General features: G+C 67.7%; 49 protein-coding genes, 2 pseudogenes and 2 riboswitches (2 of these 53 cut by a window edge). Of the genes and pseudogenes, 24 read left to right on the top strand and 27 right to left on the bottom strand.

The genetic code is table 11. The features are described 5' to 3' along the window. Together ACWEWT_RS03735 and ACWEWT_RS03730 are read left to right on the top strand one after the other, a co-directional pair. Nucleotides 1–160, top strand: partial view of a 3-methyladenine DNA glycosylase gene (locus ACWEWT_RS03735; RefSeq protein WP_452555823.1) — the 3' end only. The gene continues 740 nt to the left of window position 1, outside the view; the window shows 160 of its 900 coding nt (coding positions 741–900); its start codon lies off the left edge, out of view; the stop codon is at nucleotides 158–160. Between the two features lie 175 nt (nucleotides 161–335). Continuing rightward, nucleotides 336–662 carry a hypothetical protein gene (locus ACWEWT_RS03730; RefSeq protein ID WP_452555822.1) on the top strand — a complete coding sequence of 109 codons (327 nt, stop codon included), beginning with the start codon at nucleotides 336–338 and terminating at the stop codon, nucleotides 660–662. A gap of 518 nt (nucleotides 663–1,180) precedes the next feature. Here the strand turns inward: ACWEWT_RS03730 and ACWEWT_RS03725 are convergent. Beyond that, nucleotides 1,181–1,801 carry a GNAT family N-acetyltransferase gene (locus ACWEWT_RS03725; RefSeq protein ID WP_452555820.1) on the bottom strand — a complete coding sequence of 207 codons (621 nt, stop codon included), beginning with the start codon at nucleotides 1,799–1,801 and terminating at the stop codon, nucleotides 1,181–1,183. A 394-nt stretch (nucleotides 1,802–2,195) separates the two neighbouring features. Here ACWEWT_RS03725 and ACWEWT_RS03720 point away from each other — a divergent pair, with 394 nt between their 5' ends. Beyond that, the gene (locus ACWEWT_RS03720) at nucleotides 2,196–3,773 is read left to right on the top strand and encodes an LVIVD repeat-containing protein (protein ID WP_452555818.1); all 1,578 of its coding nucleotides are present in this window, start codon (nucleotides 2,196–2,198) and stop codon (nucleotides 3,771–3,773) included. A 32-nt stretch (nucleotides 3,774–3,805) separates the two neighbouring features. On the opposite strand, the gene ACWEWT_RS03715 is transcribed toward ACWEWT_RS03720, so the two are convergent. The 5 genes from ACWEWT_RS03715 to ACWEWT_RS03695 all read right to left on the bottom strand — a co-directional run bounded on the left by ACWEWT_RS03715 (nucleotide 3,806) and on the right by ACWEWT_RS03695 (nucleotide 10,893). Then, nucleotides 3,806–4,390, bottom strand: a complete 585-nt coding sequence (locus ACWEWT_RS03715) for a hypothetical protein (protein WP_452555816.1) — start codon at nucleotides 4,388–4,390, stop codon at nucleotides 3,806–3,808. A gap of 573 nt (nucleotides 4,391–4,963) precedes the next feature. Continuing rightward, nucleotides 4,964–5,797, bottom strand: a complete 834-nt coding sequence (locus tag ACWEWT_RS03710; protein WP_452555814.1) for an MHYT domain-containing protein — start codon at nucleotides 5,795–5,797, stop codon at nucleotides 4,964–4,966. Nucleotides 5,798–5,952: 155 nt separating this feature from the next. Beyond that, on the bottom strand, nucleotides 5,953–7,647 hold the full coding sequence (locus ACWEWT_RS03705; RefSeq protein ID WP_452555812.1) for a hydrogenase maturation protein: 1,695 nt from the start codon (nucleotides 7,645–7,647) through the stop codon (nucleotides 5,953–5,955). A gap of 162 nt (nucleotides 7,648–7,809) precedes the next feature. Beyond that, the gene (locus ACWEWT_RS03700; protein ID WP_452555810.1) at nucleotides 7,810–8,568 is read right to left on the bottom strand and encodes an NAD(P)H-dependent oxidoreductase; all 759 of its coding nucleotides are present in this window, start codon (nucleotides 8,566–8,568) and stop codon (nucleotides 7,810–7,812) included. A 135-nt stretch (nucleotides 8,569–8,703) separates the two neighbouring features. Then, entirely contained in the window at nucleotides 8,704–10,893 is a 2,190-nt protein-coding gene (locus ACWEWT_RS03695; RefSeq protein WP_452555808.1) for a malate synthase G, read from the bottom strand. Nucleotides 10,894–11,239: 346 nt separating this feature from the next. On the opposite strand from ACWEWT_RS03695, the gene ACWEWT_RS03690 reads away from it, so the two are divergent. From ACWEWT_RS03690 to ACWEWT_RS03675, 4 genes are all read left to right on the top strand, one after another. Further along, nucleotides 11,240–11,401 (top strand): hypothetical protein, encoded by a 162-nt coding sequence (locus ACWEWT_RS03690; protein WP_452555806.1) that lies wholly within the window; start codon nucleotides 11,240–11,242, stop codon nucleotides 11,399–11,401. Nucleotides 11,402–11,470: 69 nt separating this feature from the next. Further along, entirely contained in the window at nucleotides 11,471–12,055 is a 585-nt protein-coding gene (locus ACWEWT_RS03685; RefSeq protein ID WP_452555804.1) for an HNH endonuclease, read from the top strand. Further along, nucleotides 12,052–12,300 carry a WhiB family transcriptional regulator gene (locus ACWEWT_RS03680; protein WP_452555802.1) on the top strand — a complete coding sequence of 83 codons (249 nt, stop codon included), beginning with the start codon at nucleotides 12,052–12,054 and terminating at the stop codon, nucleotides 12,298–12,300. The genes ACWEWT_RS03685 and ACWEWT_RS03680 overlap by 4 nt, the downstream gene beginning before the upstream one ends. Before the next feature lie 257 nt (nucleotides 12,301–12,557). Continuing rightward, entirely contained in the window at nucleotides 12,558–14,078 is a 1,521-nt protein-coding gene (locus ACWEWT_RS03675; RefSeq protein WP_452555800.1) for a VWA domain-containing protein, read from the top strand. 7 nt (nucleotides 14,079–14,085) lie between these two features. On the opposite strand, the gene ACWEWT_RS03670 is transcribed toward ACWEWT_RS03675, so the two are convergent. Both ACWEWT_RS03670 and ACWEWT_RS03665 read right to left on the bottom strand, forming a co-directional pair. After that, a complete protein-coding gene (locus ACWEWT_RS03670; RefSeq protein ID WP_452555798.1) occupies nucleotides 14,086–14,799 on the bottom strand; it encodes a response regulator in 714 nt (237 codons plus the stop codon). Continuing rightward, nucleotides 14,796–16,352, bottom strand: a complete 1,557-nt coding sequence (locus ACWEWT_RS03665) for a sensor histidine kinase (RefSeq protein WP_452555796.1) — start codon at nucleotides 16,350–16,352, stop codon at nucleotides 14,796–14,798. Before ACWEWT_RS03665 ends, ACWEWT_RS03670 begins: the two co-directional genes overlap by 4 nt. Nucleotides 16,353–16,479: 127 nt before the next feature. On the opposite strand from ACWEWT_RS03665, the gene ACWEWT_RS03660 reads away from it, so the two are divergent. Further along, on the top strand, nucleotides 16,480–17,832 hold the full coding sequence (locus ACWEWT_RS03660; RefSeq protein WP_452555794.1) for a cation:dicarboxylate symporter family transporter: 1,353 nt from the start codon (nucleotides 16,480–16,482) through the stop codon (nucleotides 17,830–17,832). A 105-nt stretch (nucleotides 17,833–17,937) separates the two neighbouring features. Here ACWEWT_RS03660 and gcvP read toward each other — a convergent pair whose 3' ends face one another. The 7 genes from gcvP to ACWEWT_RS03625 all read right to left on the bottom strand — a co-directional run bounded on the left by gcvP (nucleotide 17,938) and on the right by ACWEWT_RS03625 (nucleotide 25,095). Then, nucleotides 17,938–20,733, bottom strand: a complete 2,796-nt coding sequence (gene gcvP, locus ACWEWT_RS03655; RefSeq protein ID WP_452555792.1) for an aminomethyl-transferring glycine dehydrogenase — start codon at nucleotides 20,731–20,733, stop codon at nucleotides 17,938–17,940. 45 nt (nucleotides 20,734–20,778) lie between these two features. Next, nucleotides 20,779–20,884, bottom strand: a riboswitch (glycine riboswitch). Next, nucleotides 20,885–20,982: riboswitch (glycine riboswitch) on the bottom strand. It lies immediately after the preceding riboswitch. A 105-nt stretch (nucleotides 20,983–21,087) separates the two neighbouring features. After that, on the bottom strand, nucleotides 21,088–21,666 hold the full coding sequence (locus tag ACWEWT_RS03650; RefSeq protein WP_452557656.1) for a MerR family transcriptional regulator: 579 nt from the start codon (nucleotides 21,664–21,666) through the stop codon (nucleotides 21,088–21,090). Nucleotides 21,667–21,841: 175 nt separating this feature from the next. Next, nucleotides 21,842–22,315: a bifunctional nuclease family protein gene (locus ACWEWT_RS03645; RefSeq protein ID WP_195054004.1), complete on the bottom strand. Its 474-nt coding sequence runs from the start codon at nucleotides 22,313–22,315 to the stop codon at nucleotides 21,842–21,844. A 200-nt stretch (nucleotides 22,316–22,515) separates the two neighbouring features. Then, nucleotides 22,516–23,322 (bottom strand): transcriptional regulator FtsR, encoded by an 807-nt coding sequence (gene ftsR, locus ACWEWT_RS03640; protein WP_452555790.1) that lies wholly within the window; start codon nucleotides 23,320–23,322, stop codon nucleotides 22,516–22,518. Between the two features lie 62 nt (nucleotides 23,323–23,384). Next, nucleotides 23,385–23,870, bottom strand: a complete 486-nt coding sequence (gene odhI / locus ACWEWT_RS03635; protein ID WP_030520553.1) for an oxoglutarate dehydrogenase inhibitor Odhl — start codon at nucleotides 23,868–23,870, stop codon at nucleotides 23,385–23,387. 150 nt (nucleotides 23,871–24,020) lie between these two features. Then, nucleotides 24,021–24,419, bottom strand: a complete 399-nt coding sequence (gene gcvH / locus ACWEWT_RS03630) for a glycine cleavage system protein GcvH (RefSeq protein ID WP_452555788.1) — start codon at nucleotides 24,417–24,419, stop codon at nucleotides 24,021–24,023. A 43-nt stretch (nucleotides 24,420–24,462) separates the two neighbouring features. Next, nucleotides 24,463–25,095, bottom strand: a complete 633-nt coding sequence (locus ACWEWT_RS03625) for a CDP-alcohol phosphatidyltransferase family protein (RefSeq protein WP_452557655.1) — start codon at nucleotides 25,093–25,095, stop codon at nucleotides 24,463–24,465. Nucleotides 25,096–25,283: 188 nt separating this feature from the next. On the opposite strand from ACWEWT_RS03625, the gene ACWEWT_RS03620 reads away from it, so the two are divergent. From ACWEWT_RS03620 to ACWEWT_RS03605, 4 genes are all read left to right on the top strand, one after another. Continuing rightward, the gene (locus ACWEWT_RS03620; RefSeq protein ID WP_452555786.1) at nucleotides 25,284–26,966 is read left to right on the top strand and encodes a GMC oxidoreductase; all 1,683 of its coding nucleotides are present in this window, start codon (nucleotides 25,284–25,286) and stop codon (nucleotides 26,964–26,966) included. A 71-nt stretch (nucleotides 26,967–27,037) separates the two neighbouring features. Beyond that, nucleotides 27,038–28,441: a DUF2252 domain-containing protein gene (locus tag ACWEWT_RS03615; RefSeq protein WP_452555784.1), complete on the top strand. Its 1,404-nt coding sequence runs from the start codon at nucleotides 27,038–27,040 to the stop codon at nucleotides 28,439–28,441. A gap of 87 nt (nucleotides 28,442–28,528) precedes the next feature. Continuing rightward, entirely contained in the window at nucleotides 28,529–29,419 is an 891-nt protein-coding gene (locus tag ACWEWT_RS03610; protein WP_452555782.1) for an NERD domain-containing protein, read from the top strand. A 98-nt stretch (nucleotides 29,420–29,517) separates the two neighbouring features. Beyond that, complete coding sequence (locus ACWEWT_RS03605; RefSeq protein ID WP_452555780.1) at nucleotides 29,518–30,324, top strand: phosphatase PAP2 family protein; 807 nt, start codon at nucleotides 29,518–29,520, stop codon at nucleotides 30,322–30,324. A 3-nt stretch (nucleotides 30,325–30,327) separates the two neighbouring features. On the opposite strand, the gene ACWEWT_RS03600 is transcribed toward ACWEWT_RS03605, so the two are convergent. After that, nucleotides 30,328–32,259: an acyl-CoA dehydrogenase family protein gene (locus ACWEWT_RS03600; protein ID WP_452555778.1), complete on the bottom strand. Its 1,932-nt coding sequence runs from the start codon at nucleotides 32,257–32,259 to the stop codon at nucleotides 30,328–30,330. Nucleotides 32,260–32,773: 514 nt separating this feature from the next. On the opposite strand from ACWEWT_RS03600, the pseudogene ACWEWT_RS03595 reads away from it, so the two are divergent. The 3 genes and pseudogenes from ACWEWT_RS03595 to ACWEWT_RS03585 all read left to right on the top strand — a co-directional run. After that, nucleotides 32,774–34,204: pseudogene (locus ACWEWT_RS03595) on the top strand (threonine/serine ThrE exporter family protein); the annotation flags it as partial. Between the two features lie 666 nt (nucleotides 34,205–34,870). After that, nucleotides 34,871–35,557 (top strand): biliverdin-producing heme oxygenase, encoded by a 687-nt coding sequence (locus tag ACWEWT_RS03590; protein WP_452555776.1) that lies wholly within the window; start codon nucleotides 34,871–34,873, stop codon nucleotides 35,555–35,557. A gap of 68 nt (nucleotides 35,558–35,625) precedes the next feature. Beyond that, a complete protein-coding gene (locus tag ACWEWT_RS03585; RefSeq protein ID WP_452555774.1) occupies nucleotides 35,626–37,326 on the top strand; it encodes an FAD-binding dehydrogenase in 1,701 nt (566 codons plus the stop codon). Nucleotides 37,327–37,347: 21 nt separating this feature from the next. Here the strand turns inward: ACWEWT_RS03585 and ACWEWT_RS03580 are convergent, their stop codons facing one another. The 4 genes from ACWEWT_RS03580 to ACWEWT_RS03565 all read right to left on the bottom strand — a co-directional run bounded on the left by ACWEWT_RS03580 (nucleotide 37,348) and on the right by ACWEWT_RS03565 (nucleotide 41,339). Further along, entirely contained in the window at nucleotides 37,348–38,409 is a 1,062-nt protein-coding gene (locus ACWEWT_RS03580) for a hypothetical protein (RefSeq protein WP_452555772.1), read from the bottom strand. Nucleotides 38,410–38,530: 121 nt separating this feature from the next. After that, entirely contained in the window at nucleotides 38,531–39,352 is an 822-nt protein-coding gene (locus ACWEWT_RS03575; protein WP_452555770.1) for an IclR family transcriptional regulator, read from the bottom strand. A 98-nt stretch (nucleotides 39,353–39,450) separates the two neighbouring features. After that, complete coding sequence (locus ACWEWT_RS03570) at nucleotides 39,451–40,896, bottom strand: serine/threonine-protein kinase (RefSeq protein ID WP_452555768.1); 1,446 nt, start codon at nucleotides 40,894–40,896, stop codon at nucleotides 39,451–39,453. Continuing rightward, nucleotides 40,872–41,339, bottom strand: coding sequence for a thioredoxin family protein (locus tag ACWEWT_RS03565; RefSeq protein WP_452555766.1), 468 nt, complete (start codon nucleotides 41,337–41,339; stop codon nucleotides 40,872–40,874). Before ACWEWT_RS03565 ends, ACWEWT_RS03570 begins: the two co-directional genes overlap by 25 nt. Nucleotides 41,340–41,561: 222 nt before the next feature. Between ACWEWT_RS03565 and ACWEWT_RS03560 the strand changes: the two genes are divergently transcribed. Beyond that, nucleotides 41,562–42,230 (top strand): PaaI family thioesterase, encoded by a 669-nt coding sequence (locus ACWEWT_RS03560; RefSeq protein ID WP_452555764.1) that lies wholly within the window; start codon nucleotides 41,562–41,564, stop codon nucleotides 42,228–42,230. Nucleotides 42,231–42,531: 301 nt separating this feature from the next. On the opposite strand, the gene ACWEWT_RS03555 is transcribed toward ACWEWT_RS03560, so the two are convergent. The 3 genes from ACWEWT_RS03555 to ACWEWT_RS03545 are packed head-to-tail and all read right to left on the bottom strand — an operon-like array spanning nucleotide 42,532 to nucleotide 45,636. Then, complete coding sequence (locus tag ACWEWT_RS03555) at nucleotides 42,532–44,082, bottom strand: tripartite tricarboxylate transporter permease (protein ID WP_452555762.1); 1,551 nt, start codon at nucleotides 44,080–44,082, stop codon at nucleotides 42,532–42,534. Between the two features lies 1 nt (nucleotide 44,083). Next, nucleotides 44,084–44,662 (bottom strand): tripartite tricarboxylate transporter TctB family protein, encoded by a 579-nt coding sequence (locus tag ACWEWT_RS03550; protein ID WP_452555760.1) that lies wholly within the window; start codon nucleotides 44,660–44,662, stop codon nucleotides 44,084–44,086. Further along, entirely contained in the window at nucleotides 44,659–45,636 is a 978-nt protein-coding gene (locus tag ACWEWT_RS03545) for a Bug family tripartite tricarboxylate transporter substrate binding protein (protein WP_452555758.1), read from the bottom strand. The genes ACWEWT_RS03550 and ACWEWT_RS03545 overlap by 4 nt, the downstream gene beginning before the upstream one ends. A 172-nt stretch (nucleotides 45,637–45,808) precedes the next feature. Here ACWEWT_RS03545 and ACWEWT_RS03540 point away from each other — a divergent pair, with 172 nt between their 5' ends. From ACWEWT_RS03540 to ACWEWT_RS03530, 3 genes and pseudogenes are all read left to right on the top strand, one after another. Continuing rightward, nucleotides 45,809–47,368: an ATP-binding protein gene (locus tag ACWEWT_RS03540; RefSeq protein ID WP_452555756.1), complete on the top strand. Its 1,560-nt coding sequence runs from the start codon at nucleotides 45,809–45,811 to the stop codon at nucleotides 47,366–47,368. Next, nucleotides 47,365–48,036, top strand: coding sequence for a response regulator (locus tag ACWEWT_RS03535; RefSeq protein WP_452555754.1), 672 nt, complete (start codon nucleotides 47,365–47,367; stop codon nucleotides 48,034–48,036). Before ACWEWT_RS03540 ends, ACWEWT_RS03535 begins: the two co-directional genes overlap by 4 nt. A 25-nt stretch (nucleotides 48,037–48,061) precedes the next feature. After that, nucleotides 48,062–48,296, top strand: a pseudogene (locus ACWEWT_RS03530) (transposase); the annotation flags it as partial. 113 nt (nucleotides 48,297–48,409) lie between these two features. Here the strand turns inward: ACWEWT_RS03530 and ACWEWT_RS03525 are convergent. From ACWEWT_RS03525 to ACWEWT_RS03515, 3 genes are read right to left on the bottom strand one after another with little or no spacing between them, the layout of a single operon-like run. Beyond that, complete coding sequence (locus ACWEWT_RS03525) at nucleotides 48,410–49,582, bottom strand: sulfotransferase family protein (RefSeq protein WP_452555753.1); 1,173 nt, start codon at nucleotides 49,580–49,582, stop codon at nucleotides 48,410–48,412. Nucleotides 49,583–49,595: 13 nt separating this feature from the next. Beyond that, on the bottom strand, nucleotides 49,596–50,372 hold the full coding sequence (locus tag ACWEWT_RS03520) for an SDR family oxidoreductase (protein WP_452555751.1): 777 nt from the start codon (nucleotides 50,370–50,372) through the stop codon (nucleotides 49,596–49,598). Next, complete coding sequence (locus tag ACWEWT_RS03515) at nucleotides 50,372–51,535, bottom strand: hypothetical protein (protein WP_452555749.1); 1,164 nt, start codon at nucleotides 51,533–51,535, stop codon at nucleotides 50,372–50,374. The genes ACWEWT_RS03520 and ACWEWT_RS03515 overlap by 1 nt, the downstream gene beginning before the upstream one ends. Nucleotides 51,536–51,616: 81 nt before the next feature. Here ACWEWT_RS03515 and ACWEWT_RS03510 point away from each other — a divergent pair, with 81 nt between their 5' ends. The 3 genes from ACWEWT_RS03510 to cysC are packed head-to-tail and all read left to right on the top strand — an operon-like array spanning nucleotide 51,617 to nucleotide 55,331. After that, nucleotides 51,617–52,528: a helix-turn-helix domain-containing protein gene (locus ACWEWT_RS03510; RefSeq protein ID WP_452555747.1), complete on the top strand. Its 912-nt coding sequence runs from the start codon at nucleotides 51,617–51,619 to the stop codon at nucleotides 52,526–52,528. Between the two features lie 32 nt (nucleotides 52,529–52,560). Then, nucleotides 52,561–53,493, top strand: a complete 933-nt coding sequence (gene cysD / locus ACWEWT_RS03505; protein WP_452555745.1) for a sulfate adenylyltransferase subunit CysD — start codon at nucleotides 52,561–52,563, stop codon at nucleotides 53,491–53,493. After that, a complete protein-coding gene (cysC, locus tag ACWEWT_RS03500; RefSeq protein ID WP_452555743.1) occupies nucleotides 53,493–55,331 on the top strand; it encodes an adenylyl-sulfate kinase in 1,839 nt (612 codons plus the stop codon). The genes cysD and cysC overlap by 1 nt, the downstream gene beginning before the upstream one ends. A gap of 83 nt (nucleotides 55,332–55,414) precedes the next feature. Here the strand turns inward: cysC and ACWEWT_RS03495 are convergent, their stop codons facing one another. Beyond that, a complete protein-coding gene (locus tag ACWEWT_RS03495; RefSeq protein WP_452555741.1) occupies nucleotides 55,415–56,002 on the bottom strand; it encodes a TetR/AcrR family transcriptional regulator in 588 nt (195 codons plus the stop codon). 77 nt (nucleotides 56,003–56,079) lie between these two features. Between ACWEWT_RS03495 and ACWEWT_RS03490 the strand changes: the two genes are divergently transcribed. Together ACWEWT_RS03490 and ACWEWT_RS03485 are read left to right on the top strand one after the other, a co-directional pair. Further along, nucleotides 56,080–57,096 (top strand): GlxA family transcriptional regulator, encoded by a 1,017-nt coding sequence (locus ACWEWT_RS03490; protein WP_452555739.1) that lies wholly within the window; start codon nucleotides 56,080–56,082, stop codon nucleotides 57,094–57,096. Between the two features lie 105 nt (nucleotides 57,097–57,201). Continuing rightward, on the top strand, nucleotides 57,202–57,671 hold the 5' portion of the coding sequence (locus ACWEWT_RS03485; RefSeq protein WP_452555737.1) for an alpha/beta fold hydrolase. Its footprint extends 250 nt past the window's final position; 470 of the gene's 720 nt are visible here — the first part of the coding sequence; it begins with the start codon at nucleotides 57,202–57,204; its stop codon lies beyond the right edge, outside the window.

Raw genomic sequence — 57,671 nt, 5'->3', positions numbered from 1 at the left:
CGATCTGCGCGAACACGGCTACCACCCCATCCCCATCGAAACACCGTCCGGCCGTGCCGAATACGTTCGCCGCCAGGCCGCGATCGCGGACCGGGCGGCGGAACTGCGGAAACTGCTCCTGCATACCCTCGAAGCACTCGTGGACCAGCAGCCCGAGTAGCGGAGAAACGCACTGCCGCCGGGCCGACGATGCTACGTCTGCCGCATCGGCGAGATTCCACCGTCACATAACGTGACCCACTTCACATTCGCACTGCGTATCGAATAGTCGGCTCATAGCGATTCCGTATCGACCGACCGGCAGGCGGCGGTGACGAGGCGTGAAGGAAATCGCGATGACCGTAGCGGGACAACCGTATTCACAGGGCCGGCCGGGCCGGCCCGACAACCAGATGCTCGTCACCGAGGAAATGCGCCAGCTGCTCGGACGGATGGTGATGGCCGAGGTGACCGGAGGAGGTCGCGTCGAGTCCCACAACGACTACGGCGCGGTGATCGTGTTCGGTCGAAATCCGAATCATGCACTGCACGCCGTCCTGACCTTTCTCACCTGTTTCATGTGGTCTGTTGTCTGGCTGGTCATCGCTTTCACCCAGAAGGAGACGAGAGTGACGTTGTCGTGGGCGCCCGATGGCAGCCCGGTCCGCTGGGTGCACAAGTGAGCGGACACGACTTCCCTTGTGTCACTTGCGCCGATCAACCGAGCGGCTCACCGGTCCCTATCGGGGAGAGTGGGCACAGGGCCGGTGGAGTTCAGGGGTTCATGGCGTGTTCGGTGAACTGCCCGCAGGCGCGGAGCCCCGGGCGGCGGTAGACGGGCTCGCCGTCGGCGGATGCCCGTAGGACGGCGATACGCGGAACAGACCGGACGGCCCGCCACGTAGCCGACCAGATACCGGGCCGGGCAATGCGCGGCCAAGGCCTGTGGGGCGGCCCGGGCGAAGAAGCGGCGGACGGTGGCGGCCGGCGAGTCCCACCCACCAGGAGAAACGGCGGCCGGTGCGTGCCAGCGTCCGAGCAGTCTCGGTGATACGTGCCGTAGCGTCGGTGACGGTGAAACGGGCCGCGGCAACGATATTGAACGTGTCGTCGTCCAGGCCGCTGTCGGCGATCAGGAGACCCGGGCCCGTGATCGGTGGGGACGGCTCGCGGACCGGCAGGGTGATCTACCGACCGGCGATCAATCCTGTGATCGGGGCGCTCGCCACATCGGCCACAGGTCCGGGCCGCCCGGAACACAGATCGTGGCGGTCACCTCGAAGCCGAACCGTTCGTAGTAGGCGATGTTCGCCTGCTTACTGGATTCGAGGTAGGCCGGGACACCGTCGCGATCGCACTGTGCGAGCCGGGACCGCAGCAGCGCCTGTCCGAACCCGTGGCCGCGCCGGTCCGGGTCGGTGCCGATGGTCGCGAGATACCAGTGCGGTTCGTCCGGATGTACCGCGGACATCAGATCCGCCAGTTCCTTGCCCACCCGCAGCCGCCTGCCGAAAGCCCGGGCCAGCTGAGGCAGCATCCGCAGCTCACGCCACGATGACGACTTCCATTTCCCCGGGGCATCCCACAGCGCCACCCCACCGATCGCGCCCGACGGGTCCAGTGCGATATCCACGGCGCCGGAGCCGAAATGCTGGTGACGGGTCTGGGTCGCGAACAGACGTGGCAGTCCGAGCGCTCGCCGCGGTGGATCCGGCCAGAGCCACTCCATCACCGGATCGTCCTGGAACGCGGCGGCCAGCGTACGGGCCAGCGCATCGGTTTCGTCGCGGCGGGCCGGACGTACCTCGGGCGGGGGCGGCATGGCTACGTCCTCACTTTCCTGAACCGGTCGGGTGAGCACGCGCTACCCGCACGAAGGATAGTCCGCGGCGACGACAAGTCGCCGAACCACCGCACAAACGCACCGGCCGGGCCGCCGGCCATCGATCCGCCCACGACGGTTTTCCGGCACGGTCCCGCGGCGCTGGTTTGGTGCGCGAGATCGTGAGAAGAGCCCCGCACGGGGGCTTTTCGTATTCGTGGGTGGAGTATCGGCCCCGGGCCGGTGGCCTCGCCGCACCCGACCTCGCTATTCGCCGAAAACCCCTGTCCCGCCGATCTCCGATCGCTACCATCACTGAACAAATTCCGGGATGTGTACCGAACCCTCCCGGATACCGGGTCGGGTGAACCAGTTCGGGAAGCGCGAGGATGCAATGGGGCGTCCCTTCGGAAGACTACGCCGCACCAGGGCACTGGTCCTCGGAGCGGTCGGCGTGGTCGCCGCGGTCATGCTGCCGGGCAGTGCGTCGGCGGATCTGCAATCCGATATCCAGAATCAGGTCCGCGAATTCCTCGACGTCGGCCGGACCTCGGTCCCCCGGGCCGAATGTGGGCCGGGGTCGATGCCCGAACCGGGTCTGCAGGGTGATGTACCGGCGGTCGATCGCGACAGCGGGCGCAGCACCCAGGGCTACCGGTGCAATATGTCGATGGTCGGCCGGTTCGCCGGGCGCGGTGCCGGGATCACCTCCACCAGTTTCGAGCACTGCGCCTATCTGGGGACCTTCTTCCCCGGAAATCTGCTGCACCAGAACGGTGGCGTGCAGGTGCTCGACGTCTCCGATCCGGCGAATCCGCGGCCCACGGCGACGTTGAACGAACCCGCCATGGTGGCCGGTACCTGGGAGAGCCTCAAGGTGAACCGGGAGCGGAAACTGCTGGTGGGCACCGGAGTCCCGCTGCTGGTGGGAGCCGGGTACCTCTCGGTCTACGATATCTCCGACTGCGCGCATCCACGGCTGCTCAATCCGGGCCCCGGGACGAATCTCGCTATGCCGCTGCCGATCACCACCCACGAGGGCGGCTTCTCCCCCGACGGCCGCACCTATTGGGCCTCGGGGATAACACCCGGATTCCTCAGCGCCGTCGACCTCACCGATCCGGCGAATCCGCGGGTCGTCTGGCAGGGGCTGACCGGTCTCACCGCGCACGGTTTCGGAGTGAGCCCGGACGGCAACCGGATGTACCTCTCGGCGCTCAGCGGTATCACCGTGCTCGATATCAGTGCGGTGCAGCGGCGTGACCCGAACCCACAGGTCCATCACCTCGGCCGGATGTTCTGGTCGGACGGCTGGGCCACTCAGCACAGCATTCCGGTCACCTATGACGGCAAACCCTACGTGTACACCGTGGACGAGGGCGGGTCCGGCGGGGTGAAACTGATCGATATCTCCACCGACGGCGATCCCGAGGTCGTGGCGAAGATCAAACTGGAGATCAATCTGCCGCAGCATCTGGACAGTAATATCGCCTCGTCCATGGGTGGATCCATCTTCGCCTACGAATCGCACTACTGTGCGGCCGATCGGCCGGTGAACCCGACGGCCCTGGCCTGCGGCTGGATCTCCTCCGGGATCCGGGTGTTCGATATCCGCGATCCGCGGGCCATCCGCGAGATCGCCTACTTCAATCCGCCCGCCCGGACGGGACGTAATCTCGAACTGGTCAATTCACCGCACGCGCTGGCCTCGCTGCTCGGCATACCGGCGATGACCGCGCCCAGTGCGGCGCGCGCGGTACTCGAGGGACAGTTCGATCCGTCCCAGGCGCTGAGCTCGCGGACCGGCGAACTCGCCTTCGGCGATGTATCCACCGACTGGTGCCTGTCCCCGCCGGAGTGGCGCGGCAACGAACTGTATGTCACCTGTTCGGACAACGGATTCATGGTGCTGCACGTCGACGAATCGGTGTACTCGCCCCCCGCGGACCAGCAGTCCGTCGTGGGTTCGTGAACACTCGCCCGCGCCGGACCCGGCGGCCACCGTCACCAGGAGATGACGAAGCGGTACCACGAACCGTCGTACGGACGATAGGTCGTCTCGCTCGACGAGTGATCGGGTGGCGGCCCGTCCGGAAGATAGGCGAATCCGACCTCGTTCATGAAACCACCGCCGGTATGGAAACGGCATTCCGTACCCGCCCGATCTGCTCCGCCCTCCGCGGGGCGTATCCGCTCGATGGTGTAGACGCCGATCCGGTGTGGCTCGGAACTCGGCGCGCATTCCCGCGCGGCCGCTTCCAGCGATCCCTTCGACACCAGCCAGCCCACCCGCTCGGCCGTATCCGAGTACACGGCGGTGAAGGCCACCAGTACCAGGGCCGGAGCCACGGCGCTCAGCAGGTAGGCGCGGTACCGGATCGCCCCGAACAACGCGAAGATCGACCACAGCACGGCCAGCGCCAGTAGCGCACAGATCGTCAGCGCCAGATACCCGAAATCGCCGTCGGAGGCCACGAACCAGACCATTGCCGCACAACAGATTTCGACGGCGACCGCCAGCACCACCGTGGTCACTGTCCACCAGCGCGCCGTCGGCCGGCGCGCGACGCTCCCACCCCCGTATTCCATGGACCCACTCTAGGCCCGGCGCGGTGGACCGCGACCCGACGGCCACCCGGATCGCCGGCCCGGCCGGATCTTCCGGCAACCGCCGCGCCCCGCACGACAGGGCGATCGGCCCGGGGAGCACGCGGGACAGGCCAGCCGCTCTCAGGAGTCCGCGGACGCTTCCGAGAGGCGCCGGGCCGCCGGGCCCGCCCGGGGCCCGGCCAGGTCGTGCCCGGCCCGGCAACGGACGACCGAATTGGCTACCGGACTGAACCGCGTCCCGCCCGGATCGACTCGGTGCGCTGTCGCCGCGGCTGAACAGCACGGAACCCGGACACCGTAGGCGTCCGGGCTCCGTATCGGCAGTCGACTACCGATTCACAGCGGGGGGAATCCCGCCGACCCGGTGGTCGCCCACTGGAAGAAATCACCAACTCGCACCACGATCAGCGCGGCGATATCGAGCACGGTACTACCCATTCGAACCAATCCTCACACTTCGTCTTGCAGATACGGCCGCCCAGCGTAGGGCGCCCAGCCGGGGACGACAACCGGGGTCCGGCCCCGATGTCACCACTACGACATCCGCGCAGACTAACGGTCCACGGGCATCCGCGGCCACTCGCGACCGCTGATCGCGAGGGTGGCGGGATCGGTGGTGAGGGTCGCGCCCTCGTCGGTTCCGTATTCCGATTTCGCGGCGGCCGTGGAGCGTACTTCGAGCTCGGCGACGCCGACGAGCACGACGAGACCCACGACCACCAGCGCGACGGTGGTGAGCAGCGGCGTGAGCAATTCCACCGGCGCGGCACCTTCCGGCACGACCGTATGGTCGCCGTGATGGGCGCTCATGGCGGCCATTCCGGTGTAGTGCATACCGCAGACCGCGACACCCATGATCAGCCCGGCGCCGATGGTGTTGCCCCAGCCCTTCACATGCAGCATGAACCACAGCGCGGCGGTCGCGGCGACCACCGCGATCAGGATGGACAGCAGGACCAATCCGGTGCTGTATTGCATCTCCGCGCCGGTGTTCATCGCGGCCATGCCCAGGTAGTGCATACCCACGACACCGATACCGGTGATCGCCCCGCCCAGCGGGAGGGCGACCACTTCCCGGTGCCCGCGCACCACGATCGCGAGCCCGATCAGCACGACCACCACGGCGATAGCGGCACTGAGCAGTGTCATCGGCATGTCGTAGCGGATCGTCATTCCGTCGATGGAGAAGCCGAGCATGGCGGTGAAGTGCATAACCCAGATCCCCGCACCGCCGAGCGCGATGGCCGCCGCGATCAACCAGCCGCCGGCCTGTTCGGACGACCGCGCGCGCACCGCGCACCGAAGACCGAGCACCGACCCGATGAACGACATGAAATAGGCGAGAACAGGCGTCACCCACCCATTGCTGAAGTGCTCGAGCTGCACGTAATACTCCGATGTACTAGTCGATTTCCGAACCGAGCCCGTATGGACAGTAGTTCGACACACCCCGAGGGGGTCTGCAGAGTAAAAATTTCACCTCAGGTGACTGGATATTCGCCACCTGATGTCACAACTGAGCTAAGAGCGGAATTCCCGGATCAGCCCCGCAGGTACGCCGGAGTGGCGGTCGGCACCACGCCGTACACGAAATTTCGCCGCAGTTCGTGATAGGGCTCGCACTCCTCGAAGAAGTTCCGACGCATCTGCGCCAGCTCCTCGGCACGGTACTCCGCCAGCGGTTTGGCGGCCTCATCGGCCTCGCGCAGCTGCTTCTTGGCGGTCAGCCTGGTCTCCAATTCGGGCGAATCGGCCAGCGACTCCGCCTCCCGGCACACCCATTCCCCGAACTCGGTGGTATCCCCCGGGGCCACCCGGTCCACCAGACCGAGATCTGCCGCCGCTCGCGCGCCCACCGGCAGGGTCTCCCGGGCCAGCCGCGCGGCTTCCACCGCGCCGACGCGCCGCGGCAGTGAGTAGGTCCAGTACTCCGAGCCGTACAGTCCCATCAGGCGATAGTGCGGGTTGAGCACGGCCGATTCCCGGCACCACACCTCGTCGGCGGCCAGAGCCAGCATCACCCCGCCCGCGGCCGCGTTACCGGGCAGCGTCGAGATCACCAGTTTGTCCGTCGTGGTCAGAATCGCCTCGACGAGATCGTTCATGGCGTTGATATTGCGCCACGACTCCTGCGCCGGATCCTCGGCCGATTCGATGACGTGCAGATGGATACCGTTGGAGAAGAAATCGCGGGCCGGACCGAAGACCAGCGCGCGGATCGGCCGCGCACAGGCCTCCCGGTATGCGGCGAGCAGCCGCCGGCACTGCGCGGTGCTCATCGCACCGCCCGCATAGGCGAATTCGAGATGGCCGACCGACCCGGTCTCGCGGTAGCGCACCTCCGACCAGGTATCGCGAACGGCCGCCTCGACCGGGGATACGGGCACTTCCGGGGTACCGGCGGGCAGATCCGCGCCCAGCACCTCGGCCGCGGGCCGCTTGAATTCCGCGGGACCGCCCGGGGTCCGGCGGCGCCGCAACTGCGGCAGCCACACCGCACCGTCCACGGTGGCCCGGCAGATCGCGCCGTCGCGCGTGGCGATCACCGTACCCGGGGTACCGCGCAACCGGTCCTCGTGATGGCCGCCGTGCACGAAATACTCACGCCCGTAGAGTTCGTCGAGCACCCCGGGCTGAGAATCGGCGGCGCGCAGTTTCCGCAGCACATCGGCGGTACTGTCGGCGGCCCAGTCGATCCGGCGGTACTGCTGGGCATGGTAGGGCCGCAACCGGCCACGCACGTCCGGGCGATCGTAGTCCAGTGGTTCGGGCACGAAATCGCCTGCGCCGAACCGTTCGACAGCCAGTAACACCGCGGCCACCGCGGCATCCGACATCTCGTTGCGATAGAGCTCGCTCTTACCGCACGCCGGAACGGGGAACGCCACCGAAGCCCAGATCGGGCCGGCGTCCATCTCCTCGACCGCCTGCAGGACGGTGACACCCCATTCCGCGGCGCCCTCGCTGATCGCCCAGTCCAGCGAGGAGGGTCCGCGATCGCCCTTCGGTCCGGGGTGCACGATCAACACGGTGTGCTCGGTCCAGATGTCCGCCGGGACAGCGGTGGTGAGCATCGGAGCCACGATGAGGTCCGGCCGGAATGCGGACACCCGGGCCCGCAGCGCATCGTCGCCGAGTGCCAACTCGACCGCGACCTCGTGCCCGCGATAACGCAGTTCGGTGTGCACGCGCTGCGTGAGGCTGTTGAAAGCGCTCGCGACCAGCAGGACTCGCAAGATATTCCTCCATCGAACAGGGGCTGACCCGATCGGCCCCCGGATACGGACCCGACCCGACCAAGTTAGTCCTGCTCCGACCGGCCCGCAGCCCGGGCCCTCGTACCGACGGCGCACTGCGCGAACGGATCCGCGTGACCCGCACCCCGCGCGGCCACCGGCTCACGACGCGATATGCAACCCGAATCCGGTGGTCCCCGGCTCCTCACGACCCGATTCGAGCCGGAGTCCGCGATCATAATCACCACCGGCCTGGCGCCGGTACCGGATGGGTTCGGTGTGTTCCAAGTCTCGCAAGCACTTTCGCAGTTCATCGGCGATAGAACCGAAACGTTCTTCGTCCACTCGAATGGCGCCGTGTACGACGAACGGCGGCAGGACATCCATTCCCGGGTAGTACAGGATGCCGTGATGGATCGGGAACAGCAGATCCGCTATCGGACCGTTGATGCCGCGATCGGAATACGCCGGCTCCCGCCCGCCGACGGCGACCACGAGCATCGCCCGCCGACCGGCCAGTACGCCGTCACCGTAGCGCGGGATGGCGGTACCGCCCGCGCCGTAGGCGAACCCGCAGGTGAACACCCGGTCCACCCAGCCCTTGAGGATCGCGGGCATGGAGAACCACCACAGCGGGAAATGCAGCAGCACCGTATCGGCCCACAGCAGTTTCTCCTGTTCGGCCCGGATATCGGCACTCAGTGAACCGTTCTCGAAGGCCTCCCCGGAGGCCAACATGAAATTCTTCTCGGCGACGGCACCGAAATCGGTGGCATCGGCGTGCGCCTTCCAGCCCATGGCGTAGAGGTCGGTGATCCGGACCTCGTGCCCGTCGGCCCGCAGTTTCTCGACGGCCACATCTTTCAGGGTCCCGGTGAGCGAATCCGGTTCCGGGTGCGCGTAGACGATCAAAACCTTCATGATCCGGGCAACGTCGCCACCCGACGCCGGCATTCCTGTCCGCACCCGTGCCCGGGTCGACGCCCGCGCAGACGCGCAGTCCCCGGCCGCTCGAGGAACGGTCGGGGACTGCGCGGCCCGGCGGCTACGCGACGATCACGCCTCGTTCTTACCCGCCAGAGCCTTGGCCTCGCGGCGCCGGCGGTGCAGGATCGGCTCGGTGTAGCCGTTCGGCTGCGCGGTGCCCTCGAGGATCAGTTCCTTCGCGGCCTGGAACGCCACGCTGCCCGCGAAATCGGGCGCCATCGGACGGTAGGCGGCATCACCGGCGTTCTGCCTGTCCACCACGGGCGCCATCCGCTCCAGGCTCGCCACCACCTCGTCGGTGGTGACCACGCCGTGCCGCAGCCAGTTCGCCATCAGCTGGCTCGAGATCCGCAGCGTGGCGCGGTCCTCCATCAGCGCGATATCGGCGATATCGGGAACCTTGGAGCAGCCGACACCCTGGTCGATCCAGCGGACGACATAGCCGAGGATGGACTGTGAGTTGTTGTCCAGTTCCTGCTGCTTGTCCGCCTCGGACCAGTTGGTGTCCGCGGCCAGCGGGATCTGCAGGATATCGTCGACACTCGCCCGCGCCCCGCCCTTGGCGATCTCGGCCTGCCGTTCGAACACATCCACCAGGTGGTAGTGGGTGGCGTGCAGGGTGGCCGCGGTCGGCGACGGCACCCAGGCGGTGGTCGCGCCGGCCTTGGGATGACCGATCTTCTGCTCGAGCATCCCGGCCATCAGATCGGGCATGGCCCACATACCCTTACCGATCTGCGCCTTGTGCGGCAGTCCCGTCGCGATACCGGTATCGACGTTCCAGTCCTCGTAGGCCAGGATCCAGCGCTGCGTCTTCATCTCGGCCTTGCGGATCATCGGACCCGCCTCCATCGAGGTGTGGATCTCGTCGCCGGTGCGGTCCAGGAAGCCGGTGTTGATGAACACCACGCGGTCGGCGGCGGCGTCGATACACGCCTTCAGGTTCACCGTGGTGCGGCGCTCCTCGTCCATGATGCCGACCTTGAGGGTGTTGCGGGGCAGGCCCAGCACGTCCTCGACCGCGGCGAACAGGTCGTTGGCGAAGGCCACCTCGTCCGGTCCGTGCATCTTCGGCTTCACGATGTACACCGAACCCGTGCGGCTGTTGGTCAGCGCCACGTCGTCGCGCAGCGAATGCTTGGCGATCAGGGAGGTGACGATGCCGTCCAGGATGCCCTCGGGCACCTCGTTGCCCTCGGCGTCCAGGATCGCGTCGCTGGTCATCAGATGGCCGACATTGCGCACGAACAGCAGCGACCGCCCGTGCACGGTCACCTCCGAGCCGTCCAGGCCGGTGTAGACCCGGTCCGGGTTCATCGTGCGGGTGAAGGTTTTGCCGCCCTTGGTGACCTCTTCGGCCAGATCACCCTTCATCAGCCCCAGCCAGTTGCGGTAGCAGAGGGTTTTGTCCTCGGCGTCCACCGCGGCGACGGAATCCTCGAAGTCCATGATCGTGGTGACCGCGGATTCGATGACCACATCCTTGATACCGGCGCTGTCGGTACTGCCGATCGGCGATTCCGGATCGATCTGGATCTCGATGTGCAGTCCGTTGTTCTTCAGCAGGATCGACTGCGGCGACGCCGGGTCACCGAGGTAGCCGACCAGCTGACCGGCATCGGCCAGGCCGATGGTCGTGCCGTCCTCCAGGCCGACCTCGAGTTCGCCGTCGACGATGGCGTAGGAGGTCGAGCCGATATGGGAGCCGGTGATCAGGGTGACCGAATCGTCGAGGAAGTTGCGGGCCCATTCGATGACCTTGTCGCCGCGCACGCGGTTGTAACCGCTGCCCTTCTCGGCGCCGCCGGTCTCCGGGATGGCGTCGGTGCCGTAGAGCGCGTCGTAGAGCGAACCCCAGCGGGCGTTGGCAGCGTTGATGGCGAACCGCGCGTTGCTCACCGGGACCACCAGCTGCGGGCCGGCGGTGCTGCTGATCTCGTCGTCGACGCCGGTGGTACCGATACCGAAGTCGGCGGGCTCGGGCCGCAGGTAGCCGATCTCGACCAGGAACTGCTTGTAGGCGGCTCTGTCGTAGTTCGCGCCCGGGTGTTCGCTGTGCCAGGCGTCGAGCTTGCCCTGGATCTCGTCGCGTTCGGCCAGCAGGGCCCGGTTGCGCGGAGCGAACTCGGTGATGATCCGCTCGGCGCCGGCCCAGAACGCGGCGGAATCGACGCCGGTGCCGGGAAGCGCCTCGTTCTCTACGAAGTCGTGGAGAACGGTGGCAACCTCGAGCCCGCCGACCTTTTTCCGCTCTGTCATCTACGTGCCTCACTTCCGCGAAATACCGGGTGGAAAGTCGCTGTTTATGTTACCGATCGGTAGCGGCGCACCGATCGCCGGGTGATCACGTGGGCGGGGGCGGACAGCCCGGCCAGGACTCTACTCCGGCGGTTCTGCCGGGCCCAGGACTCCGCGATACCCCGGCATCGTGTTCCCGCACCCCGCCGGCCGCGGATACTCTCGCGGCCCGACCGGCCGATGCGGCGGGGCACCGCCGCGGCCGGAGAAAAATGAGCCGACAACCGCTACCGCCCTGTGCCACCATGTATTCCATCCGGCCCGCCACTCCGGCAGGTCTACGACAACAGAGAAGGGAGGAGTGGTCTTGTATCCAGTCACACCGGCCGGTAACACCCGGTCGAACGCCGATTCCGCACTGTGCGCCAATGCGTCGAACCGGCCGATGGGCCGCCGCGGCGAGCCGTCGCAGCAACCGAAACCCGCCGGCGACGCCGTGATCGACCGGCTCCTCCCGCAGCGGCGCTGACGCCCCGCATCCACTCCACGCTCCGTTGTAGCCCCGGCCGTCCCGGGCCGTCGAAATCTGGTGATCCCCATGCCGATATCCGCTGTCGCCGAACCGGCGACGCTCACTCCCGACAACTGGATACGCACCCGTGTACTGGTCCTCAACGCCAGCTACGAGGCGCTGGCCCGGATCCCCGCGGACCGGGCGGTGGTCCTGATCACCGGCGGAATCGCCGAATCCGTCGTCGTGCGGCAACCGTATTTCCCGATCCGGTCGCAGCACACCGAGATCATGCTGCCCGAGACCATCCGGCTGGTCCGCTACCGGTACCTGGCCCATATCGCGGTGCGCAGGCCGGACGGCCACGCGACCCATGCCGCGGTCCTGCGGCGCGACGGGAACCGGTGCGGCTACTGCGGTGCCGCGGCATACACCGTCGACCACATCCGGCCGCGCAGCCGGGGTGGACCCAATACCTGGGAGAACCTCATCGCGTGCTGTGTGACCTGCAATACGGGTAAGGCCGACCGCACCCCGGAGGAAGCCGGAATGCGGCTGCTCTGGCAGCCCCGGCCGCCGGACCCGCTCGCCCGGGCACAGCGGCGGGTCTGGCGGCAACTCGCGACGACGACCACCACCGAGGCGATCCACGAAAGGAGGGGATCGAGATGACCGTCGAGATTCTGGCAGACCTGCTGCCCGTCTCCGACAGCCGCGATTGGCATCGGGCCGCCTGCCGCGGCGACCCGAACCACGAGGCGTGGTTTCCCTACCCGTCCCAGGATTTCGCCTATGCGCGGGAAGTGTGCGGGCGCTGCCCGATCCGGCAGGACTGCCGGAGGTTCGCCGAGCGCACCGGACAATCCGGCGTGTGGGGCGGGCAGGAATTCGACCGCGGCACGATGATCCGGGAGTAGCCGGAGAAAAGCTGGTCGGAGGCACTGTGGGGCCGTGCGTCACGCACGGCCCCACAGTCGTGACCGGGTGCGTCACGGAGCGGTTCAGGACCATAGACTGACTGCCTGTGGGTACCCATCGCAGCACCGGTTCTTCCCGGAGATCGAGCAAGGGACCGGTGATCGCGGCGGTGATCGTGGCGGTCCTGGTCGCAGTCGGTTTCGGATGTTCTCGTATGGGCACGGATCCGGCGGACCGAGCGTCCACTGGAACGTGCATGGAGGGCGAGGCCGTCCTCGACGTCACAGTCGATCCGGATATCGCCGATCCGGTCCGCACCATCGCGGACCGCTACAACGACACCGCGCCGGTGGTCCGGGACCACTGCGCGAAGGTGGCGGTCACCGAGCGGGCCGCCGCGGATATGGTGGCCGCCTTCACCTCGAACGCCACCTGGAACCCGGTCCTCGGCCCGCGGCCGGGTCTGTGGATCCCGGTCTCCAGTCGCGATATCGAATCCATGCGGGTACCCGGTCTCATCGAGGGCACACCGCAGTCGATCGCGTCCAGCCCGATCGTGCTGGCGGTACCGGAGATCCTGCGGCACGCCTTGGCCGCCACCCAGACCTCGTGGGCGGATCTGCCCCGGCTGCAACAGGGTTCGCTCGACCAGATCGGACTGCCGGGCTGGGCGGGCCTGAAGCTGGCGCTGCCACCGGGCGACAGCACGCTCGCGGTCGGCGCGGCGATCGCGGGCGCGATCTCGGGTACCGACCCGCTCACCGAGGAGGCGGCGAAATCGGGACAGGCGGTCTCGGCCGTCTCGGGTCTGGCCGCTGCCGCGCCCGAGGCCGCCGATATCGCCACCGCACTGACCACCCTGTCCGCCGCCGCACCGGCCGAGGCCGCGGTACACGCAGTCCCGGTGACCCAGCGCCGGCTCGCGGCCAACGGCAGTGCCACCGCCTACGTCCCCGCCGGGGCGGCGCCGGTGGCCGACTACCCGGCCGCGATCATGTCCGGTCCCTGGGTGGACGAAACCCAGAACCTCATCGCCGGCCTGTTCGCCGATTATCTCCGCAGGCCCGACCAGCAGCGCGAACTGATCGCGGCCGGCTTCGCCGCTCCCCCGGCCCAGCCGGTCGCCGCACCGCCGCGGGCCGCGCTCGACCGGCTCCAGAAGGCATTCGCCGATCCCGTATTGGGAGTGCAGGCCACTGCGCTGCTCGACGTCTCGTCCTCGATGAGTACCACCGAGGGCGATCTCACCCGGCTGGCCAACACGGTCGGCGCGCTGGCCTCCACCATGAATGTGATGCCGCCCGATTTCGGGCTCGGTATCTGGACTTTCGGCAAGAACGTGGACGGCGCCGATCCATACCGGGTGATCGCCGAAACCGCCCGTCTCGACGACCAGCACCGCGGCACGCTCATGGGATCGCTCGGATCGATCGAGGCGACCTCGACCGCCGCCGACGAATGCTATCCGGCGCTGCTGGCCGCCTACCGGAACGCGACCGACGGCTACGCCGCGGAGCGGACCAATTCGATCATGCTCGTCACCGACGGCCCCGAGGACGGATCCGCGCTCAGCGGAGAAGACCTGTTGTCCGCGATCGCGGACGCGGGCGATCCGGCGCGACCCGTGCGGGTGGATGTCATCGTCGTCGGCGGTGGCCAGGGCAGCGATACCCTGCGCACGCTCACGCAGCGCACCGGCGGCAGTTACACCGTACTGCCGAGCAGTAACGACCTCGAATTCGGTACCGCGATGGTCGGGGCGCTCACCACCCCGTGAACCGGTGTCATCCGGGCCGCCCGGCCGGCGATTCCCGCCATCGATAGCGGGTCCTGGGCCGGCCGGTGCGGCCGTAATCGGAGCGCCGGTCCACCACACCGTCCTCGGCCAGCCGCTCCAGATAGCGCCAGGCGGTGATCCGTGAGACACCGACGGCGGTCGCGGCATCGGCCGCGGTGAGCCCGTCCGGTGAACCGCGCAGCGCACGGCTGATCTCGGTGAGCGTATTCGGCGCCACCCCTTTCGGGGTGCCGGCCTGCCGCGCCGGTGTGCGCAGGACGGCCAGGGCCTGGTCGATATCGTCCTGCGTGGCGGCGGATTCGCCGGTGGGCAACGCACTGTGGAACTCGCGATAGCGTTCGAGCTTGTCCCGGAATGCCGCGAAGGTGAACGGTTTCAGCAGATAGAGAACTACACCGTGGGCCACGGCGGTACGCACCATCGCGAGGTCGCGGGCCGAGGTGATGGCGATGACATCCGGGCGCGGACGCTGCCCCACCAGCGTCGCCGCCACGTCGAGCCCGCTCATATCGGGCAGCCCGATATCCAGCAACACCAGATCGATCGGCGTCCCGGTGGCCGCCGCGGCGGCGACGGACCGCAGTGCGTCGCGGCCGGTACGCGCGGTCCCCACCGTCCGGAAACCGGTCATCCGGGCCAGATACGCCTCGTGGGCTTCGGCGATCAGCGGTTCGTCCTCGACGATCAGAACCCGGATCATCCGTGCCGCTCCCGTGGAATACGCACGGTGACCGCGCTCTCCGGCGCCGTCACCGCGCCGATGGTGCCGCCGTGGCGGGTGACCAGTCCCCGCACCAGCGCCAGGCCCAGGCCGTGATGACCTGTCTTACTGGAGTATCCACGTTCGGCGGCACGAGCGAAACTCTCCGGCGACAGTCCGGGACCGCTGTCGGCCACGCGCACGGTGAGTGCCGTCGCGTCCGCGCGGACCGTGACCTCGACCCAGGCACCGGCGCCGCCGGCCGCGGCATCGATCGCGTTGTCGATCAGGTTCCCCACCAGTGTCACCGCTTCCCGGCTCGACAGCGGCGCCGCCGAATCCAGCCCGGTTTCGGTGGTGACGGTGAGTTCGATATTCCGCTCGGCCGCCTGGTTCACCTTGCCGAGCAACAGCGCCGCCAGCACCGGATCCCCCACTTCGGCCATCAGCCGGTCGATGAGAGCCTGGGAAAGCTCCAGTTCCGCGGTCGCGAAGTCCACCGCCTCCCGGTAGCGGCCCAGTTCCACCATGGTGACCACGGTGTGCAACCGGTTCGCCGATTCGTGTGCCTGAGCCCGCAGCGATTCGGCGAAACCGCGGACGGTATCGAGTTCGCCGAGGACCGTACGTAATTCGGTGTGATCGCGGATCGTGGTCACCGTGCCTTCCGCACGGCGTCCCAGCCGCACGACATCCTGGTTGACCAGCAGCACCCGCTCGGCGGTCACATGCGTTTCGTCACGTACGGTCCGGCGGTCCGCGTCGCGTAGTGAGGCGGGCAGGTCCGCACGGGTGACCGGACCCGCGGGCAGCTCCAGCAATCTGCGGGCCTCGTCGTTCACCACCTCGGCCCGGTCACCGGCGGGGCCGAAGACCATCAGTCCCTCGTGGATCGAATGGAGTACGGCATCGTGATGTTCGTACATCGCCCACAACTCGTCCGGCGCCAGACCTCTGGTCTGTCGACGCAGCCGGCGGTTCAGCAGCAATGAACCGAGCGCGGCGACCAGTAGACCCGCGGCCGTCACACCGACGATCACGGGCAGTTGCGCGGCGAACCGATCACCGATCTCGGCCCGGGTGACCCCGGCCGAGACCAGCGCGATCACGCGGCCGTCGCTGTCGTGGACCGGGGTGACCGCACGGATGGAGGGGCCCAGGCTCCCGGTGTAGGTCTCGGTGAAGGTGGTACCGGCCAGTGCCCGATCGATGTTCCCGGAGAACGGCAGCCCGATCCGCGTGGTGTCGGTATGGGTGAAACGGGTCCGGTCGGGAGCCATCACCACGATGAAATCGACCCCGGTCGCCCGGCGGATCTGTTCGGTCACCGGCTGTAGCAGCGCCGTCGGATCCGGGGACCGCACCGCGGCGACGGTGGACGGCGCGGTCGCCACACTCACGGCGATATCGGTGACCTCGCGCGTGGCGGTGCGATCGCTGTCACGGCGGGCGTCGATCACCGCGTACCCCGCCCAGAGAGCCGTGACCAGTGCCAACAACACCAGTTGCAGAACGAAGACCTGTTCCGCCAGAGACCATCGAACCGTACGCACGAACTCCTCCACTGAACGAAATGCACAAAAGCGTGACCGGGGTCACGTCACAGTTCATCATTCTGCACAGGGCGTGGTGGCCGGGTTCACCGCACCCGCGCACTACGACTCGGGAGGAGACCAGGTCATGGAGGACCGGACTCGAACACGGCGGGATCGCACCCACTGGCTCTATCTGGCGGTGATCGTCGCTGTCCTGGCGGGAATACTGGTCGGCTGGCTCGCGCCGGGCACCGGCCAGGCGCTGGCCCCGCTGGGCACCATCTTCGTCGACCTGATCAAGATGATGATCGCCCCGGTGATCTTCTGCACCATCGTCCTCGGCATCGGTTCGGTACGCGCCGCCGCCACGGTGGGCAAAGTCGGCGGGCTGGCCCTCGGATACTTCATGGTCATGTCGACGGTGGCCCTGGGTATCGGCCTGCTGGTCGGCAATCTGCTCGATCCGGGCACCGGGTTGAACATCGCCGGTTCGGCGGGCCAGGGCGCGGAATACGCCGAGAAAGCACACGAGGCCGGCGGTACCGTCGAATTCCTCCAGGGCATCGTCCCCACTTCGCTGGTCTCCGCGCTCACCGACGGCAGTGTGCTGCAGGCATTGTTCGTCGCCCTACTGGTGGGTTTCGCGGTGCAGGCCATGGGCTCGACCGGTGAGCCGATCCTGCGCGGTGTCGCGCTGATCCAGAAACTGGTCTTCCGGATTCTGGCGATGATCCTCTGGCTGGCCCCGATCGGGGCCTTCGGCGCGATCGCCAATGTGGTCGGCCGGACCGGTCTGGAAGCCGTGGTCCAGCTGGCCACCCTGATGATCGCCTTCTATCTGACCTGCCTGCTGTTCGTCTTCGGCGTTCTCGGCGTCCTGATCCGGCTCGTCGCCCGGGTATCGATCTTCAAACTGTGCCGCTACCTCGCGCGCGAGTACCTGCTCATCGTCGCCACCTCGTCGTCGGAATCGGCGCTGCCGCGGCTGATCGCGAAGATGGAACATCTGGGAGTCGAGCGCACCACCGTCGGCGTCGTGGTGCCGACCGGTTATTCGTTCAACCTCGACGGCACCGCCATCTACCTGACCATGGCCTCGATCTTCATCGCCGACGCGATGGGGCAGCCGTTGAACCTGGGCGAACAGTTCGGCCTGCTGGTGTTCATGATCGTGGCCTCCAAGGGCGCGGCCGGAGTCACCGGTGCCGGGTTGGCCACGCTGGCGGGTGGGCTGCAGAGTCACCGGCCCGAACTGCTCGACGGCGTCGGATTGATCGTCGGCATCGACCGCTTCATGTCCGAGGCCCGCGCGCTCACCAACTTCTCCGGTAACGCGGTCGCCACGGTGCTGATCGGCACCTGGACCAAAACGGTGGATACCGAACAGGTACGTCAGGTCCTGGACCGGAAGCTGCCGTTCGACGAGCAGACGATGATCGACGACCACGACGGGCGCCCGGCCGAGAAGACCGGCACCGAAGCGCTCGTCCCGGCCTGATATCGCCCGGCGATTCGCCGGCACCGTACGTCCGCTCCCGGTGGAGGTCCGTTTCCGAAGCGGACCTCCGCCGGGGCACGGCTGTACCAGCGCGTCCCGGCCGCGTCAGTCGGTGTACGCCTCGAGCGGCGGGCAGGTGCAGACCAGATTCCGGTCGCCGAAGGCACCATCGATCCGGCGCACGGCCGGCCATACCTTCGGCCGGTCGTGGGTCGGGCCGAGCGGATACACCGCGACCTCCCGGCTGTAGGGGTGATCCCAGGCCCTGACCAGGCTCGCCGCGGTGTGTGGGGCATTGCGCAGCGGATTGTCCTCGGCCGACCACTCCCCCGCGCCCACTCGATCGATTTCGCGCCGGATGGCGATCATGGCCTCGGCGAAGGCGTCGAGCTCGTCCAGATTCTCGCTCTCGGTCGGCTCCACCATCAGCGTGCCCGCCACCGGGAAACTCATGGTCGGCGCGTGGAACCCGTAGTCGGCGAGCCGTTTCGCCACATCGTCTACGGTCACACCGGTGCGTTTGGTGATATCGCGCAGATCCAGGATGCATTCGTGGGCGACCATATCGTTGTCGCCGGTGTACAGCACGGGGTAGTACTCGCCGAGACGGCGCGCCAGATAGTTGGCCGACGCGATCGCGGTGAGAGTCGCCCGGCGCAGCCCCCCGGCCCCCATCATCCGGATATAGGCCCAGGTGATCGGCAGAATCGACGCCGAACCGAACTCGGTCGCCGATACCGCGTGCGAATCGCGGACCAGCGGGTCACCGGGCAGGTAGGGGGTGAGATGGGAACGGACCGCGACCGGCCCGACCCCGGGACCACCGCCGCCGTGCGGGATACAGAAGGTCTTGTGCAGGTTCAGATGGCTGACATCGCCGCCGAACCGGCCCGGCCGCGCCAGACCGACCAGCGCGTTCAGATTCGCACCGTCCACATACACCTGGCCACCGGCATCGTGCACCAGAGCGCACAGTTCGGCGACCTCCTGCTCGAACACACCGTGGGTGGATGGATAGGTGATCATGATGCAGGCCAGCCGCTCGGCGTGGTCGGCGATCTTGGCCCGCAGATCGTCGAGGTCCACATCGCCGTTGTCCCGGCATTTCACCACCTCGACGCGCAGACCGGCCATCGCCGCGGAGGCCGCGTTGGTGCCGTGCGCGCTGGAGGGAATGAGGCAGGTGTCGCGATCGGTGTCACCCCGGTCCAGGTGATAGCGGCGAATGGCCAGCAGGCCCGCGTACTCGCCCTGGCTGCCGGCGTTCGGTTGCAGGCTCACCGAGTCGTACCCGGTGATCTCGGCCAGCCAGCGCTCCAGATCGTGGATCACCCGCCGCAGACCGGGGGTATCGGTTTCGGGCGCGTAGGGATGCAGCCGCGCGAACCCCGGCCAGGTGATCGGCTCCATCTCCGCGGTGGCGTTGAGTTTCATGGTGCACGAACCGAGCGGGATCATGCTGCGGTCCAGCGCGATATCCTTGTCCGACAGCGCGCGCAGGTACCGCAGCATCGCCGTTTCGGTGTGATACCGGGTGAACGCCGGATGAGTGAGGAACTCGGAGGTACGCTGCTCGACCGCGGTCGCGGCGGGTTCGGCGGGTGCGATACCGAAGGCATCCAGGACGAGCGCGATATGGTCGCCGGTGGTGGCCTCGTCGCAGGCCACGGCGATATGGTCGTCGTCCACCCGGCGCAGATTCACCCCGCGCGCGGCAGCCTTGGCGACCACCGCTTCGGCCTGTCCGGGAACCCGGGCCAGCACGGTGTCGAAATAGCTGTCGTGCACCAGCGCCGTGCCGAGGGCGCTCGCCAATTCCGCGGCGTGCCCGTGCACGCGGCGGGCGATGGCCCGCAACCCGTTCGCCCCGTGGTAGCAGGCGTACATCCCGGCGACAATGGCCAGCAGCACCTGGGCCGTGCAGATATTCGAGGTGGCCTTCTCCCGGCGGATGTGCTGCTCACGCGTCTGCAGCGCGAGCCGGTAGGCGGCCGCGCCGTCGGCATCTTTCGACACCCCGACCAACCGGCCCGGCAGCTGGCGCGCGTAGTCGGCGCGTACCGCCAGATAGCCCGCGTGCGGGCCCCCGAAACCCATCGGCACACCGAAACGCTGGGTCGTCCCGAAACAGACATCCGCGCCCTGCTCCCCGGGCGGGGTGATCAGGGTGAGCGCCAGCAGATCCGCACCGGCGGCCACCAGCGCCCCGCGTTCGTGCGCGGCGGCCATCGTCGCCGACCAGTCCACGATCCGGCCCGACGCACCGGGAACCTGGACGATCACGCCGAAGAACTCGCCGGCGGGCAGGCCGTCCCCGGCCAGATCGGCCTCTACGATCTCGATTCCGAGAGGTTGGGCGCGGGTGGCCAGCACGGTCCGGGTCTGCGGGAAGAGGTCCTGATCCACCACCAGCCGGGCAGGCGCACGGCGGTTCACCCGGCGCAGCAGCGTCATCGCCTCCGCAGCCGCGGTCGCTTCGTCGAGCATGGACGCGTTGGCCACATCCGTGCCGGTCAGGTCGGTGACCATGGTCTGGAAATTGAGCAGCGCCTCGAGCCGGCCCTGACTGATCTCGGGCTGATAGGGCGTATACGCGGTATACCAGGCCGGGTTCTCCAGCAGATTGCGGACCAGCACCGGCGGGGTCAGGGTGTCGTAGTAGCCGAGACCGATCATCGACGTGGCGATATGGTTCGATTCGGCGAGCGCGGCGAGTTCGGCCAGTACCTCGTGCTCGGTGCCCGGCGCCGGCAGGCCGGCCAGCGGATCGGTGTCCCGGATCCCGGCGGGTAGCGCCGCGGCAGCCAATTCTTCGGCCGAGCCGACGCCGATGGCGGCGAGGATCCGCGCGAACTCGTGGTCGTCCGGTCCGATATGACGATCTGCGAAGGTCTGGGTCACCACGGCTCCCTGGGTGGGCGGCCGACCGGCACGGTCGGCTGACGGCCCTCCCCCTCTGTCGCGGCGCCTGAGAGCTTCGGTGTCCGGATTCCGATCCCGACACCTTTCACCTTGGGCGGGTGGCCCGCAGCCACCACTTTCCAGAGGCGCCGGTTCCCGCACGGTCCTGGTGCCTGAGAGATTGACGGGGAGGTGCTGCTCCTTCGGCGCCCGGATCTCCAGGATCCGGGACTCTCCCGCACGGCTACGACGCCCGCCCATCCTAGCCCGGCGGGCGGGCCGCCGCGGTAGTCACCCGCACGGTATGTGTCATTGCCCTCAACCGGTCGCGGCCGGGTTCCGCCGCTGCCGGAGTCAGCCGGTTTTGCGGGTCAGCCGAGCCTTGCGCCGGTAGGACAATTCGTCCTCGGGACGTTCCTCGGCCTCCGAAGCGCGTTCGGCGGGGAATGCGGCGATGGCGCCGGTGAGCTCCCGCATGGCACTGTTCACCGCGATCCCGAATACTCCCTGGCCGCCCTGCAGTAAATCGACGACCTCCTCCGGCGACGTGCATTCGTACACCGATGTTCCGTCGGAGAACAGAGTGATATTCGCCAGATCCTGTACACCGCGGCTGCGCAGATGATCGACGGCGATACGGATGTTCTGCAACGAAATACCGGCGTCGAGGAGCCGTTTGACGATTTTCAGGACCAGGATGTCCTTGAAGGAATACAGCCGCTGGCTACCCGAACCCGCCGCCCCGCGGATGGAAGGCACCACGAGGCCGGTACGCGCCCAGTAGTCCAGTTGCCGGTAACTGATCCCGGCGACCTGACAGGCCGTCGGCACCCGGTATCCGACCAGGTCGTCGGGGACCGAATCGTCGGGGAACAATCCGGGTTGTATTTCGTAGCGCCGAGGCGGGCCCACTTCCGATCGCATTTCCCGCATATTCTCTGCCACTGAACTACTCCCTTGCTCCGCCGATCAGTGCCCAAGGCCGACGGCACGGCGTCGACTATGAGGCTACTCTTCCCATTCTCTCGGCCGCAGCAGTGCCGAACCAAACGCGACGCGCGGTAACAGTCTCGACCTGTAGTTGAGGTCTAGAAAAAAATGCGATTGCTCAACTATCGGTCGCTTTGAAATCGTCGGGCGATACCGACTCGAGGAACTCCTTGAACTTTTCGACCTCGTCCTCGCGTTCGTCGGGCATCACCAGGCCGGCTTCCTCGAGCACTGATTCCGCCGCATAGATCGGGCAGCCGACGCGTAGGGCGATCGCCACCGAATCCGACGGTCGCGCCGAGATCCGCACTTCGTTCTCGAAGACCAGATCGGCGTAGAACGTGCCTTCCTTCAGGTCCACGATATGAACCTCCTCGAGGGTGTGCCCGAGATCGGCGATCAAGATCTTGATCAGATCGTGGGTGAGCGGCCGGACCGGTGTGACGCCCTCCTGTTCGAGCACGATGGCCGTAGCCTCCGCCTGCCCTATCCAGATGGGCAGATACCGTTCCCCTTCCGCCTCCCGCAGCAGCAGGACGGGCTGGTTCTGTGGCTGCTCGACCCGGATGCCGATCACGCGCATTTCGCTCATCGCACTGCCTCCCATACTCCCCGGCCGCCCGCCCTCGCCGATGCAGGGCTCGCCGTACTTCGAGTCTAGGCGAATTTCGCGCGGCGCCGCGATCGCTGGCGAACACCGGAATCGGTGTGTTGCCACCGGCGTACCCGCCGGCGGCTCGTCCGCAGGTCAGACCGGATCCGGTCGATTACGGCGGAAATCGGACGGGCGGATCATCCGCCCAGCGAGTTGCGCACCGAAGCCTTCACCAGGCTCGCGTGCAGCGTCAGCGACAGCGCGGCAAGTTCGCGCACCGTCTCCTCCGCCCGCGCCCGGGCGCCCGCGTCCCGGCTCTTGGCGATCGGCGCCGCGATCTGCGCCACCAGTGCCGCCTCGCGGTCCGCGGCGAGTTTGAACGCGCGCAGATGACGCGCCTCCAAACCGAATTCGGCCATCGCCTTGGCGGTCGCCGCCAGGGTGACCGCGTCGGTGTCGAAGAACCCGGCGGGGCCCGGCGTGATCAGATTCGCCCGAATCAGATCGTTGAGGAACTTCTCGTCGATCCCCGCCCGGTCGAGCAGGTCCGCCCGGGTCACCCGGATCTCGTGATCGAATTCGAAATCGTCCGGCGTGATGCGTCCCGGAGGCACACCCAGCCGCCGTGGCGGACGCGGCGGTACCTCGGCAGTGTCATCGGGCACCGGCGGCCCCGCATCCGGACGGGCGGTCCGCGCCCGGGCGCGCGCTTCCCGCACCCCGAGCGTCGCGGCACCGCTGTCGATCGCCTCGAGCTGTTCCTTGATCACCTTCAACGGGAGGTACTGGTCGCGCTGCGCCGTCAGTACGAAACGCAGCCGCTCGCAGTCCGCGACCGAGAACCGACGGTAGCCGGACGGTGTCCGCTCCGGCCGGATCAGGCCCTCCGCTTCCAGGAAGCGGATCTTGGAAATGGTGATGTCCGGAAAATCCGGTCGCAGCAGATCGAGCACGGAGCCGATCGACATCCCTCCGTGCGCCCACTGCTGCGCCGCGCCTGTCATGATCTCGAGTCTTTCATGCCGAAGCGCCGATCACCCGGACCGGCGCACCGATCGTCAGCTGTTCACAGACTTCCTGCACCGGCGGCCGAACCGGCCTCCTGGGTCCGCGGACCGGTGAGGAACACCAGGCGGAACTTCCCGATCTGTACTTCGTCACCGTTCTGCAGCTCCGAGGAATCCACCGGTTCGCGATTGACGTAGGTGCCGTTCAGGCTGCCCACGTCCACGACCTGGAAGGAATCCTCGTCCTGCCGGAACTCGGCATGGCGACGACTGACGGTGACATCGTCGAGAAAGATATCGCTGTCGGGATGCCGACCGGCCGATGTGGTGGGCTGGTCCAGCAGAAAGCGCGAGCCCGCGTTCGGGCCGCGTTTGACGACGAGCAGCGCCGCCCCGACCGGAAGACCTTCGACACCCTGCACCGGCTGTTCGCCGGTCGGCTCGCCGGAGCGCGATGCGTCGACCTCGTTCAGGAAATCCGCGCGGAAGACCGACGTCGTCTCGGCCGCGGTCTCCCCGTAACCCGGGTCTTTGTTCTCGCTCACCGTTTCTCTCCTCCTCGAACCTCATAAACCATGCAGGCAGATGCCGCGATAAGACGTGGCTGGGCGGCCCCGACTCCGGGCGGCACATCCGTTGGCATTGACCGTACCCTGCCGGGCCGCACCCGTGCAGGTAGAACCGGGAAGGCTGGATCAGCCCCCGATAACTCCTTGATAACCCGCGGCATCGAGCAGTTCGGCGATACTCGAGTCCAGTGCGGACGCATCGTCCACTTCGAGTTCGAACAACCACCCGTCACCGTAGGGATCGGTATTCAGCGTTTCCGGCTTCGCCTCCAATTCCTGGTTCACCGCAACGACTTTCGCGCTCAGTGGAGCGTAGATATCGGAAACGCTCTTGGTCGATTCGACCTCGGCGATGCTGTCTCCGGCGGCGACAGCGGCGCCGGATTCCGGCAACTGTACGAACACGACGTCACCGAGTTGCGACTGGGCGTAATCGGTGATCCCGACCCGGACCCGGGTGGGCTCGATCCGATGCACCCATTCATGTTCTGCGGTGTAGCGCAGATCCTCCGGAGCCCGGTTCACGTGGTGTCCTTTCCTCGTGTCGTCGTGCACGATGCCCGCAACTCTATGCGAGCCCGCCGTCCTCTGCCGCGCCGGTATCCCCGCCGTGTGTGGCACCCCCTCCGGCCGGGGCCGGAGGGATCCGGCGCGCCACGGCGACGGCCCGGCCCAGGTAGAGCAGACCGGTCCACACATAGACGGCCGTACCCCAGATCAGGAGTGCCCCACCGAAGGCCGCGCCGAAACCGGCACCGGCCCAGTCCATCTGCCCGGCCAGCAGCCAGGGCAGCGCGGACATGAGCGCGAAGGTGGCGGCCTTCCCCAGGTAGATGACCTCGGGTGGATCCAGATCGCGACGGCGGTAGACCGTGAGTGTCAGGGTCAGCACCAGATCGCGTCCGATCAGCAGGGCGGCCACCCACCAGGGAATGAGCCCGCGGACGACGAAGGCGATCAAGGTGGTGACCAGGTACAGGCGGTCGACGAAGGGGTCCAACAGGGCACCCAGCCGCGACGACTGGTCCAGCAGCCGGGCGAGTTTGCCGTCGAGGAAATCGGTGAACCCGCTCAGGATCAACAGGGTGAACGCCCAGCCGTCCGCGTGCTCCACCAGCAGGAGCCACAGGAACAGCGGCACACCGATCAACCGCAGCACGCTGAGGACGTTGGGGACGGTGAGCAGGCGGTCGGACAGCACCGCGCCGAGCGCACCGCCGGGATCGCGGTCCGTGGCCGAGGTCTCGGATCCGCCGGTTCCCGAATCGCTCTTCACATGCCAGTGCTTACCGCATGGCGTGCGGCGACGCCAGCACACCCCCGCCGCGTCATTCGATGAAAGGATGAGTATGAAACCATCTCATCATCGTGTCGGGTGAGAGGAAGATCATGTCAGAGTTCGACTACGACGTGGTGGTCGTCGGATCGGGATTCGGCGGGAGTGTGAGCGCCCTGCGGCTCACCGAGAAAGGCTATCGGGTCGGGGTGCTCGAGGCCGGCCGCCGGTGGGACGCCGAGAACCTGCCGCGCACCAACTGGAACCTGCGCAAATCCATCTGGGCACCGAAACTCGGGTTCACCGGGCCGCAGCGGATCAGCCTGCTCGGCAAATGCGCGGTCTTCTCCGGCACCGGCGTGGGCGGCGGCTCCCTCATCTACGGCAATACCCTCTACGAACCGCTCACCGATTTCTTCACGGACCGGCAATGGGCGCACATCACCGACTGGCAGGCCGAACTCGCCCCCTACTACGACCAGGCGCGGCGGATGCTCGGCGTCGCGACCAACCCCCGGACCACCCCGGCCGACGCGGTGATCCGCGACGTCGCCACCGATATGGGTGTGGGCGAAACCTTCCATCCCACCGAGGTGGGGGTGTTCTTCAACGAAGCCGACCCCGGTACCGAGGTCGCGGACCCCTACTTCGGCGGCGCGGGACCGCGCCGCAGCGGCTGTGTGCACTGCGCCCGGTGCCTGACCGGCTGTCCGCACAACGCCAAGAACACCACCACGACGAACTATCTCTTCCTTGCCGAGCAGGCGGGTGCGACCGTGCATCCGCTCACCGCGGCCACGGCGGTGCGGCCGCTGCCCGACGGGGGCTACGCCGTCGAGACCGAACGTCCCGATCGGTGGATCCGTAAGCGCAAACGCACCTTCACCGCCGAGCAAGTGGTGTTCGCCGGCGCGGCACTGGGCACCCAGCGGCTGCTGCACCGGATGCGGGACAAAGGTGTGCTGCCATGTATCTCCCCGCGGCTCGGTGAACTCACCCGCAGCAATTCCGAGGCGATCCTGGCGGTGGTGAGCCGCTCGCGCCGGGATTTCGCGGCGGGTGTCGCCATCACTTCCTCGATACATCCCGAGGCCGACACCCATATCGAGGTGTGCCATTACGGCAAAGGGCAGAACGCCCTGTTCCCGCTCTCGGCGCCGGTGATCGACGGCGGCGCGTTCCGGTTCCTGCGCTTCCTGCTCGCCGCGGTCCGGCACCCGCTGGTGTTCCTGCGCAGTTTCAATGCCCGCCACGCCTCGGAACGCTCGGTGATCCTGCTGGTCATGCAATCGCTGGACAATTCGCTCACCTCGTTCCTGCGCCGCGGCGAACTGACCACGAAACAGGGCACCGGGGAACCCAACCCGACCTGGATACCACTGGCACACGAGGTGGGCCGCCGGTTCGCCGCGAAGATCGACGGAGACACCCACGGGCTCTACACCGACGTTCTCGATATCCCCGCCACCGCGCACTACATCGGCGGTTGTGTGATCGGCGACCGGCCGGAGACCGGCGTCGTGGACCCCTACCAACGGGTCTACGGGCACCCGGGACTGCATATCGCCGACGGATCCGCGGTGACCGCGAATCTCGGCGTGAATCCGTCCTTGACCATCACCGCGCAGGCCGAGCGCGCGATGGCTTTCTGGCCGAACAAGAACCAGGAGGACACCCGGCCGGGGCTGGGAACCCCCTATCAACGGATCACCCCGGTCGCACCGGTACGACCGGCGGTCCCCGCGGCGGCGCCCGGGGCGCTGCGCCTGCCGATCACACCACTGCGGGCGAGCTGATCCGAGCCCGGCCACCGGGTCCCGCGAGCACGCGGGACCCGGGCGATTCGCCGCATCGGTACCGTGACCGGGTGTCCAACAGTCGTATCCCGCTGCGCTCCCACACCCCCGCCGACGATGTGTTCGCCCGCGGCCGGGCCGTCCGGGACCGGGTGCCGCGCACGGCCCGCGACCGGTCGGTGCGCACCGACCGGCGACCGTCGGTGCTCGAATACGTCGAGGCGTCCAACAGCGGACGCATCGACGAGCTGATCCCGCTGCGGATCGGCCGGATGATCGCCTCTCCGTTCGCGTTCTACCGGGGCGCCGCCGGACTCATGGCCACCGATCTGGCGGGCAGCCCGGATACCGGTTTCACCGCCCAGCTCTGCGGGGACGCCCATGCGGGCAACTTCGGCCTGTACGGCACCTCGCGCGGTGAGATCGTGATGGATATCAACGATTTCGACGAGACGGTACCGGGACCGTGGGAATGGGATCTGGAGCGGCTGGCGGCCAGTCTGGTCCTGGCCGGCCGGGTCGGCGGCGCCGACGAGGACGAATGCCGGACCGCCGCCGCGGACGCCGCCGGCAGCTACCGCCGGGTCGCCGCCGCGCTGGCCGAACGGCCGTTCCTGACGACCTGGTCCGCACTCGCCGACGAATCCATCCTCGACCGCGTCGAGGCCGAGGATCTGCTGGACAACTTCAAGAAGGCGGCGAAGAAGGCCCGTAAGAACAACAGCGACAAGGTCGTGCGGAAGTGGACCCATATCGACGATCACGAAACCGGGATCGAGAGCCACCGCTTCGTCGCTGATCCACCGATTCTCACGACCGTGTCCCAGCAGGTCGAGGACGCCGCCATCGACGCCCTCGAGCGCTACGGCACGACGCTGCGCGAATCCCGGCAGGGGCTGCTGGCCCGGTTCGCGGTCGCCGATATCGCCTTCCGCGTCGTCGGCACCGGCAGTGTCGGACTGCACAGCTATGTCGCACTGCTGCACGGCAATTCGGGCGAAGTGCTGGTGCTGCAGCTCAAACAGGCGGCGCCGTCGTCGCTGGCACCCGTACTCGGCGTTGCCACCGCGAAACACGAGGGTAAGCGAATCGTGCAGGGCGCCAGGCTGGTTCAGACCGAGACCGATATCCTCCTCGGCTGGACCACCATGTCCGTTCCTACCGGAAACGGTACGGAGGAACTACCTTTCATTGTCCGCCAGTTCCGCAACCTCAAGGGCGGAATCGCCCCGGAGGAACTCGAACCGCACGACCTCGACGACTACGGACGGTTGGCCGGAGCGCTGCTCGCCCGCGCCCACGCTCGATCCCTCGACCCCCGTCTGATCAGCGGTTATCTGGGAGAGGACGAAGATTTCGACGAGGCGATCGCCGATTTCGCGCTGCGCTACGCCGACCGCACCGAGGCCGATCACGAGGAACTGCTCGCGGCGGTTCGCGCCGGTAAACTTCCGGTGCAGGAGCCGGACCGGTAGTTTCGATCACGTGCGCCGCGCAGCCGGCGCCGCCACAGCCTCGGCTCGGACACCAGTGCCTCGGCTCGGACGCGAAGGGCGGTCACCATGCTCGTGCAGGTACAGAACAGCACCGACAGCGTTGCCGAACGGGCCCTCATCGATTGGCTCAGCGGCTGGGACGGTGCGGGCAGCCCGCAGGGGATCGCGACGGTGAACTGCGGTCTGGTCCATCAGGACGTCACCCACCATTTCGACGCCATCGTCTGGACCCCGACCAGCTGCGTGGTCATCGATGTCGCGGCGCTGCGCTCCACCCACGGCGGCACCCTGCAGGTCCCGCTGACCGGCGACTGGACGCTCAACGGCGTACGCGCCGAACTGGAGACCAGCGATAATCGATCACCGCTGGAACGCTCCCGCGAACACACTTTCGCCTTGCAGACCTGGCTGGCCGCACGGGGACTCGGCCAGCGCGCGGTACACGGTGTGGCGTTGATCGTGCCCTTGGAGAACGCCCCGGTACAGATCGAGCAGAAGGTGCACGATCCCAGTTTCGACGTCATCCTCGGCCACGACGGTAACGGGCTGCGCCACTACTTCGGGGTGCTGGCCGAACGGGAATCGCACCGTTGGACGGTCAACGATGTGGCGGTGTCGTTCCGGGGAATGGGGATGTTGCCCTACCTCCCGGCGCCGCAGCACCTGCTCGAGGAAGGTTTCATCGGCCCGATCGATGTCACGTTGTGGCACGGTGGGCCGGCCCAGGCCGAAGCCGAGCAGTACGCGGAGGATCTCGCCGAGTACGAACGTTCGCTCGGGACCCGGCGGTTCCGCTCCCCCTGGTACAGCCCGTGGCGGTTGTACCCGCGCGAGGTCGGCGATATCGATTTCGGCCGCGCCGTGATGCGCGTGGGTTTCGCGCTCGGGATGTTCATCGCGATCGCCTGGATGCTGTGGTTCGTGATCACCGCGTTCCTCACCTACGGCCCGGGGTGAGCCGCCCACGCACGCGGGTACGGCGCGCTTCGGCATCGGCGCCGCCGGGTACCGGCCACCGGTGGGCCGCGCCGGGCCGCGCCCGTTAGGGTCGGATCGTGAGCACTGCATCCGGCGCGCCGGACCCGTCGGGCGCGGAACAGCCCGTCGGTGGTAGCCACCGGGCGGACACGGACCGTCCGGAGACACCGGCGAGTCCCGGCGCATATCCGCCCGGCAGCGACGGCGACGGAGCGGGCGACAGCGCGGCCGGCCCCAGCGACCACGGACCCGCGGACACCGCGGATCCCGTCACCACCGCGGTCACCGCCGCCGCCGGAGCCACTGTCACCGCCGCGATCCCCCTCTCCTTCCCGCCGGGCGGCGGACCGACGACCTTCGACCTGGCGGTGAACGAACAGGTGGATCCCCGGCTGGACCCCCGGCCCTGGATCGCCGAGGTGCTGGCGCTGGCGACGAATACCGGAGTGGTGCTGGCGATCCTGTGCGGTGGTGCCGCGTGGTTCGCCTGGCAGCGCCGAGGGTGGGAGACCGCGACCATGGTGCTGGTACCCGAAACGGCGGTCGCCATCAACGCCTGGGTGCTGAAACCGTTCTGGTCCCGGCCGCTGCACGATTATCTCGCGTACCCGAGCGGCCATACCGTGCACCTGGTCGCGATGGTCACCACGCTGGTGCTGCTCCTGCGTTCGGCGCGGGCCCGCATGGTGATCATCACGCTCACCGCTGTCGCGCTGGCCGGGGCCGGTATCGGTATGACAGCGCTCGACTACCACCTGGCCACCGATATCGTCGGTGGCGCCGCAGCCGCCACCGCACTGGCGATCGCTCTCTACTGGGCAGCCGTGTACATCGGGCGCGCGCTGCCGGCCCGGTCCGGCCGACCGGACCGCGCACCCCGCTGACGGCTAGTGCCGTTCGTAGACGCTGGCGTCGTCCAGCATCGCGGCGCCGAGCATGGACTCCGGGACACCCAGCCCTTCGACCAGGGTGAGCGCATCCGGGCGGAGCCGGTCGACGAGTTCGTTCACTCCGCGCCGGATAGCCTTGGCCCGTTCCACCGAGATGAACCGGTGCATGATGTACCAGGCCGAGTTCTCTTCCAGGATCGAGTACACGTACAGATCGCAGACGGTCTCGGCGAGCCGGCGCGCCTCCTCGTCCTCGATATCGGCGATGCCCTCGATGAACGCCTCGAGGATGAGCCGGTCGATATGGGCGGCACCGGCGGCGAGGATATGGTCCTGGGCATTGTTGAACGCCTCGAACGGCTCGGTCTCCTCGGCACGCGCCCGCAACCGGTGTGCGGCCGTCCGGGTCAGATAGTCCTCGCGGTCGGCGAAGAGCGCGAGCTGGGTATCGCGCCGGCCGAGATCGCCCTCGTCGACGGTCTCGCCACTGCGGTCGCGCAGGGTCTGGATGAGCTGACGCACCCCGGACCGCTTACGCACCACATCGCCGGCCATGGTCGCGGCGAAACGCACCCAGCCCAGCGCGTCCAGATCCCGGACCTCATCGGCGTAGGACGTCAGGATCTCCTTGGCGACCAGCTGGGTGAGCACTACATTGTCACCCTCGAAGGTGGTGAAAACGTCGGTATCGGCCTTCAGGGTGACCAGGCGGTTCTCCGTCAGATATCCGGCGCCACCGCAGGCCTCGCGGCATTCCTGGATCGCGCGGGTGGCGTGCCGGGTCTGTGCCACTTTCAGGCCGGCGGCCCGCTTCTCCAATGCCCGCTGCGCCCCACCCGAGAGATCCTGGCCGGTCTGGACCAGATGCATTCGGCGGACCAGATCGTTCTGCGCGAACGACAGCGCGTAGGAATGCGCGAGCAACGGCAGCAGCCGACGCTGATGCATCCGGTAGTCCAGCAGCAGGGTTTCGGCACCGTTGTCGGGATCGCCGAACTGGCGGCGCTTCAGCGCGTACCGCAGCGCGATACTCAGACCGACCCGGGCGCCGGCCGCCGCCGCGCCACCGACACTCACCCGACCGCGCACGAGTGTGCCGAGGGTGGTGAAGAAGCGCCGGCTCGGATTGTCGATCTCGGAGCTGTAGGTGCCGTCCGGTGCGACATCGGCGTAGCGGTTGAGCAGATTCGCGCGCGGCACCCGCACCTGGTCGAACACGATCCGGCCGTTGTCCACCCCGGGCAGGCCGCCCTTGCGACCGCAATCGGAGGTCGTGACGCCCGGAAGGTCGTTGCCCTCGTCGTCCCGGATCGGGACCAGCAGGCAGTGCACCCCGTGCTCCCCCGCGGGAGTCCGCAGCTGCGCGAAGACGGCGGCCATCCGCGCGTGTTCGGCGGCACCGCCGATGTAGTCCTTCCGCGCCGACGGTGTCGGCGTATGGATCACGAATTCCTCGGTGGCCGGATCGTAGGTGGCGGTGGTCTCCAGATTCGCGACATCGCTGCCGTGCCCGGATTCGGTCATCGCGAAACAGCCCAGCAGGTCGAGCGAGATCAACCGCCGGATGTACTCGCTGTGCCGCTCGCTGCCCAGGTTCTCCACCGCGCCACCGAACAACCCCCACTGCACCCCGGATTTCACCCAGAGCGACAGATCGGCGTAGGCGAGCATCTCCAGTCCGACGACGGCCGCGCCGGGCTCACCGGTGCCGCCGTTCTCCCGCCGGAATCCGCGCTCGGCGTAGCCCAGTTTCGCCAGTGCGCGCATCTGCTCCAGGACCCGGGCCCGGGCCTCGGGCAGATCGAGATCGGGATCGCCGGTGTACTCCTGTCCGGCGAGCTGGGTGCGAGCCTGTTCGCGGACCTCGCCCCACGGCCCGTCCAGTGCCGCACGTAAACGTTGCGCTGTCGAAGTGCTGCCGGTGCTCATACTTCCGACCCTATCGGGCGTATCTCGGCGAAACCCGTCACGAACCGCGCACGCCGGAACGAAGGCAGGGATCACACCGACGAGCCCGGCCGGCCGACGCCCCTTCCGCCGTGCGCGCACCGCCGGGCAAAGGCGGAGGTATGCACGGTGAACACCGTCGAGCGGGCCGATCCGGAAGACACGCGCGGCCGGAGCGGAAGCGGAGATACGCAATCCCCTGGGGTGTAACGCAGAACACGTAGGGTGTAACGCCTCCGGAACCGGGTAGGGCGCTTATGAAGACGACCCAGGTCAGAGGCGCGATCGAGGCGTTTTCTCCAATTCGCCTGTCGAATAAACCGGTACGTAACGAACGTCACAATTTCGAAGTGGCTTTTGCGGTGGAAAAGAGGGCCCCCGGACCACTACCTTCGCGGCTATGGCTGCGCAAGGAATCCTGGAAGGAGCGACCTCCGAACCACCGATCAATCCGGACCCGTCCGGTTACGCCGACTCGCGGCGTAACCCCCTGCGCCTGCCCGTCCTCACCGGGGCCATCAACAAGTTGGTCGCCGACCGTTCCGCCACCGCCGACACGATCGTGTCCGCGCCGGCCCCGCTGCAGCCCATCGACCTCTCCGATGACGCCGCGGTCGCCGAGGTGCTGGATCTGGCGGTACGGATGGGTGAGGTCGTGCTGGCATCGGGTTCGGCCGTCACCGACACCGAGACCACCGTGCGGTTCATCGCCGCCACGTACGGTCTGTCGGCCTGTGATGTCGAGGTCACCTACAACTCGATCCGTATCTACGCGCACCGCGGCGCGCGACTGCCGTCGGCCAGTTCGATGCGGGTCGTGCAGTACCGCTCGCTCGACTTCACCCGACTCGCCGCCGTGGACCGGCTCACCCGGCGGATCCGTCGCGATGTCCTGCCGCCCGACGAGGCGCGCCGGGCCCTCGACGCCATCACCACGGCACCCCACCCGTACAAGCGGTGGACGGCCACCTTCGGCTGGTCGCTCATGGCGGCCGCGATCTCGCTGCTGCTCGGCGGCGGATTCCTCGTCGCGGCACTCAGCTTCGTCACCACGGCGCTGATCGACCGGACCAACCGCATGCTCAACCGGCACGGCCTGCCGTTCTTCTTCCAGCATCTGGTGGGCGGCGCGATCGCCGCTGTCCCGGCGGTCGTGCTGGCCGCATTCGCCGGGCCACTGGGGATCTCGGTCAGTCCGACGCTGATCATCGCGGCCGGGATCACGGTGCTGCTCAGTGGGCTCAGCCTGGTCGGTTCGGTCCAGGACGCGATCACCGGAGCACCGATCACGGCGGCCGCGCGGATGCTCGAACTGCTGATGATGACCGGCGGGATCATCGCCGGTATCGCCCTCACCCTGCGCATCGGTGAAATGTTCGACGCCACCGTACCGTTGGACATGAGCCCCGGGCACGGACTGACGAACCTCCCGGTGCAGGTCGTGGCCGGTGCCGCGGCGGCAACGGCATTCGCCCTGGCCTGCTATGCGGAGCGGCGCGCACTGGCCGCCGCGGCGGGCAGCGGCGCGATGGGCACCATCTGCTACCTGCTGGTGATCACCGCCGGCTTCGGACCGGTCGTCGCCGCCGGTGCGGCCGCCATCGGAGTCGGTCTCGTCGGTGGTCTGTTCGCCCGCCGTGCGCTCACCCCACCGCTGGTCGTGGCACTCGCCGGGATCACCCCGCTGCTGCCGGGCCTGAGCATCTACCGGGGTCTGTACGGGCTGCTCAACGATGAACTGGCGCGCGGCGCGAACCAGTTGCTGGCGGCTTTCGGTATCGGTTGCGCACTGGCCGGCGGTGTCACGCTCGGTGAATGGTTCGACCGGACGGTGAACCGCCCGACGGTCCTGCGCAAGTTCGGCACGCTGCGCCGCCCGGTGGTCAAGCGCAAGCGCCGACCGACGGTCAACCTGGGCAAGCGTCGCCCGGCGGTGAACCTCGGCAAGCGTCGCCCCGGCGTGAACCTCGGCAAGCGGATCGGCACGGTACCGGGGCGCCATCCGGTGCGGGTGCCCGTGCAACATTCCACGCCCACCACGGAAGCATCGCGGGATCTGTCCCTGAGCCTGCCGGCGGCCGGGCAGTTGCCCCAGGTGCCGCGGCCCGCCGAACGCGGGACGTCACCGGTCCCGGAGTTCGATCGCGGGATCTGGAGCCACGATCTGGAACCGGCGCCGATGGTTCCGCCCGTGGTACTGCCCGACGCGACGCCGGCGGCCCTGCCCGCCCATATGCTGGAAATGCCCGCGCCGGCGGCGGATCCGCTGGGATTGCCGGCCGAACCCCTGGGTGCCGACGAGGATCTGTCGCCGACCATGGCGATGCCGATCATCGTTCCCGGCGGGCCGGTGGGGGCCGGAATCGGTGATCCGGTGGCGGTCGGCACGGCGGACGCACATCTCGCGCCGACCGAACCGCTACCGGCCGCGCTGCGACCGGACGCCCGCTGACGGAGTAACCCTGACCGACCGCCGGAACCGGTATCGTCGGGTTGTCTACCGCCCGGTCGCGTGGTGCGCTCCCGCACCACGCGACCGGCGCAATCGGCCCGGGTGAAGTGCCCGGGCCGCATCCGCAGGAAGGTTCATTCGATGCCGGACACATTCGAAACCACCGAGCCGGCCGTTTCCGCGTTCTCCACCCGCATCCGGGAGGCCACCGCCCGCGAGCACGAGGAGGCGGAGAACTCGACCTTCATCACCGAAATGCTCGACGGATCGCTCGGTATCGATTCCTATCGCAGTTACACCGGGCAGCTCTGGTTCATCTACCGGGCGCTCGAGGAATACGCCGACGCACTCGCCGCCGACCCGGTGGCGGGCCCGTTCATGAAACCGGAACTGGCGCGCACCGCGGAACTGGAGCGCGATCTGGCGCATCTGGCCGGACCTGGCTGGCGTGACGAACTCACCCCGCTGCCCGCGACGGCCGCCTATGCCGCGCGGATCGAGGAATGCGCCCGGACCTGGCCCGGCGGTTATATCGCCCACCACTACACCCGCTATCTCGGTGATCTCTCCGGCGGCCAGGTGATCCGCGGCAATGCCGAGAAGCTCTGGGATCTGCCCCATCGCGGCGACGGTGTGCGGTTCTACGTATTCGAGGGCATCGGCAATCCCGCGGCATTCAAACGCGAATACCGGGCACTGCTCGACCGGATCGGCGTGGACGAACTCGAGCAGCGCCGTATCCTCGACGAGGGCAAACGCGCGTTCGTCCTCAACCGTGCGGTGTTCACCGAACTGGCCGCCGAATTTCCGACTCGGCGCCCTTCCTGATCACCGACCGGCCGACCTGGTCATCTGATACATTCCGGCCCGAAGCGACCGTGAGCGAAGGGTGAACCGTGTCCGAAACCTCTGCCGCCGGCCCGGTATCGGCCGACGAGAACCCGGTGATCGTCGTCGGAGCCGGGCTGGCCGGTCTCGTCGCCACCTATGAGCTGACCCGGGCCGGACACCGGGTACTCGTCCTCGATCAGGAGAACCGCAACAATCTGGGCGGCCAGGCGTTCTGGTCGCTGGGCGGGCTGTTCTTCGTGGACAGCCCCGAACAGCGACGACTCGGTATCAAGGACTCCTACGAACTGGCACTGCAGGACTGGCTGGGTTCGGCCGGGTTCGACCGGGCCGACGAGGACCACTGGGCCCGGCAGTGGGCCGAGGCCTACGTCCGGTTCGCCGCCACCGAGAAGCGCGACTATCTGTACGACCTCGGGCTGCGGGTGACCCCGCTGGTCGGCTGGGCCGAACGCGGCGGGGCCCTCGCCGACGGCCACGGGAACTCGGTGCCACGGTTCCATATCTCGTGGGGTACCGGCCCGGGGGTGCTCGAGGTGTTCCTGAAACCGGTTCTCGAAGCCGAACGCCGGGGTCTGGTGCGATTCGCGTTCCGCCATCGCGTCGACGAGCTCGTCGTCCGGGACGGCGCGGTCACCGGGGTGCGCGGGAGCGTGCTCGAACCGACCGAGCTCGCACGCGGGGTGGCCACCTCACGGACCGTGGTGGACGATTTCGAGTTCGACACGCACGCGGTACTGGTCACCTCCGGCGGTATCGGCCACAATCACGATCTCATCCGGCAGAACTGGCCGGTGGACCGGCTCGGACCCGCACCGCACAGCATGATCTCGGGCGTACCCGCCCACGTGGACGGGCGGATGCTCGGTATCGCGGAATCGGCCGGTGCCGCGCTGGTGAATCGGGACCGCATGTGGCACTACACCGAGGGCGTCAACAACTGGGACCCGATCTGGCCCGATCACGCCATCCGGATCATTCCCGGTCCGTCGTCGCTGTGGTTCGACGCGAACGGTGCACGGCTCCCGGCACCGTGCTTCCCCGGTTTCGATACCAATACGACCATGAAGGCGATCCTGGCGACCGGCTACGACTATTCGTGGTTCGTGCTGACCCAGTCGATCATCGAGAAGGAGTTCGCGCTCTCCGGGTCCGAGCAGAACCCCGATATCACCAGTAAGGACCGTCTCACCACGGTGCGCAGCCGGTTCACCAAAGGCGCACCACAGCCGGTGGAGGCGTTCAAGGAACACGGGGTCGATTTCGTGGTGGCCGATTCGCTGCGCGAGCTCGTCGACGGGATGAACTTGCTGGCCCGCGGCCCGCAACTGGACTACGCCGCGATGGAGAAGCAGATCGTGGCCCGCGATCGCGAGATCACCAACAAGTTCACCAAGGACGCGCAGGTATCGGCGATCCACAACGCGCGCACCTTCTTCGGGGATCGCACCACCCGGGTCGCCAAACCGCACCGGATCCTCGATCCGGCCGCCGGCCCGCTCATCGCCGTCCGCCTCAATATCCTGACCCGAAAAACGCTGGGCGGGCTGCAGACCGATCTCCATTCCCGGGTGATGCGGACCGACGGGACCCCGCTGCCCGGCCTCTACGCCGCCGGCGAAGTCGCGGGATTCGGCGGTGGCGGCGTGCACGGATACAACGCCCTGGAGGGCACCTTCCTGGGTGGCTGCATCTTCTCCGGCCGGACCGCCGGCCGGGCCCTGGCCACATCGCTGGACCGCAGCTGACGCTGGACGAACCCGCAGCGTCTACGGTCCGGCCCGCTCTTCGCGCGGCCCGGTATCCTCTCTCCGCAGCTCGATCCACCCCTCCTGCAGCGGTGCGGTCGCGGCGGCCATCGTCGGCTTCGTTTCGGCCATCAGTGGCCCGACCTCTCTGGCGCCCAGAATATCCCCGGGCCAGTTCTCGCCGGTGATCTTGCCGTGGGTGCGTACTTCCATGAGCCGGTCGAGTGCGCCGTCGACAGCCTTATCGCTCAGACCAGTGTCGCGCAGGGCGGTCCGCAGCCCGTCCAAATCGACCGCTCGCACACTGTCCAGGACCTCCGCGCCGAGCTCCCTGTGCCGAAATTCTTTGACGAAATCGGAACGAATGCCGTATCGAGGATCGGGCGATTCGGGAAACGAGAACGCGTGGTCGATGGCGACGATCTCCCCGTCGCGGCCGGTTCGGTAGTTGTTCCAGTGGCGGTCGGTATTGCCGATGACATAGTCGAGAACAGCCATCTGCTCGCGCTGCACCTGCGGGTACTCCTTGTTCGGACGTACCCAGTCCGCATATATGGCGTCTCGTTCCTTGCCCGACGACGAGTTCTCCCACGCCTTCATGGCGTTTTTCTTGTCTGCTGCCGTGCGCCGACTCCACGCTGCCAAGGCATGGCCGGGTGACGAGAGAATCCATACCTGATTCGACCCGGGACCGTATGGCCCCTTCTCGACGACCGTGGTGGGTGGAATGCGGCCGAATCCCAGCGCCTCGTCCACTCGGTAGGCAGCATTCTCCCGGGCCGCGTGCTGCCCGAAACCACGAGGGATCCCGTAGCGCCACGGAAGACCGGACCTGGCGTCGACCAGATTCTCCAGATAGGAGGGTTTGTAGACAGTGCGAGCGCCGCCGAGGGAGCGGCCCATGAAGCTGGAGCTGAAACCCTCGTTGATCCGCATCGGCTTGTCGAGACTCAAGGTTTGCAGCGCACGCTCCACGGCGCTCGGCTGGTACGCCCGCTCGACCGCATGTGTACCGCGCCGTTCGGCCCCGGAAAGCAGCTCCGCATTACGAAGGCCGTGCACGAATCGGCTGTACCTGTTCACAACAGCCCCGGCCACCTGATCTGCCAAACCGTCGGTGATCCGGTGAAGCGCTTCGGAAATTCTGCTGCTCAGTCGGATCTCCTGACGTACCCCGCGCCCCGGCGCTACTTCGAGCCACAATCTACTCCTGGGAGAGCAACCGTCCCGCCTCGGCGGCCAGCGCCGCCAATTGCCGCGCCTGCCGGCCGGTATCGATGGCCGGGCGACCGGAACCTATCCGGGTGGACAGCGATAACGCCGCCACGGTGACACCCCGGCGGCGTACCGGTACCGCCACGCAGCCGATACCGGCGACGGCTTCCTCGTTGTCGACGGCGATACCCTGCCGGCTGCGGATACGCGCCAACTCCCGGTGCAGTTCCAGCCGATCGCCGATAGTGCGCGGGGTCAGCCGGGGAAGTTGTTCACGCAGCGATGTTTCCACCACACCGGGGTCCAGGCTCGCCAGCAATGCCTTACCCAGGGCGGTGCTGTGCGCCGGGAGCCGGCCACCGACCCGGGTCGGCACCGCCGCGCTCTGCCGGCCACCGGTTTTGTCCAGATAAACGACATCGCGGCCGTCCAGGACCCCCAGATGCCCGACCGACAGGGTGCGCTGGCACAGCTCGTGCAGCAGTGGTCCGATCACCGCGCGCAGTTCGTTGTGGCCCGCGGCCAGCCCGCCCAGTTCCAGGGCGCGCAGACCCAGCCGATAACCGCCCGGATAGTGGGCCAGCCAGCGCAATCTGATCATCTGGTCCAGGATGCGGTGGACCGTGGACCGCGGCAATCCCGTGCGCTCCACCAGATCCTGCAGTGTGAGCACGGGCGTCGCCGGCTCGAACGCGTCCAGGATCAATGTCATTCGCTCGATCATCGACACCGGTGGTGCGGGCCGGGCCGGGGGTTGCGTACCCCGCCACGACCCGCCCGGCTCCGGGTCGGCCAGCACCTCGACCGTCAAGACTTACCTCCATCGTGCAGCTCGGCCAGCATATGCGCAGCGAACCGAACGCTAATGACGATGCCCCTTTCGGTACCTGTGCAAACCATCACAGGCCGTCAGCTCGGCATGAACGGCGCATTGAAGACACTGCACAGCCACCGCCCGTCGACGAGTTCCATCACCGCGGACACCGACAGCTCCCGGGTCGTCTCCGCCTCGCCCGGCACCTGGTTGAGCGTGGTGAGCTGTACCTGGACCTCGGCGCGGGTATCGCCTTCCGCCATGGTCGCCGCGCAGCGGGAGTCTCCGGCCCGGGAACGCTCCGGATCCGAGGAGATCAGCACCCGGGCCATCGGCAGGACGGTCGCGGCCTGGCTCTTCCACTGCCCGGTGGCGCCGGCCTGTACCTTCTGCTCCCAGCCCGCCGGATCGTCGTAGTCGTAGCTGGCGACCAGTGCGGTGTACTCGCACGCGGCCTGTTCGGCCGCGGCTTTCGCGTTCGACGGTGGCGGTGCGGCGCGCGCGCCGTCTCCCGTACGTAGGGCGATGGTCAGCCAGGCGGCCACGCCGGCGATCGCGACCACGACGACAGCGCCCAGCGCCGTGAGCAGGCGCCGACGCGAACGCCGCGGCCCGGCCGGAGGTACCGGTGCGGGGGACGCCGTGGCGGGTGCGGCGAACACGGCGGGCATCGTCACCGCGGGTTCGATGAGCGCGCGGCGGGCGGCCAGCGCCAATTCACCACAGCCGGCGAACCGTTCGTGCGGGTTCTTCGCCATGGCTCGGGCGACGACACCGTCGAATCCGGACGGTAACCGCGGATCCACCGTCGAGGGCCGCGGTACCGGGGCATTGAGATGGGCGTTGATGAGCGCGCCGGTGGTGGTGGCCGGATACGGCAGCTGCCCGGTCAGCATGTAGTAGAGGGTGCAGCCGAGCGAGTACACATCGGCGCGGCGGTCGATATCGGGGCGCATCTCGAACTGTTCCGGCGCCGCGTAATGGAAACTCGCGTACAGCTCCCCGGTGCGAGTAAGCCCGTCGGTGCGGTCCAGCGCCTTGGCGATACCGAAATCGGAGAGGTACACCTGCCGCTGTTCGCCCCAGGCCAGCAGGATGTTGGCGGGTTTCACATCCCGGTGCAGCACTCCGGCCGCATGGGCGTGGTCGAGTGCGCGCGCGGTCTCCTCGAGGATCCGTACCGCGTGATCGGAACGGACCGGGCCGCGCCGCAGTACCGCCGCCACATCGGTGCCCTCGATGTACTGGATCGCCATCCACAATCGGCCCTGTTCCTCACCGCGGGCGTAGACGGCGACGATATTCGGATGCGACAGTCGCGCCGCGGTATCGGCCTCGCGCAGGAACCGGGCCCGGATATCGCGATCGTCACCGGCGATCGGGGTCAGCAGCTTCAGCGCGACGGGACGCGGCAGATCGCGGTCACGTGCGAGGTAGACCTCGCCCATTCCCCCGGCGCCCAGCAGACGTTCGATGTGATAGCCGGCGAAGACCTGTCCGGGTTCGAGTCCGTTCTTCACGCGCTGCGCAGTCCGGGCCATCCGTAGGCCTGGGGTCCGGACGCCGGCCCGGCCCGGCCGACCGGGGGCTGTTCCCGCTGCGGTGCCGCGGGTCCGCCCGCCGCGGGCTGCTGGAGACCGTGTTCGCGCCGGAACTCGTCCATATCCATCCAGCGGACCTGCTGGACGAGCTCCTCGAGTTGATCGGCGGGCAGGTAGCCGGACTGCGAGTACACCAGCGTCCCCTCCCGGAACGCCATGACCCACGGATACCGGTCCACCTGTCCGGCGGCGGCGAGCGCGGGTTCGGCCTCGGCTTCCACGGTGGCGTGCACGATATCGCGGTGCGCCTGCGCGGATTCCTCGAAAACCGGCGCGAACCGGGTGCACCAGCCGCACCAGGTCGCCCAGAAGTCCACCAGCACTATGTGATTGGTGGCCACCACCGTCTGGAAGTTCTGCTGCGTCAGTGGTGTCGTCGGCATGGTCGTCCTCCTGCGGCCCGACCCCGGACCGCCCCGCGTGCGTATTCACCCCGTCCGGAATCCTCGCACGAACGGGCTCCGGCCGCCGGGCGATGAGCACATGCCCCGGCCACCGATATCCGGCAGCCTACGCGCCGGGAGCCCGCCCGAGCAGCCCGGTCGCATGCCCGTGCGGCGGCCCCGGGCAACGCGCACCCGCAACTGGGACGATAACGTGTTCTCATGAGCGAAAACGAGGCCGGGAACGTCCTCCCCGACGCCGACCATCACGAAGGCGGATTCCGGCCCATGTCGGAATTGATGGACGCGGTCCGCACTGTCGACACCAGCCGCGGCGGCCCGCACTACGGCGATTTCGTGGAACAGGTGCGCACGCTCATGGACCGGGCCCGGCTGACGGTGCCGCCAGACGAACTGGTGCAGGAAGCGGCCGGCATCCTGGAGAAGCTGAACGATCGGCTGGCGACCTATGTCGGCGAGGAATGGGACGCACCCGGCTGGACCCGCTTCGATCTGCCGTCGCGCGGCAATGTGACGCTGCCCCCGTACCACGTGGATCGGGTGGACCGCGACGGCGTGGACGCCCGGATCACCTATCGGACCTTCCACCTCGGCGGGAACGCGGCCGCCCACGGCGGCTACATCTCGCTCGGGTTCGACGATCTGATGGGATTGGCGGGGTCGGCGCATTCCGGTTCGGTCACCCGGACAGCCTCGCTCACGGTGGATTACCGATCGATCACACCCTTGAACAAGGAGTTGAAACTGCGCGCCTGGGCGGAACGCCAGGAGGGCCGCAAGGTGTGGATCAAGGCCACGCTGCATGACGGGGACCGGCTGTGCGCCGAGGCCAACGGCCTGTTCATCGTATTGAAGCCCGGCCAGCCCTGACCGCGGCGCCGGCCGCGTCCAGGATGAACCGACACGGATATGGGACCGGCTTCGGTGTCAGACCAGCGCCGGTCGGCGTGGCAGGTTTCGAGCGTAGTAGGCGGCCTCGTACTCGGCTGGAGACCGGTAGTCCAGCCGCGAATGTAAACGGGCATGGTCTCCGACCGAGCCGATCGACGGTGTAACACTCTGGTGGAAAAGCTGGGCAGACCAGCGGCTACCTCATACCCAAAACAGGCTGGTCAGCGCGCCGTAGGCGCGCTGACCAGCCTGAGACCACATCGGCGGATCCAGGCTCGACCTACGGCTGTGCCCGCACTGGCGCGTCAACCTCTGCAGGCTTACCCGAACCATCGGAATCCCCACCGCCACGCAGCTTCCGGACCATCATCACTACGATCGGCCACCACACAATCACCGCGATGATCGCGTAAACGATTCTAGCGAACCAGGTATCGACCAACCCGCCCAGCGCACCATCACTGATCTGCAGCGCTCGCCGCATCTGCATCTCCGCATTCGGCCCCAGAATGACGCCGATGATCGCGGGTAGCAGCGGCAACCCGAATCTGCGCATGATGAAACCGATTATGCCGATCACCAACAGCAGTACCAAGTCCACCACATCGCCGGACACCGCGTACGCACCGACGCTGGCGAAGAACAGAATCCCCGCGTAGAGGTACGGCCGCGGGATACGCAGCAGCTTCGCCCATACCGGAGCCAGCGGCAGATTCAGCACCAGCAGTAGGACGGTGCCGATGAACAGGCTCGCGATGAGCGTCCACACCAGCTCCGATTCCCGTTGGAACAGAAGAGGTCCCGGCTGGATGCCGTACTGCTGGAAGGCCGCCAGCATGACCGCCGCGGTCGCCGTGGTCGGCAAGCCGAGGGTCAGCATGGTGGTCAGCGTGCCCGCCGCCGATGCGCTCGCGGTCGACTCCGGGCCGGCTACGCCTTCGATCGCCCCCTTGCCCCACTCGTCCTTGTGCTCGGACAGCCGCTTTTCGATCGCATACGACAGGAACGTCGGGATCTCCGCACCGCCCGCCGGCACCGCGCCGAACGGGAATCCGATGAAAGGCCCCCTCGACCAAGCCTTCCAGGAACGGTCGAAGTCTTTGCGACTCAACCAGGCTCGGCCCACCGGAATCGCCGTGCCCGGGCGACGGCGCAGATGCGCGGCCACCCACAGGGCCTCGCCGACCGCGAAAAGCCCTACGGCGACGATGACTACGTCGATCCCGTCGGCCAGCTGCAGCGACCCGAAGGTCAGCCGCTGCTGGCCGGTGATCGGGTCCAGCCCGATCAGTCCGAGCGTCAAACCGATTCCGAGCGACGCGAATCCGCGGACCCGCGAGCTGCCGAGCACCGAGGTGACAGCGATGAACGCCAGCAACATGATCGCGAAGTAGTCGGGTGCGCCGATATCCACCGCGAACTTCGCCACCAAAGGCGCGGTCAGCACCAACAGTGCGGTGCCCGCGATACCGCCGACGAAGTGGCCGATCGCCGCGGTCGCCAGTGCTTGCGCGCCCCGGCCCCGTTTGGCCATCGGATGACCCTCGATCGCGGTGACCACCGCGGCGGTTTCGCCCGGGGTGTTCAGCAGAATAGAGGTGGTCGACCCGCCGAACATGCCGCCGTAGTAGATACCGGCGAACATGATGAACGCGCCCGTCGGCTCCACGCTGTAAGTGATGGGCAGCAACAACGCCACCGCCATCGCGGGCCCGATGCCGGGCAGCACACCGATCGCGGTGCCCAGCAGCACACCCACCGCGGCCAGCAGCAGATGCATCGGGGTGAGGGCAGTGCCGAAGCCCGCCATCAAATTGGTCAACGCGTCCACTTCAGAGGACTCCTTCCAAAGGTCCCCCGGGCAACGTGACGCCCAGCAGTTCGCCGAACACCACGTAGGTCAGCAGGGCCAGCGCCACTGCGATGAGTGGGTCGCGCACCCAGTGCCTGCTGCCCAGCGCGAACGCCGCACCCCAGAACAGGAGCGTGCCCGCGATCGGGAACCCGACGATGTCGATCAGCACGATGTTCGCGACGAACACCCCGACCAGCAAGGCAACGGTTCGCCATTCGGGTGGCGTGGCCAGGTCGACGTCCTCGCCGCCTTCGGCGTCACCGCGGCCACCGCGCAGCACATCGACGGCCAGCGCGACGGCGACGAGCGCCAGCAACGCGCCGACCACAAACGGCATCGCCATCGGCCCGACCGGGCCGCGCTGGGTGAAGCTGGTCGACATCCGCATAGCGTCGATGATCACCACGGCGCCCGCGCAGGCGAGCAAGACGGCGACGACCAATTCGGAGCGGCCCTGGAACCAGCCGGCGGCACCGGTGCGCGGTTCCGGCCCGCCGCACTCCGGACCGCCGACGTTCGCATCCGAGTCGCCGGACTCCGGGGCTGTCGAACTCATGCCAGCCCCAGATCCTTCAGCACCGCGCCGCACTGGTCGGTCTGCTGCCGAATGAAGGTGCCGAACTCCGCGCCGGACAGGAAGGCGTCGCCCCAGCCGTTGGTGCGGACCGCTTCCTTCCATTCCGCGGAATCGTGCATCTCGGTGTACGCGTCGATCAGGGTCTTGCGCTGTTCGTCACTGATGCCGGGCGGTGCGACCACGCCACGCCAGTTGGTGAACTCCACATCGATGCCGGCCTCTTTCAAGGTCGGCGCGGTCACACCGTCGATGCGCTCGGGCCCGGTCACCGCGAGCACACGTAGTTCACCGGCCTGGATCTGGTCCAGGTATTCGCCGACGCCCGAGACGCCGAACGCGATCTTGTTGCCGAGCACCGAGGCCAGCAGCTCACCGCCGCCGTCGAACGGTACGTAGTTGACCGCCTTCGGCTCGATGCCGATGGCCTTGGCTACCAGCATCGGTGCCAGGTGATCCGGGCCACCGGGCGCGGAACCGCCGCCGACCGGGACCGCGCCCGGGTTCGCCTTCCAATCCGCGACCAGCTGGTCGATGGAGGTGTACTCGGAGTTCTTGGAGACCACGATGATGTCGGGCTCGTCGATGAGCCGCGCGATCGGCGTGGTGTCGGTCAGCTCGGAGGGCGACTTGTTGGTGTACACGCTGCCCACGACACCCAGGCCCATCTGCATGACCAGTTTGCCGTTGCCCTTCTCCCCGACCAGCCGGCCCAGGCCTACAGTGCCGCCGGCGCCGGGCAGGTTGAAGACCTCGACCGAGCGGGCGATTCCGGCGTCTTCCATAACTTTCGCCGAGGTACGCGCGGTGATGTCGTAGCCGCCGCCGGGCGAATTCGGCACCATGATCCGGACGCCGGACAGCTTGTCGGCCGAACCGCCCGCGCCATTGCAGGCGGTCAGGGCGACGGCCGCGACGACACCGACGACGACAGTCAGCAACTTTTTAGTTTTCACTGGAGATCCTCATCTCTCATCGTTGAGCTGGGGAAAGTGTGAGCTGGCGCACGCCGTCCTGTCTGCTTTGCGTCCACAACGTATGTTGTGGTCATAGTGTTCACGCCGAAAACGACCTATTTCGGCTGTTCAGCGGCGACACTGGCGGCGGGCAGTTTCACAGGAGGTAGGCGTGGGCAAGAAAGGCTCACTGGCGCGGCAGTTGCTTGCCCTGCAGTTGCTGATCGTGTTCGTGCTGCTCGCCTCGGTCGCCGCGGTGGTGGTCGCGCAGGTGAGCGAGACGTTCCGCAATACCGAGTCGGGGCGGATGCTCGGCATCGCCGAGGACGTCGCCGCCAACCCGAGCCTGCGGGTGTTGCTGGCCGATCCGAAACAGCATCTGCGGCTGGCACCGTTCGCAACCTCCGCGCAGGTCGCCTCCGGCGCCGACGAGGTCGTCATCGCGCGGGCCGACGGCAAGGTACTCACATCGCAGGACCCGTCGGAGATCAACAAGCCGCTGCTGCTCGCCGAATCCACAGTCAGCGAGGGCGGGGCCTGGGTGGGCGAGATCGACGATGCGGTGGTCGCGCATGTGCCGGTGATCGGGCAAGGTGATCATCAGGTCGTCGGCTATGTCGCTGCGAAGCAGGAGCAGCCCGCGATCTGGCAGATCCTCACCGAATCATTCCCTGGACTGCTCAGCCTGCTCGGGATCGCCACCGCGGTCGGCGTCGCCGGATCGCTGTCGCTGTCCTGGCGGGTGAAGGGGCAGACCTTCGGGTTGGAGCCCGCCGAGATCGCGGCGCTCGTCGAAAACCGCGAGGCCATGCTGCACGGAGTCCATGAGGGGGTGGTCGGTTTGGACCGGCAATGTCGGGTCACCCTCGTCAACGATCAAGCCAAGGATCTGCTGACACTGGGTGATGTGGTCGGGCACAGCGTGTACGAACTCGGGCTCAATGAGCGCCTGCTCGACGTGTTCACCGGCAAAGCCGAGGGCACCAACCTGATCGGCCTGCGCCGCGACAAAGTCCTGGTGATGAACCGGACTCCGATCCAGTGGAATCAGCGCACGCTGGGCGCCGTTGTAACACTGCGGGACCGGACCGAGCTGGTGCGGTTGCAGGATAAGCTCACCGAGAACCGCAATACCGCGGACACTTTGCGCGCCCAGGCACACGAGTTCAGTAACCGGCTGCACACCATTGCCGGGTTGATCGAACTCGGCGAGTACGACGAGGTCGCTCGCTACATCACGCGGGTCAGCGCCAGCCGCGATCAATGGCAGGCCGAGGTGACCGCGCGGATCGCTGATCCCTCAGTGGCCGCCCTACTCATCGCGAGGTCGAGCCTCGCCGCCGAACAGAGTGTGGGACTGCGGCTTTCGACCACCAGCTCGTTGCCGGAGCTGGACGCCGGACTGTCCGGCGACCTCGTCACCGTGGTCGGGAATCTGGTCGAGAACGCCCTCGACGCGCTGTCCGGTCCCGGCTGGATCGAAGTCGACCTCCGAGTGCTGGATTCCGCTGTGCACGTGGTGGTCCGGGATTCCGGCCCCGGCGTCGCCCCTGAACTCGCAAGCGAGGTCTTCCGTCACGGCTTCACCACCAAAGCCGCCGCGGGCGGTCAGCGCGGGCTCGGCCTGGCCATCACCCGTCAGGCCTGCGTCCGGCGCGGCGGCACCGTCTCGGTACACAACGCCGACGGCGCGGTCTTCACCGCGACCTTGCCCATGGAGGTTCACACATGATCCGGGTCCTGGTAGTCGACGACGATTTCATGGTCGCCAAGGTGCACAGCGGATACGTCAACAAGACACCGGGTTTCACCGTGGCCTCCATCGCGCGCACCGGCGCCGAAGCACTCCGCCTGATCGGCGACCTGCAACCCGACCTGGTCTTGCTCGACATCTATCTCCCCGACCTGGACGGCCTCGCCGTCCTGCGCGGCATCCGCGAAACGGCCGAAGCCACCGACGTGATCGTCATCAGCGCCGCCGACGATGTGAACACCATCCGCACCGCCATGCGCGGCGGCGTCCTGCACTACCTCATCAAACCCTTCACCTACGGCGCTCTCTACGACCAACTCCAGCACTTCGCTGCCCTGCACACCAGACTCGGCGAGCTCTTCCGCGCCGCCCAATCCGACGTCGACCAAGTCTTCGCCGGACGCCCCCGCACCTCGCTCGCCCTCCCCAAGGGTCTTACCGCCCAAACCGCCCTCCTTGTCGAAACCGTTCTCCGCACGAACGATTCCGACCTTTCCGCCCAAGAATGCGCCGACGCCACCGCGTTGAGCCGCGTCAGCGCGCGCCGGTACCTGGAACATTTCGCCGAAACCGGCAGCGCGGAGGTGCGATTGCGCTACGGCGGAACCGGCCGCCCCGAGCGCCGCTACCGCTGGGTCGGCACCTGACCGTGGGACTGCCGGAACAACTCTCCTGCAGTTGACCGGTGACGGTGGCCTGCCGGCACGGTCGACCGAGCTGGTCGTCGAGTCCGCGCTCGAAGGCGAGATGGACGACCACCTCGGCTATGCCGAGAACCATCGCGACCGTCACCGACCGGGTGCTCGACGGCATGGGCGGATGGCAGAACCGTCCTCTGGACGGAGAGTATCCGGTCGTGTTCATCGACTCCATCCATGTGCGGATCCGGGACAGGCAGGTCGCCGACCCGAGCTCGACGAGATATTCGCGTTCACGCCGGTCGGCCCGGGGTGACGGCCCCGGAACGATCGCGCGTCGTGAAGTGGCGGGCCGGGTGAACCGCTCCCGACACATCGGTGCCTACTTCCGGTCACCGCCCGGATAGTGCTCCGCGAGATACGGCGCGAATGCCGCGTCCACCTCGTCGGGGCTCAGGCCGAAATCGGCGAGTGAATATTTGTGCGCGGGCCGCGCGGCGCCCGAGGTGGACTCACCGTGCAGCGCGGACATCCGGGCCCGGGCCGCGTCGGTGTACTCGATTCCGAAATGCGTGTAGATCTTCTCGACGGTGCCGATCGGGTCCGTCACGAAATCCTCGTAGTACACATCGCAGAACTGGGCCGCCGGATGCTTCTTCCGGTCTTCCAGGAAGGTCTTCGCGCCACGCGACCACAGTTCGAGTTGCGCGGCACCCACGACGGGCCCGCGGAACTTCTCCGACCAGCCCGCCGTCGCCTGTTCGTTCAGGCTGCACACCGACGCGACGATGGTGCGTGGAACCCGGTGCATCTGGATCACCAGCGCGTCCGGATACACGGCGAGCAGCGCGTCCAGCGCGAACAGATGGCTCGGGTTCTTCAGCACCCAGCGGCGACCGGGATCGTTCGCACCGATCAGCTGCAGATTCCGGCGGTGCCGTGCGTAGGCGGGCGTCCAGTCCTGATCGCGCAGCCATTCGGAATAGCGGGGCAGATACCCCAGGCATTCGTAGGAGATCGACATCGCCGACTGCCGCAGCAGCTGCCAGCACTCCTCCACCTGATCGGCGGAGATATGGTGCACGCCCATGAATTCGGGATGCTCCACATGATGTTTCTCGTACCCGGCCTGCAACTGCTGGAACACCGGGTTCTGCGCCCAGGTCTCCCGCGGCGGGCGGGGCTGGGGCATCTCGGTCAGCCACATCTCCAGACCCTGATGCCCGGGGTCGGCGGTGAGCAGGCGGTGCACCGCCGTGGTGCCCGATCGCGGTAGACCCGTGACGAAGATCGGGCGCTCGATCGCGATATCGGCGTGCTGCGGATACTGCTTCCAACCGGCCTCGCTCAGCGCTCGGGCGATCAGGGCACCGCGCAGCAGGGCCCGAGTGACCTTGTTGCCGAACGGAGTGAGCTCGGCATCGTGTTCATAGGAATCCAGCAGCACCGACAATCCGGCGCGGTAGTCGTCGGCACCGAAATCGTCCAGGCCGATGACCTTGGTGGCGGAGGCGTGCAGATCGTCGATGGTCCCGACGTCATCCCTGCCGATCATTTCTCGTTACTCCTCAGTGGTGGAATTCGCCGCAGTTCACATCGAGACAGGTACCGGTGATCGCCCGCGACATCTCGGAGGCGAAGAAGACGACGGCGTCGGCGATCTCGTCGGGTTCGGGCAGGCGGCGCAGGTCGATATCGGCGGCCGTCTCGGTGTAGATATCGTCCGCGCTCACCCCGCGCTCGTTCGCCAGATAGTCGAAATACCATTTCAGGGTGTCGGCCCAGATCCAGCCCGGCGCTACGGAATTGACCCGGATCCCGCGCGGGCCCAGTTCGGTGGCCAGGCTCTGCGCGAGCGCGAGCAGGGTGGTCTTGGCCATCTTGTAGGGGCCGTAGGGCAGGCGCGAATGCCGCAGTACCGCCGAATTGATCATCACCACCGATCCGTTGCTCTCGGCGAGCGCGGGGGCGAACAGGCGGGTCAACCGCAGCGCGGCGAACACATTCGTTTCCAGGGTGGTCCGCAGATCGTCGAAGGCCACGTCGGCGAGGCCGACCATCGGGGGCATGGCGAAAGCATTGTTCACCAGCGCGTCGATCCGTCCGAACTCCGCGACGGCGGCACCGACGAGATTCCCGGCCGCATCGTCGTCGGTGATATCGGTGGGCACCACCAGGGCGCGGCGGCCGAGTTCCTCGATCTGGGCGGCGACCTTGCGCAGCCGCTTCTCGGTGCGCGAGGCCAGCACCACATCGGCACCGGCGCGCGCACTCTGCACCGCGATGGCCTGCCCCAGCCCCGGGCCGATGCCCGAGACCACGACGACCTTGTCCCGCAACAGCATCAGCCGAGCATCCTCTCGGCCACCGCGGCCTGCCGGCCCGCGATCCGTGCCCTCCAGTCGGGCTGGGTGATCCGCGACTCCTTGTAATAGGGCAGCCGATCCGGCAGTTCGTCGAAGGACACCAGTTCGACCGCAGGCCCGTCCTCGGGTGTCATCTCACGGGCCAGCCGCTGCCAGCGGAACTGCAGATAGGCGCGTTCGTGTCCGGTGCGTTCGATCCAGTTGATCAGGCCCGGATCACGTTCGCTGATGACCAGCCGGATCATGCCGTCCGGATCGACGTTCGCCTGATCGGCGTTGAGGCTGGTCTGGTGGTTGATGTAGTCCAGCGACAGGTACCACATGCTGCCGAGCTGGAAGCCCTGGTAGGGCGCGTCGGATTTCGGGACGGTCAGGATCATCACCTGGTCGTCGGTGAGGTCGTAGTGGCCGACCGAGGAGAACTGGGTGGACAGCCCACCCGGCGTGCGCCGCGGTTCGGTCATGGTGTTGACCGGCAGGTTCAGATAGAACCATTCCGGGAAGGCGAGGAAGGTCTTCAACCGGGACACCAGCATCTTGCCCGCGACCTCGTAGCGTTTCGCCATCAGGTCGGAGGTGATCGCGGGCGGGGCCGAGCCCACGGTCTCGACTCGGCTGATGCGGACGGTGCCCGCTTTCTCGTTCGCCCAGTCACCGTAGACCTCGCGCACCGCCAGCATGGTGGAGTCGGCGGCGAGCTGGATATGGTTGCGCCCGCCCGGCCCCGGGCCCAGGGTCAGTTCGTAGTTGCCGTCGGCGGCGATATCGATGGAGCGGTCGTCGAAGGCGGTTTCCCCGCCGGGGACCTCGGTCGGCGAATAGTTGCCGTTGAGGACCTGAAAGCTGAGGTCACGGGTGGTGCCGCGAGTCCCGGTGACCACGTATTCGGCATCGGGGCGCAGATTCGCGTGCCAGTAGAGGGTGTCCGGGTTGTCCAGTCCCATCTTGGTGTAGGGGCCGGTGGACTGGACGAAGAACGGGAAGTCCCGTTCGAAGGCCCACGACATCTGGATGGCGGCGCGGATACTGCCCGCCAGGTAGTCGTAGCCCTCGGCGAGATCCTGTTCGGTGCGGATATGCGGGGCATTTCTGATGATTTCCTCGGCGGCGGCGATCGAGTCCGCGAACGGCTGGGTCAGCACGATACTCCCGGTGTTCCATATATGTACCGCCCTGGTACATTGCGATACCGAGAAGATTAGAACCTGTTCTAGGAGCGGTCAATGTCAGCAGGAATATCGGAGGTCCGTGAAGTCGGCCGGCGCTCCGCTCCCACCCAGCGGGTCGTCCAGGTACTCGATTACGTCGTCGCCCGGCGCGGCCGCCGCACCGGACTCTCCGAAATGGCCCGTGAACTGGGTATCGCCAAACCCACCTGCCTGGGCATCCTGACCGAACTCGCCGCGGCCGGCTATCTGACCCGCGATCCACGGACCCGCGAATACGGCCCCGGCCCGGCCCTCATCGCCGCCGGCCGGGTGGCCCAGGAGAGTTTCTCCATCGCGGCACTCGCGCATCCCGAGCTGGAACGCCTGAGCGCGGTGTACGGCACCACCTGCACCGCCTCGGCCGTGGTCGGCGAGCGGATCAGCGTTCTGGACAGCGCCGGCCCGGCGATGGTGCAGGTCGGCGCCACCTACCGCTTCGCGCCGCCGGTCGGGCTCATGTATGTGCTCTGGGATACCGAAGCCGCCTTCGACGCGTGGCTGAACACCGCGCCGACCGTTCCGCTGCGCCAGGACGAGGCGCTGCTGCGCCGGATCATGGCCGAATGCCGGGACCGCGGCTACCTGGTGGAGAGCATGACCGGCGCGGGCCGGCAGCTGTACTCGCTACTGGCCGGGGTGGCCGGGCACGAATTACCCGAACAGCTGCGCACCGCGGTCGCCGAACTGGTCACCACCCTCGGCGAACGGGTCTATCTGGGCTCCGACCTGCGGCCGCGCAAGGAGCATCCGGTGAGCCTGCTGGCCGCGCCGACCTACGACACCGACGGCCGCCAGCAACTGGTGCTCACCATGTACGTCGGCAAACCGATCACCGGGGCCGAAATCGCCCGCCGGGGCACCGCCCTGGTGGCCGCGGCCGACGCGGTGACCGCCGCGGCGGGCGGACGCCCGCCGAGAAACCGTTGACCGCACATAGAAACGTGTTCTAGTTTTTAGGCGTGAGCCAGCACACGAAGTCGGCGGCGAGTACATACGAGCTCTCGCATCAGGCCGCACTCGAGGCCGAATCCGTCCATATCCTCCGGGAGGTGGCCGCAACCTTCGAACGTCCAGTCCTGCTGTTCTCCGGCGGCAAGGACTCCGTGGTGATGCTGCATCTGGCCACCAAGGCGTTCTGGCCGGCCCCGGTCCCGTTCCCGATCCTGCACATCGATACCGGGCACAACTTCGACGAGGTGATCGACTATCGCGACGCGGCCGTCGCTAAGTACGGATTACGCCTGCTCGTCGGCCGGGTCCAGGACGATATCGACGCCGGTCGCGTCACCGAGGACACCGGTCCCCGGGCCAGCCGCAACCGGTTGCAGACCGCCACCCTGCTGCGCTCGCTGCGCGAGGGCCGGTTCGACGCGGTCTTCGGCGGTGCCCGGCGCGACGAGGAGAAGGCGCGGGCCAAGGAGCGGGTCTTCAGCTTCCGCGACGAGTACGGGCAGTGGGACCCGCGCCGGCAGCGCCCCGAACTGTGGAATCTCTACAACGGCAAACATCGCCCGGGCGAACATATCCGGGTTTTCCCGCTGTCCAACTGGACCGAACTCGATATCTGGACCTATATCGCGAGCGAGGGCATCGAACTGCCGTCGCTGTACTACGCGCACCGCCGCCCGGTGGTGCAGCGCGACGGCATGCTGCTGGCGCACACCCGGTTCCTGACCCTGCTCGACGGCGAGGAACCGCAGGAGGCGCTGGTGCGTTTCCGCACCGTCGGCGATGCCACCTGCACCGGCTGTGTGGAATCCACCGCCGCCGCCCCCGCCGAGGTCGTCGAGGAAGTCGCGACCGCGCGGGTCACCGAACGGGGCGCGACCCGCGCCGACGACCGGATCTCCGAGGCCGGGATGGAAGACCGTAAACGAGAGGGCTACTTCTGATGAGCACCCTGCTGCGCCTGGCCACCGCGGGCAGCGTCGACGACGGTAAGTCCACGCTGATCGGACGGCTCCTCTTCGATTCCAAAACCCTGTTCACCGATCAGCTCGACGCGGTGGAACGCACCAGCCGTGAACGCGGCCAGGACTACCCCGATCTCGCGCTGCTCACCGACGGCCTGCGCGCCGAACGCGAGCAGGGCATCACCATCGATGTCGCGCACCGCTATTTCGCCACACCGCGACGCAAATTCATCATCGCCGATACCCCGGGGCATGTGCAGTACACCCGGAACATGGTCACCGGCGCCTCCACCGCGGATCTCGCGCTGATCCTGGTGGATGCCCGGTACGGCGTGGTCGAGCAGACCCGGCGGCACGCGTTCCTGGCCTCGCTGCTGGGCGTCCCGCACCTGGTGCTGTGTGTCAACAAGATGGATCTGGTGGGCTACTCGGCGCAACGGTTCGCCGAGATCCGTGACGAATTCGCCGGTTTCGCCTCGCGCCTGCAGATCGCCGATCTGACCTTCATCCCGATGTCGGCGCTGCACGGCGACAATATCGTGCACCGCAGCGCCACCATGGACTGGTACGAAGGCACCCCGCTGCTGCACCATCTCGAAGAAGTGCATATCGCATCGGACCGCAATCTCATCGACGCCCGGCTCCCGGTCCAGTACGTGATCCGCAGCCACACACCGGATTTCCGTGGCTACGCGGGCACCATCGCCAGCGGTGTCTGGTCCCCGGGCGACGAGATCACCGTGCTCCCTTCGGGTCTCACCACCACCGTCACCGGGATCTGGGGCCCCGGCGGGGACCCGCTCGACCAGGCATTCCCGCCGCAGGCGGTGACCGTCGGGCTCGCCGATCAGCTCGATATCGGCCGCGGCGATATGCTCTGCCGCCCCGCCAACCGGCCGCAGGTCAGCCGGGATCTGGACACGATGGTCTGCTGGTTCAGCGATGAGGCCGAGCTGCGGCCCGGAGCCTCCTACACAGTCCGGCACACCACGCGCAGTGTGCCCGCGCAGATCCGCGCGCTGGACTACCGGCTCGACGTGAACACCCTGCACCGGGACGAGAACGCGCCCGCACTGTCGCTCAACGAGATCGGCCGGGTGCAGTTGCGCACCCGGCAGCCGCTGCAGTTCGACCCCTACCGACGCAACCGCACCACGGGTAGTTTCCTGCTGGTCGACGACGTGACCGGCGATACGGTGGGCGCCGGGATGATCACCGGGCCCAGCCTGCCCTCCTCGCGGGTGGTCTGGCATGCGAGCGCGGTCGAACGATCCGAACGCGCGACCCGCGGTCTGACCGTCTGGCTCACCGGACTGTCGGGGTCCGGAAAATCGTCGGTGGCGGTGGAGCTCGAGCGGCGGCTGGTCGCCGCCGGGCGCCCGGCATTCCTGCTCGACGGCGACAACCTGCGCCACGGTCTCAACAACGACCTGGGTTTCAGCGCGGCCGATCGCACCGAGAACATCCGCCGGGTGGGCGAGGTCGCGCGGCTGTTCGCCGAATCCGGGACCGTCGCCATCGTCTCGCTCATCAGCCCCTACCGGGCCGATCGCGACCGAGCCCGCGCCACCCACGACACCGCCGGAATCTCGTTCGTCGAGGTCTTCGTGGACACCCCGCTCGAGGTGTGCGAGGCCCGGGACCCCAAAGGGCTCTACGCGAAGGCCCGTGCCGGGGAAGTCCGCGGCTTCACCGGTATCGACGATCCCTACGAGGCACCGACCGCCCCGGCGCTGGTGCTCCGTCCGGAAGACGGTGATCCGGCCGCGATGGCCGCGGCGATCCTGGCGTTGCTCGCCCACGAGGACAATGCCTGACGGAGATGGTTCGAACACCGGCGAGTGCCGCGACGGAAACCCCGCCGCCGACGGCATTCGCCGGTGCCATCTCGCGACGACGGTCATTCGACCGTCAGCAGCGTCCCGCCCGATACATCGGCGATCGCCTGTAGCCGTTCGACGGGGGCGCCCAGCCGGCTGAGCTGGATCAGGCCCTGGGCCATCACCACGACACCGGCGCAGTGCGCGGAAAAGGTGGCGGCGTCGAGGTCGGTTCCGGAGCGGTTCGCGAGCCCTTCCGCGACCGCGGCTTCCATGGCCGATGTCGTGCGTTCCCCGAGGGCGACGACCTCCGGCATCCGCCGGCCCAGTTGTGCGACGCTGTTGAGCATCAGACAGCCGCGCCGGTCCGGCTGCCCGGCGCAATCGTCGATGATCGCGCGCAGCAGCGTGCGGACCGCGTCACGGGCGGAGCCGGGGGCACCGATGATCACCGCGCGGACGAACCGGGCGCGCCCCTCGCAGTACTGCTCGAAGGCGGCGAGGAACAATCCTCGTTTACTGCCGTACGCGGCGTAGATACTGCCGTTGCCGATTCCGGTCGCCGCCGACACATCCCCCACCGACGTATCGTCGAACCCCCGCGACCAGAACAGTTCCGTGGCCGCTTCCAGGAGGCGCGGCTCGTCGAACTGTCGCGGCCGTCCCATGCGCTCACCGTACCAATCGTGCTGCGAGATCGCCCACATCGCTTGTTCTGGAGGCGTGACTCCAGAATACTCGGACCATGGTGTGTGATGCGGTGGGCTCTGCCCGGAGGCGGATCGGCATTCTCGTCTTCGACGGGGTGAAGGCACTCGATTTCGTGGGCCCCGCCGAGGTGTTCGTCGAGGCCGGCCAGGCCGTATCCGGATACGAGATCGTGCTGATCTCACCCGACGGCAACAGTGTGCAGACCTCCCTGGGCGCGCGCACGGAAGTGAGCGCCGCGGCCGCCCACGCGGGTCGCTTCGACACCGTGATCATCCCCGGCAGCGAACTGCCACCCTCCAGATTCGTCACCCCCGAGGTACTCGCGGCGGCCCGCCGGCTGTCCTGGCACACCCGGCGACTCGCCTCCATCTGCAGCGGCGCCTTCGTCCTGGCCGAACTCGGTGTCCTCGACGGCCGCCGCGCCACGACCCACTGGAAGTACGCGGCGGATCTGGCCCGCCGCTATCCCGCCGCCGTCGTGGAACCCGATGCGATCTTCGTCCGCGACGGCACGCTGTACAGCTCGGCCGGTGTCGCCGCCGGTATCGATCTGGCGCTGGCGATCGTGGAGGAGGACCACGGGGCGGATATCGCCCGGCGGATCGCGCAGCTGATGGTGGTCCCGATGCAGCGCGCGGGCGGCCAATCACAGTTCTCCGCCTCGCTGAGCGGCCCACTCCCCCGTAGCCCGCTGGTACGTAAGGTGGTCGATCTGATCTGCGCGGACCCCGCTTTCCCGCACACCGTCCGGACACTGGCCGACCACGCGCGGGTCAGCGTTCGCCATCTGACGCGACTCTTCCGCGCCGAACTGCAACACTCACCGGCCGAATACGTCGCGTTCATCCGATTCGGCACGGCCCGCGATATGTTGCACGCTGGCCATACGGTCACCGAGGCCGCCATGGCCGCGGGCTACGGCAGCAGCGAGGCCCTGCGCCGCGCATTCGTCGCCCGCCTGGGTATCTCGCCGCGCAAATACCAGCAGCAGTTCCGGTCCACCGGCGCGCTCGCACCCGCCGCGCCGGAGATCACCGCGGCCGCGTCCTGATCGGAGGGTTTCACGGCCGGTAGCGAGGGGCGCGAACCGGGTCGCCGCGGCAAAGCTGGATCCAGCGCACACACCGCGCCGATCCGCACGACAGAGAGAAACCCGATGCCCCTCGCTCCGACCATCGTCCTCGTGCACGGCGCCTTCGCCGATGCCTCCAGCTGGCATCCGGTCATCGAGCGATTGCTCGCCGACGGCTACCGGGTCACCGCCCCGCCGGTGGCCGGACGCAGCCTCGCCGCCGACGCGGCCGGGATCCGCTCCCTCGTCGAACGGATCGAGGGGCCGGTGCTGCTGGCCGGGCACTCCTACGGCGGCGCGGTCATCACGGTCGCCGGAGCGGCCGACAATGTCATCGGCCTGGTCTATGTCTCCGGCTACGCCCTCACCGAGGGGGAGAGCCTCGGGCAGTTGCAGGGCGGTTTCCCGGATTCCGCACTGGCCGCTCATCTCGTCTACACCCCCGCACCCGCCGAGCCCGGCGGCGAACCCGGCACCGATGTGTGGGTGGACCCGGCGGCCTTCCCCGAGGTTTTCGCGGCGGGACTGGATCCCCGCACGGCCGCGACGCTGGC

This window comes from Nocardia sp. NPDC003963 (genome assembly GCF_053605105.1).
The sequence above is the reverse complement of the archived record's forward strand: the minus strand, read 5'-3'. Positions and strand labels throughout refer to the sequence as shown.

What these genes read in the sequence shown, in the direction of transcription:
- ACWEWT_RS03670 (WP_452555798.1), bottom strand. Translation starts at nt 14,799, where the DNA reads ATGATCCGGGTTCTGATCGTCGAGGACGAACCGCTGATCGCCGAAGCC.
- ACWEWT_RS03700 (WP_452555810.1), bottom strand. Translation starts at nt 8,568, where the DNA reads ATGAAGGTTTTGATCGTCTACGCGCACCCGGAACCGGATTCGCTCACC.
- ACWEWT_RS03680 (WP_452555802.1), top strand. Translation starts at nt 12,052, where the DNA reads ATGACCGTCGAGATTCTGGCAGACCTGCTGCCCGTCTCCGACAGCCGC.
- ACWEWT_RS03600 (WP_452555778.1), bottom strand. Translation starts at nt 32,259, where the DNA reads ATGAGCACCGGCAGCACTTCGACAGCGCAACGTTTACGTGCGGCACTG.
- ACWEWT_RS03560 (WP_452555764.1), top strand. Translation starts at nt 41,562, where the DNA reads ATGAGCGAAAACGAGGCCGGGAACGTCCTCCCCGACGCCGACCATCAC.
- ACWEWT_RS03650 (WP_452557656.1), bottom strand. Translation starts at nt 21,666, where the DNA reads ATGCGGGAAATGCGATCGGAAGTGGGCCCGCCTCGGCGCTACGAAATA.
- ACWEWT_RS03660 (WP_452555794.1), top strand. Translation starts at nt 16,480, where the DNA reads ATGGAGGACCGGACTCGAACACGGCGGGATCGCACCCACTGGCTCTAT.
- ACWEWT_RS03495 (WP_452555741.1), bottom strand. Translation starts at nt 56,002, where the DNA reads ATGGGACGGCCGCGACAGTTCGACGAGCCGCGCCTCCTGGAAGCGGCC.
- ftsR (WP_452555790.1), bottom strand. Translation starts at nt 23,322, where the DNA reads ATGACAGGCGCGGCGCAGCAGTGGGCGCACGGAGGGATGTCGATCGGC.
- ACWEWT_RS03490 (WP_452555739.1), top strand. Translation starts at nt 56,080, where the DNA reads ATGGTGTGTGATGCGGTGGGCTCTGCCCGGAGGCGGATCGGCATTCTC.
- ACWEWT_RS03565 (WP_452555766.1), bottom strand. Translation starts at nt 41,339, where the DNA reads ATGCCGACGACACCACTGACGCAGCAGAACTTCCAGACGGTGGTGGCC.
- ACWEWT_RS03590 (WP_452555776.1), top strand. Translation starts at nt 34,871, where the DNA reads ATGCCGGACACATTCGAAACCACCGAGCCGGCCGTTTCCGCGTTCTCC.
- ACWEWT_RS03725 (WP_452555820.1), bottom strand. Translation starts at nt 1,801, where the DNA reads ATGCCGCCCCCGCCCGAGGTACGTCCGGCCCGCCGCGACGAAACCGAT.
- ACWEWT_RS03550 (WP_452555760.1), bottom strand. Translation starts at nt 44,662, where the DNA reads ATGAGTTCGACAGCCCCGGAGTCCGGCGACTCGGATGCGAACGTCGGC.
- ACWEWT_RS03520 (WP_452555751.1), bottom strand. Translation starts at nt 50,372, where the DNA reads ATGCTGTTGCGGGACAAGGTCGTCGTGGTCTCGGGCATCGGCCCGGGG.
- ACWEWT_RS03645 (WP_195054004.1), bottom strand. Translation starts at nt 22,315, where the DNA reads ATGAGCGAAATGCGCGTGATCGGCATCCGGGTCGAGCAGCCACAGAAC.
- ACWEWT_RS03730 (WP_452555822.1), top strand. Translation starts at nt 336, where the DNA reads ATGACCGTAGCGGGACAACCGTATTCACAGGGCCGGCCGGGCCGGCCC.
- ACWEWT_RS03535 (WP_452555754.1), top strand. Translation starts at nt 47,365, where the DNA reads ATGATCCGGGTCCTGGTAGTCGACGACGATTTCATGGTCGCCAAGGTG.
- ACWEWT_RS03570 (WP_452555768.1), bottom strand. Translation starts at nt 40,896, where the DNA reads ATGGCCCGGACTGCGCAGCGCGTGAAGAACGGACTCGAACCCGGACAG.
- ACWEWT_RS03715 (WP_452555816.1), bottom strand. Translation starts at nt 4,390, where the DNA reads ATGGAATACGGGGGTGGGAGCGTCGCGCGCCGGCCGACGGCGCGCTGG.
- cysC (WP_452555743.1), top strand. Translation starts at nt 53,493, where the DNA reads ATGAGCACCCTGCTGCGCCTGGCCACCGCGGGCAGCGTCGACGACGGT.
- ACWEWT_RS03620 (WP_452555786.1), top strand. Translation starts at nt 25,284, where the DNA reads ATGTCAGAGTTCGACTACGACGTGGTGGTCGTCGGATCGGGATTCGGC.
- ACWEWT_RS03720 (WP_452555818.1), top strand. Translation starts at nt 2,196, where the DNA reads ATGGGGCGTCCCTTCGGAAGACTACGCCGCACCAGGGCACTGGTCCTC.
- ACWEWT_RS03525 (WP_452555753.1), bottom strand. Translation starts at nt 49,582, where the DNA reads ATGATCGGCAGGGATGACGTCGGGACCATCGACGATCTGCACGCCTCC.
- ACWEWT_RS03685 (WP_452555804.1), top strand. Translation starts at nt 11,471, where the DNA reads ATGCCGATATCCGCTGTCGCCGAACCGGCGACGCTCACTCCCGACAAC.
- ACWEWT_RS03695 (WP_452555808.1), bottom strand. Translation starts at nt 10,893, where the DNA reads ATGACAGAGCGGAAAAAGGTCGGCGGGCTCGAGGTTGCCACCGTTCTC.
- ACWEWT_RS03675 (WP_452555800.1), top strand. Translation starts at nt 12,558, where the DNA reads ATGGAGGGCGAGGCCGTCCTCGACGTCACAGTCGATCCGGATATCGCC.
- ACWEWT_RS03510 (WP_452555747.1), top strand. Translation starts at nt 51,617, where the DNA reads ATGTCAGCAGGAATATCGGAGGTCCGTGAAGTCGGCCGGCGCTCCGCT.
- ACWEWT_RS03610 (WP_452555782.1), top strand. Translation starts at nt 28,529, where the DNA reads ATGCTCGTGCAGGTACAGAACAGCACCGACAGCGTTGCCGAACGGGCC.